The 57,671-nt window shown below is 71.7% G+C and carries 47 protein-coding genes and 1 pseudogene (1 of these 48 running past the window's edge); 23 read left to right on the top strand and 25 right to left on the bottom strand.

Features of this window, described 5'->3' with window-relative positions; translation table 11 throughout:
• From atpD to ACWDAK_RS10980, 4 genes are all read left to right on the top strand, one after another.
• Positions 1-749: the 3' portion of a F0F1 ATP synthase subunit beta gene (atpD, locus tag ACWDAK_RS10995; protein ID WP_344639465.1), read on the top strand. The gene continues 706 nt to the left of window position 1, outside the view; only the last 749 of its 1,455 coding nucleotides appear in the window; its start codon lies off the left edge, out of view; the stop codon is at positions 747-749.
• A gap of 203 nt (positions 750-952) precedes the next feature.
• Positions 953-1,333: a F0F1 ATP synthase subunit epsilon gene (locus ACWDAK_RS10990; RefSeq protein ID WP_344639466.1), complete on the top strand. Its 381-nt coding sequence runs from the start codon at positions 953-955 to the stop codon at positions 1,331-1,333.
• Between the two features lie 130 nt (positions 1,334-1,463).
• Positions 1,464-1,970 carry a DUF2550 domain-containing protein gene (locus ACWDAK_RS10985; protein WP_344639467.1) on the top strand — a complete coding sequence of 169 codons (507 nt, stop codon included), beginning with the start codon at positions 1,464-1,466 and terminating at the stop codon, positions 1,968-1,970.
• Positions 1,971-2,223: 253 nt separating this feature from the next.
• Positions 2,224-2,796, top strand: coding sequence for a cob(I)yrinic acid a,c-diamide adenosyltransferase (locus ACWDAK_RS10980; protein ID WP_344639468.1), 573 nt, complete (start codon positions 2,224-2,226; stop codon positions 2,794-2,796).
• On the opposite strand, the gene ACWDAK_RS10975 is transcribed toward ACWDAK_RS10980, so the two are convergent.
• A complete protein-coding gene (locus ACWDAK_RS10975; RefSeq protein WP_344639469.1) occupies positions 2,793-3,323 on the bottom strand; it encodes a hypothetical protein in 531 nt (176 codons plus the stop codon). The genes ACWDAK_RS10980 and ACWDAK_RS10975 overlap by 4 nt on opposite strands.
• Before the next feature lie 133 nt (positions 3,324-3,456).
• Between ACWDAK_RS10975 and ACWDAK_RS10970 the strand changes: the two genes are divergently transcribed.
• The gene (locus tag ACWDAK_RS10970; RefSeq protein WP_344639470.1) at positions 3,457-4,656 is read left to right on the top strand and encodes a sensor histidine kinase; all 1,200 of its coding nucleotides are present in this window, start codon (positions 3,457-3,459) and stop codon (positions 4,654-4,656) included.
• Positions 4,653-5,306 carry a response regulator transcription factor gene (locus ACWDAK_RS10965; RefSeq protein ID WP_344639471.1) on the top strand — a complete coding sequence of 218 codons (654 nt, stop codon included), beginning with the start codon at positions 4,653-4,655 and terminating at the stop codon, positions 5,304-5,306. The genes ACWDAK_RS10970 and ACWDAK_RS10965 overlap by 4 nt, the downstream gene beginning before the upstream one ends.
• A gap of 25 nt (positions 5,307-5,331) precedes the next feature.
• On the opposite strand, the gene ACWDAK_RS10960 is transcribed toward ACWDAK_RS10965, so the two are convergent.
• Entirely contained in the window at positions 5,332-5,637 is a 306-nt protein-coding gene (locus ACWDAK_RS10960; protein ID WP_344639472.1) for a hypothetical protein, read from the bottom strand.
• A 231-nt stretch (positions 5,638-5,868) separates the two neighbouring features.
• On the opposite strand from ACWDAK_RS10960, the gene ACWDAK_RS10955 reads away from it, so the two are divergent.
• The 3 genes from ACWDAK_RS10955 to ACWDAK_RS10945 all read left to right on the top strand — a co-directional run bounded on the left by ACWDAK_RS10955 (position 5,869) and on the right by ACWDAK_RS10945 (position 9,873).
• Positions 5,869-6,735, top strand: a complete 867-nt coding sequence (locus ACWDAK_RS10955; RefSeq protein ID WP_344639473.1) for a 3-hydroxyacyl-CoA dehydrogenase family protein — start codon at positions 5,869-5,871, stop codon at positions 6,733-6,735.
• A 320-nt stretch (positions 6,736-7,055) separates the two neighbouring features.
• Positions 7,056-7,427 (top strand): STAS domain-containing protein, encoded by a 372-nt coding sequence (locus ACWDAK_RS10950; RefSeq protein WP_344639474.1) that lies wholly within the window; start codon positions 7,056-7,058, stop codon positions 7,425-7,427.
• Between the two features lie 145 nt (positions 7,428-7,572).
• Positions 7,573-9,873 (top strand): ATP-binding protein, encoded by a 2,301-nt coding sequence (locus ACWDAK_RS10945; protein WP_427393792.1) that lies wholly within the window; start codon positions 7,573-7,575, stop codon positions 9,871-9,873.
• A 195-nt stretch (positions 9,874-10,068) separates the two neighbouring features.
• Here the strand turns inward: ACWDAK_RS10945 and nucS are convergent, their stop codons facing one another.
• Positions 10,069-10,728 carry an endonuclease NucS gene (gene nucS, locus ACWDAK_RS10940; RefSeq protein WP_344639476.1) on the bottom strand — a complete coding sequence of 220 codons (660 nt, stop codon included), beginning with the start codon at positions 10,726-10,728 and terminating at the stop codon, positions 10,069-10,071.
• Between the two features lie 588 nt (positions 10,729-11,316).
• Here nucS and ACWDAK_RS10935 point away from each other — a divergent pair.
• Positions 11,317-11,709, top strand: a complete 393-nt coding sequence (locus ACWDAK_RS10935) for an SCO5389 family protein (RefSeq protein ID WP_344639477.1) — start codon at positions 11,317-11,319, stop codon at positions 11,707-11,709.
• A 139-nt stretch (positions 11,710-11,848) separates the two neighbouring features.
• On the opposite strand, the gene ACWDAK_RS10930 is transcribed toward ACWDAK_RS10935, so the two are convergent.
• Entirely contained in the window at positions 11,849-13,009 is a 1,161-nt protein-coding gene (locus ACWDAK_RS10930) for an LLM class flavin-dependent oxidoreductase (protein ID WP_427393806.1), read from the bottom strand.
• 373 nt (positions 13,010-13,382) lie between these two features.
• Here ACWDAK_RS10930 and ACWDAK_RS10925 point away from each other — a divergent pair, with 373 nt between their 5' ends.
• Positions 13,383-13,715 carry an ATP/GTP-binding protein gene (locus ACWDAK_RS10925; protein ID WP_425557802.1) on the top strand — a complete coding sequence of 111 codons (333 nt, stop codon included), beginning with the start codon at positions 13,383-13,385 and terminating at the stop codon, positions 13,713-13,715.
• Between the two features lie 250 nt (positions 13,716-13,965).
• Entirely contained in the window at positions 13,966-14,760 is a 795-nt protein-coding gene (locus tag ACWDAK_RS10920; RefSeq protein ID WP_344639478.1) for an alpha/beta fold hydrolase, read from the top strand.
• A gap of 165 nt (positions 14,761-14,925) precedes the next feature.
• On the opposite strand, the gene ACWDAK_RS10915 is transcribed toward ACWDAK_RS10920, so the two are convergent.
• From ACWDAK_RS10915 to mce, 3 genes are all read right to left on the bottom strand, one after another.
• Positions 14,926-15,855, bottom strand: coding sequence for a coiled-coil domain-containing protein (locus tag ACWDAK_RS10915; RefSeq protein WP_344639479.1), 930 nt, complete (start codon positions 15,853-15,855; stop codon positions 14,926-14,928).
• Between the two features lie 107 nt (positions 15,856-15,962).
• Positions 15,963-20,627, bottom strand: coding sequence for a hypothetical protein (locus ACWDAK_RS10910; protein ID WP_427393791.1), 4,665 nt, complete (start codon positions 20,625-20,627; stop codon positions 15,963-15,965).
• Positions 20,628-21,022: 395 nt separating this feature from the next.
• Positions 21,023-21,466 carry a methylmalonyl-CoA epimerase gene (mce, locus tag ACWDAK_RS10905; protein WP_427393790.1) on the bottom strand — a complete coding sequence of 148 codons (444 nt, stop codon included), beginning with the start codon at positions 21,464-21,466 and terminating at the stop codon, positions 21,023-21,025.
• A gap of 347 nt (positions 21,467-21,813) precedes the next feature.
• Here mce and ACWDAK_RS10900 point away from each other — a divergent pair, with 347 nt between their 5' ends.
• Both ACWDAK_RS10900 and meaB read left to right on the top strand, forming a co-directional pair.
• A complete protein-coding gene (locus tag ACWDAK_RS10900) occupies positions 21,814-23,016 on the top strand; it encodes an acetyl-CoA C-acetyltransferase (protein ID WP_344639482.1) in 1,203 nt (400 codons plus the stop codon).
• 131 nt (positions 23,017-23,147) lie between these two features.
• Positions 23,148-24,104 carry a methylmalonyl Co-A mutase-associated GTPase MeaB gene (gene meaB, locus ACWDAK_RS10895; protein ID WP_344639483.1) on the top strand — a complete coding sequence of 319 codons (957 nt, stop codon included), beginning with the start codon at positions 23,148-23,150 and terminating at the stop codon, positions 24,102-24,104.
• Between the two features lie 207 nt (positions 24,105-24,311).
• Here meaB and ACWDAK_RS10890 read toward each other — a convergent pair whose 3' ends face one another.
• The 5 genes from ACWDAK_RS10890 to ACWDAK_RS10870 form a co-directional block, all read right to left on the bottom strand.
• On the bottom strand, positions 24,312-24,830 hold the full coding sequence (locus tag ACWDAK_RS10890; protein WP_425557803.1) for a MarR family winged helix-turn-helix transcriptional regulator: 519 nt from the start codon (positions 24,828-24,830) through the stop codon (positions 24,312-24,314).
• Positions 24,831-24,896: 66 nt separating this feature from the next.
• Entirely contained in the window at positions 24,897-25,724 is an 828-nt protein-coding gene (locus ACWDAK_RS10885; protein ID WP_427393805.1) for an AIM24 family protein, read from the bottom strand.
• 125 nt (positions 25,725-25,849) lie between these two features.
• Positions 25,850-26,500: an AIM24 family protein gene (locus tag ACWDAK_RS10880; protein ID WP_344639484.1), complete on the bottom strand. Its 651-nt coding sequence runs from the start codon at positions 26,498-26,500 to the stop codon at positions 25,850-25,852.
• Positions 26,500-27,138 (bottom strand): AIM24 family protein, encoded by a 639-nt coding sequence (locus ACWDAK_RS10875; protein ID WP_344639485.1) that lies wholly within the window; start codon positions 27,136-27,138, stop codon positions 26,500-26,502. The genes ACWDAK_RS10880 and ACWDAK_RS10875 overlap by 1 nt, the downstream gene beginning before the upstream one ends.
• A gap of 82 nt (positions 27,139-27,220) precedes the next feature.
• The gene (locus tag ACWDAK_RS10870; RefSeq protein WP_344639486.1) at positions 27,221-27,997 is read right to left on the bottom strand and encodes a DUF2127 domain-containing protein; all 777 of its coding nucleotides are present in this window, start codon (positions 27,995-27,997) and stop codon (positions 27,221-27,223) included.
• Positions 27,998-28,257: 260 nt separating this feature from the next.
• Between ACWDAK_RS10870 and ACWDAK_RS10865 the strand changes: the two genes are divergently transcribed.
• Positions 28,258-28,572, top strand: a complete 315-nt coding sequence (locus ACWDAK_RS10865; protein WP_344639487.1) for a DUF3817 domain-containing protein — start codon at positions 28,258-28,260, stop codon at positions 28,570-28,572.
• 80 nt (positions 28,573-28,652) lie between these two features.
• On the opposite strand, the gene ACWDAK_RS10860 is transcribed toward ACWDAK_RS10865, so the two are convergent.
• The gene (locus tag ACWDAK_RS10860; RefSeq protein WP_344639488.1) at positions 28,653-30,293 is read right to left on the bottom strand and encodes a M4 family metallopeptidase; all 1,641 of its coding nucleotides are present in this window, start codon (positions 30,291-30,293) and stop codon (positions 28,653-28,655) included.
• A 561-nt stretch (positions 30,294-30,854) separates the two neighbouring features.
• On the bottom strand, positions 30,855-32,510 hold the full coding sequence (locus ACWDAK_RS10855; RefSeq protein ID WP_427393789.1) for a M4 family metallopeptidase: 1,656 nt from the start codon (positions 32,508-32,510) through the stop codon (positions 30,855-30,857).
• 560 nt (positions 32,511-33,070) lie between these two features.
• On the opposite strand from ACWDAK_RS10855, the gene ACWDAK_RS10850 reads away from it, so the two are divergent.
• From ACWDAK_RS10850 to ACWDAK_RS10840, 3 genes are all read left to right on the top strand, one after another.
• Entirely contained in the window at positions 33,071-33,586 is a 516-nt protein-coding gene (locus ACWDAK_RS10850; RefSeq protein WP_344639490.1) for a MarR family winged helix-turn-helix transcriptional regulator, read from the top strand.
• 44 nt (positions 33,587-33,630) lie between these two features.
• Positions 33,631-33,963 (top strand): DUF3817 domain-containing protein, encoded by a 333-nt coding sequence (locus ACWDAK_RS10845; RefSeq protein WP_344639491.1) that lies wholly within the window; start codon positions 33,631-33,633, stop codon positions 33,961-33,963.
• Positions 33,964-34,190: 227 nt separating this feature from the next.
• Positions 34,191-35,876: an acyl-CoA mutase large subunit family protein gene (locus tag ACWDAK_RS10840; protein WP_344639492.1), complete on the top strand. Its 1,686-nt coding sequence runs from the start codon at positions 34,191-34,193 to the stop codon at positions 35,874-35,876.
• A 61-nt stretch (positions 35,877-35,937) separates the two neighbouring features.
• Here ACWDAK_RS10840 and ACWDAK_RS10835 read toward each other — a convergent pair whose 3' ends face one another.
• Together ACWDAK_RS10835 and ACWDAK_RS10830 are read right to left on the bottom strand one after the other, a co-directional pair.
• Positions 35,938-37,263 carry a sensor histidine kinase gene (locus ACWDAK_RS10835; RefSeq protein WP_427393804.1) on the bottom strand — a complete coding sequence of 442 codons (1,326 nt, stop codon included), beginning with the start codon at positions 37,261-37,263 and terminating at the stop codon, positions 35,938-35,940.
• A gap of 65 nt (positions 37,264-37,328) precedes the next feature.
• Entirely contained in the window at positions 37,329-38,033 is a 705-nt protein-coding gene (locus ACWDAK_RS10830; RefSeq protein ID WP_427393788.1) for a response regulator transcription factor, read from the bottom strand.
• A 305-nt stretch (positions 38,034-38,338) separates the two neighbouring features.
• On the opposite strand from ACWDAK_RS10830, the gene ACWDAK_RS10825 reads away from it, so the two are divergent.
• Positions 38,339-39,595, top strand: a complete 1,257-nt coding sequence (locus ACWDAK_RS10825) for a serine hydrolase domain-containing protein (protein WP_427393787.1) — start codon at positions 38,339-38,341, stop codon at positions 39,593-39,595.
• A 200-nt stretch (positions 39,596-39,795) separates the two neighbouring features.
• Here ACWDAK_RS10825 and ACWDAK_RS10820 read toward each other — a convergent pair whose 3' ends face one another.
• Positions 39,796-40,464: a TetR/AcrR family transcriptional regulator gene (locus ACWDAK_RS10820; RefSeq protein WP_427393786.1), complete on the bottom strand. Its 669-nt coding sequence runs from the start codon at positions 40,462-40,464 to the stop codon at positions 39,796-39,798.
• A 389-nt stretch (positions 40,465-40,853) separates the two neighbouring features.
• On the opposite strand from ACWDAK_RS10820, the gene trxA reads away from it, so the two are divergent.
• The 4 genes from trxA (at position 40,854) to ACWDAK_RS10800 (ending at position 45,151) form a co-directional block, all read left to right on the top strand.
• The gene (gene trxA / locus ACWDAK_RS10815; RefSeq protein WP_427393785.1) at positions 40,854-41,846 is read left to right on the top strand and encodes a thioredoxin; all 993 of its coding nucleotides are present in this window, start codon (positions 40,854-40,856) and stop codon (positions 41,844-41,846) included.
• A 672-nt stretch (positions 41,847-42,518) separates the two neighbouring features.
• Positions 42,519-43,175, top strand: a complete 657-nt coding sequence (locus ACWDAK_RS10810) for a DUF6230 family protein (protein WP_344639497.1) — start codon at positions 42,519-42,521, stop codon at positions 43,173-43,175.
• Positions 43,176-43,301: 126 nt separating this feature from the next.
• Positions 43,302-43,871 carry a DUF6114 domain-containing protein gene (locus ACWDAK_RS10805; protein WP_427393784.1) on the top strand — a complete coding sequence of 190 codons (570 nt, stop codon included), beginning with the start codon at positions 43,302-43,304 and terminating at the stop codon, positions 43,869-43,871.
• Positions 43,868-45,151, top strand: a complete 1,284-nt coding sequence (locus tag ACWDAK_RS10800; RefSeq protein WP_427393783.1) for a hypothetical protein — start codon at positions 43,868-43,870, stop codon at positions 45,149-45,151. The genes ACWDAK_RS10805 and ACWDAK_RS10800 overlap by 4 nt, the downstream gene beginning before the upstream one ends.
• Positions 45,152-45,228: 77 nt before the next feature.
• Here ACWDAK_RS10800 and pyk read toward each other — a convergent pair whose 3' ends face one another.
• From pyk to ACWDAK_RS10760, 8 genes and pseudogenes are all read right to left on the bottom strand, one after another.
• Positions 45,229-46,659 (bottom strand): pyruvate kinase, encoded by a 1,431-nt coding sequence (pyk, locus tag ACWDAK_RS10795; protein WP_427393782.1) that lies wholly within the window; start codon positions 46,657-46,659, stop codon positions 45,229-45,231.
• A 102-nt stretch (positions 46,660-46,761) separates the two neighbouring features.
• Positions 46,762-47,970, bottom strand: coding sequence for an acetate/propionate family kinase (locus tag ACWDAK_RS10790; protein WP_427393781.1), 1,209 nt, complete (start codon positions 47,968-47,970; stop codon positions 46,762-46,764).
• Positions 47,967-50,102, bottom strand: coding sequence for a phosphate acetyltransferase (pta, locus tag ACWDAK_RS10785; protein ID WP_427393780.1), 2,136 nt, complete (start codon positions 50,100-50,102; stop codon positions 47,967-47,969). The genes ACWDAK_RS10790 and pta overlap by 4 nt, the downstream gene beginning before the upstream one ends.
• 196 nt (positions 50,103-50,298) lie before the next feature.
• On the bottom strand, positions 50,299-51,213 hold the full coding sequence (locus ACWDAK_RS10780) for an undecaprenyl-diphosphate phosphatase (RefSeq protein ID WP_344639503.1): 915 nt from the start codon (positions 51,211-51,213) through the stop codon (positions 50,299-50,301).
• 153 nt (positions 51,214-51,366) lie between these two features.
• Positions 51,367-53,784, bottom strand: coding sequence for a 1,4-alpha-glucan branching protein GlgB (gene glgB / locus ACWDAK_RS10775; RefSeq protein ID WP_427393779.1), 2,418 nt, complete (start codon positions 53,782-53,784; stop codon positions 51,367-51,369).
• A 70-nt stretch (positions 53,785-53,854) separates the two neighbouring features.
• Entirely contained in the window at positions 53,855-55,345 is a 1,491-nt protein-coding gene (locus tag ACWDAK_RS10770) for a maltokinase N-terminal cap-like domain-containing protein (protein ID WP_427393778.1), read from the bottom strand.
• 268 nt (positions 55,346-55,613) lie between these two features.
• The gene (gene treS, locus ACWDAK_RS10765; RefSeq protein ID WP_344639506.1) at positions 55,614-57,317 is read right to left on the bottom strand and encodes a maltose alpha-D-glucosyltransferase; all 1,704 of its coding nucleotides are present in this window, start codon (positions 57,315-57,317) and stop codon (positions 55,614-55,616) included.
• Positions 57,314-57,671 (bottom strand): annotated as a pseudogene (locus tag ACWDAK_RS10760) (alpha-1,4-glucan--maltose-1-phosphate maltosyltransferase); the annotation flags it as partial. The gene treS and the pseudogene ACWDAK_RS10760, both read right to left, overlap by 4 nt.

The following is a 57,671-nucleotide window of genomic DNA, read 5'->3' as shown; positions in this document are numbered from 1 at the left end:
CCCGTCTGCGCGTGGCGCTGTCCGCGCTGACCATGGCGGAGTACTTCCGCGATGTGCAGAAGCAGGACGTGCTGCTCTTCATCGACAACATCTTCCGGTTCACCCAGGCCGGTTCCGAGGTGTCGACCCTGCTCGGCCGTATGCCCTCCGCGGTGGGTTACCAGCCGAACCTGGCCGACGAGATGGGCCTCCTGCAGGAGCGCATCACCTCGACCCGCGGTCACTCGATCACCTCGATGCAGGCGATCTACGTCCCCGCGGACGACCTGACCGACCCGGCCCCGGCCACCACCTTCGCCCACCTGGACGCGACCACCGTTCTGTCGCGCCCGATCTCGGAGAAGGGCATCTACCCGGCCGTCGACCCGCTGGACTCGACGTCCCGCATCCTGGACCCGCGGTACATCGCGCAGAACCACTACGACACGGCCGTCCGCGTCAAGGGGATCCTGCAGAAGTACAAGGACCTCCAGGACATCATCGCGATCCTCGGTATCGACGAGCTGTCCGAGGAAGACAAGATCACGGTGCAGCGTGCCCGCCGCATCGAGCGCTTCCTCTCGCAGAACACCTACGTGGCGAAGCAGTTCACCGGTGTCGAGGGTTCGACCGTCCCGCTGTCGGAGACCATCGAGGCCTTCAACGCGATCGCGGACGGCAAGTACGACTCCGTTCCGGAGCAGGCCTTCTTCATGTGCGGTGGCATCGAGGACCTCGAGCGCAACGCTGCCGAGCTGGCGAAGAAGTAATCGCCCGGCCGGATGATGGCTGAGTGACCGTGAGGGGTGGTCCCCGTCTCCTGGGGGCCACCCCTCACGGCGCAAGCGGCTGTGATCCCGGTCATCTCCGTGTCCTTGGTTTCATCCCGGGGGCGCGGGCCCGTTATTCTTACCGAAACTGCCGAGTAATCGGGGCCTGCTCCGACTTCTCGGCGAGAGCCTAGGAGCCCACGTTGGCTGAGCTGCACGTCGAGCTGGTCGCAGCCGACCGCAAGGTGTGGTCCGGTGCGGCCACCATCGTTGTCGCCCGTACGGCCTCCGGTGACACCGGCATCATGCCGGGACACACCCCGGTGCTGAGCGTGCTGGAGACCGGCCCGGTCACCATCCGCACCACCGATGGCGGCACCGTCATCGCCGCGGTGCACGGCGGTTTCATCTCGTTCGCCAACAACAAGCTGTCGCTGCTCGCGGAGATCGCCGAGCTGGCGGACGAGATCGACGTCGCCCGTGCCGAGCGGGCGCTCGAGCAGGCGAAGCTCGAGCTGGACGAGCACGCCGAGCGCCGCGCCGAGGTCCGCCTCTTCGCGGCTCGCGGCCTGAAGGCCGCCTGAGCGTAGTTTGACCGACGGTCCCGGGGACGCGAGAGCGTGACCCCGGGACTGTCGTATCAGTTGGTAGGTCAGTGCGGTCGCTTGATACGACCGATACGGGGAACGCAGGTCAGCGAGGAGGTCGGTGAGCATGGTCCTCGCCCTTGTGGTGTGTGCGGCGGTCGTGGGCCTTGGGATCCTGGGGCTGGTGGCCTTCGCGGTGCGCCGCCGCGTGATCCAGCGCGTGGGCGGGACGTTCGACTGCAGCTACCGCCTCAAAATGCCGGCAGACGCCTCCACGCAGCCAGACCTCGACGAGACCGGCAAGCCCATCCCAGCCTCCACCCCGAAGTCCGGGGCAGACGGCAAGGGGTGGGTTTTTGGTATCGGGCGGTACAGCGGCGACTGCATCGAGTGGTTCCGGGTCTTCTCCTACGCGCCCCGTCCGCGCAAGATCCTCCCCCGTACCGAGATCGAGGTGCTCGGCCGCCGCTACCCCGAGGGCCAGGAGGAACTCGCCCTGCTCTCCGGCTCGGTGGTGCTCCGCTGCCTCCACAGCGGCGCCCCCCTCGAACTCGCCATGAGCGAGGACGCCCTCACCGGCTTCCTCGCCTGGCTGGAAGCCGCCCCGCCCGGGCAGAGGGTCAACGTCGCGTAGCGGCGGACCCTCGGGTCGGGGGCACCACCCGCCCGGAGGGTGGGGGCGGGTCAACGTCGCGTAGCGGCGGACCCTCGGGTCGGGGGCGGGTCAACGTCGCGTGACTTTTGATCGCCAGCTCGGGCGGTTCGTCCGGGTTTCGATGACTGCTGTGGCCCTGGAGCCGTGGTCCTGCCCGAGGGGTCGGCCAAGGATTCTGTGATCGGTACCGCAATCACGGGTGGGCCGTGCGAGGCGTGACTAGGCTGCGGACATGGTCAATCTCACGCGTATCTACACCCGTACCGGCGACGACGGGACCACCGCGCTCGGGGACATGAGCCGCACCACCAAGACGGACCCGCGGCTGATCGCGTACGCCGACGCGAACGAGGCCAATGCGGCGCTCGGTGTCGCCATCGCGGCCGGCGCGCTGCCCGAGGACGTGGTCGCCGTGCTGACCCGGGTGCAGAACGACCTCTTCGACGTGGGGGCGGACCTCGCCACGCCGGTCATCGAGAACCCCAAGTACCCGCCGCTGCGCGTGCAGCAGAGCTACATCGACCGGCTGGAGGCCGACTGCGACCACTATCTGGAGCAGTTGGAGAAGCTGCGCAGCTTCATCCTGCCCGGGGGGACACCGGGTGCGGCCTACCTGCACCTGGCGTGCACGGTGGTCCGGCGGGCCGAGCGGGCTACCTGGGCGGCGATCGAGGTGCACGGTGAGTCGGTGAACCCGCTCACGGCGAAGTACCTGAACCGGCTGTCGGACCTGCTGTTCATCCTGGCGCGGGCGGCGAACAAGGAGCGCGGGGACGTGCTGTGGGTGCCGGGGGAGAACCGCTAGCGGGGGCGCTTGGGGAAGACCGTGTAGCTGGCGGCGATGACCAGGTTGATGCCGGTGACCCATGCCATGGTGCGGTACCACCGGGTGAGGGCGGCGGTCCTGGCGGCATCGCCGACCAGGGCGGTCATCCCGGCGATCAGGGCGACCGTGACGACGGCGGAGAGCAGGGTGCGGGCGAAGATCCTCCACTCGTGGACGGCGCGGGCGCTTCCGTACCGCGGCGGTTTCGCCGGGGGCGGACCGCCCGCGAAGCGGTGGGCGAAGTGGCCGTCCGCCCGGGTCACCAGGTAGTGCCCGTAGCCGACGGAGAAGCCTACGTACGACGCGGCCAGGCCGTGCGTCCAGTCGGCCACCGTGCCGTGCCGCAGGTCCTGCACGGTGGCGGCGAGCAGCAGCAGGTCGATCAGCGGCAGGGCCACCAGCAGGGCCGCGCTCACCCGCCGCCACCTGAGCAGGTAGCGTGCGGCCAGCGCGGCCGCGAGGACCATCCAGAAACCGATCTCGCCGGCGACGATCAGGGAAACCATGCCCTCGATCGTCCGGGAACGGGCGGTGGGCGCGCATCGTCGCGCCTGCCGATCCGCGGCTGCATCCTTCGATGTACGTCCTCTCCGCCGTCCGGCCCTCGGCGGGTGCGGCGGCGGATGGTGTGATGGTGGGGTGCGAAAGATCACGCTGGAGCCGCGTCAGGAGGACTCGCTCATCGCCGCCGCCGGGCTGCTGGCCGGCGTGGTGCTGACGGCGTTCGACGCGTACGACCACACCGGCGTCCCGCCCGGGGTGAACCTGGTGCCGCTGGCGGCGATGTCCGGTCTCGAACTGCTGCGGCGCACCCGCCCGTGGTGGACGGTGGGCCTCGGCGCACTGCTCTTCACCGCGAACGTCCTCGCCGGGTCGAACATGGCCACGGTGGTCATGTACACCGATCTGCTCTACGCGGCCACGCTCTACGGCAGCCGCCGGATGGCCACCGTGCTGCACCTGAGCGGTGCCGGGGTGACGGTGGTGCTGTCCAGCCTGGTGCTCTGGTACGGCTCGGTGGGGCAGGCGCTGCTGGTGGCGGGATTCGCCGGGCTGGTCTTCATCGCCCCGGTGTGGACCGCCGACATCCTGCGCGAGCACCGGGACCGCGCCGACACCGAGCGCCTGCGGGCCGAACAGACCGCGCTGCTCGCCGAGTTGGACCGGCGCGAGGCGGTCGTCGCGGAACGCTCGCGGATGGCACGCGAGTTGCACGACGTGGTGGCCAACCACCTGTCCGCGATCGCGATCCACGCCACCGGCGCCCAGTCGTTGGCGCGTCGCCAGCAGCGTCCGTCGGACGACCCGTTGCTCGCGGCGATGGCGGTGATCCGGGAGAACAGTGTCCAGGGCCTGGCCGAGATGCGCCGGATGATCGGCCTGCTCCGGGAGGAGGACCAGGGCTCGTACGAGGCGCCCAGGCTGGATGCGCTGGACTCCCTGCTGACGCACGCGCGGGCGACGGGCGGGGACGGCGGGCTGGTCTTCGAACTGAGCGAGGACGGCGAGCGCGGCGAACTGCCCGCCCCCGTCGAGCTGGCGGCCTACCGGATCGTCCAGGAGTCGCTCACCAACGCGCTCAAGCACGCCGCCCCCGGCACCGTCCGGCTCAGCGTGGCCTACCGGCCCGAGCAGCTGGAGATCGTCGCCGACAGCCCGTATCGGGACGGCGGGCGGCCCGCCGCGCCGGGGGCCAAGGCCGGCCTGGTCGGGATGGGCGAACGCGCCGGGCTGCTCGGCGGCAGTCTGGAGGCCGGACCGGTGAGCGGTCCCGACGGCGGGCGATGGCAGGTGCGGGCGGTACTGCCCAGGGAACCCAAGGGTGAGGAGGGGTCGTGACGATCCGGGTGCTGGTGGCCGAGGACCAGGCTGCGGTGCGGGCCGCGCTGGTGATGATCCTGCGGGCCGACCCCGGCCTCGAGGTGGTCGGCGAGGCCCGTGACGGCGAGCAGGCGGTCCGGCTGGCGCTGGAACTGCGGCCGGACGTGGTGCTGATGGACGTGCAGATGCCCAGGCTGGACGGGGTCTCGGCGACCCGGCAGGTGGTCGCGGCCGGCGCGGCGCAGGTGTTGGTGCTCACCACCTTCGACCTGGACGAGTACGTCTACGGTGCGCTGCGGGCGGGCGCCGCCGGGTTCCTGCTCAAGGACCTGGAGGCGGACACCCTGGTCGAGGGCATCCGTACGGTCGCGCGGGGGGACGGCATGCTCGCACCCTCCGTCACCCGCCGCCTGATCGGTACCTTCGCCCGCCCCGACCGACCCGATCAGCCCCGGGCGAAGGCCGCCGTCGAGGGGCTGACGCCGCGCGAGCGCGAGGTGCTGTGCTGTCTCGGTGCCGGGCTCTCCAACGGTGAGATCGCCGTGCGGTTGGCGATGGCGGAGGCGACCACCAAGACCCATGTCAGCCGGATCCTGGCCAAGCTGGAACTGCGCAGCCGGGTCCAGGCGGCCATCCTGGCCCAGGACTTGGGGCTCGTCATGGAGTAGCCGAGCGGCGACGGGATCCGCCGGTCTAGTCGAGGTGGAGCGCCTTGCGGGCGGCGGGGACGTCGGCGGGCCAGACCATCAGGCGCAGCCCTTCGCTGGTGCGCGCCAGGGTGTACCTGATCCCGGCGGACCTTAGCAGCGCGGCCAGTTGACGGGCCTCGGCCTGGTCGCCCGGGGAGGCCACGGGTACCAGCAGGCCGTACTCCTCGGGCTTGCCGCTGCGCGGCGGGCGGGCCACCAGGGACTTGCCCGAGCCGTAGGTCCAGCGCAGCAGCAGGACCAGAACACCGAGCACCGCGAAGGAGATCAGCATCAACGTCAGGGTGCGCACGGTTCAACCTCCCAGCGGTCGGGCGCAGATCACACCGCACAAGTTCACCACGGAGCGTCCCGGGGCATTAGAGTCCGGCGCGTGAGTGAGTGAAGCGGGCGGCACCATCGAGGGACGCGCGTTTCGCGAAGAGACTGCCGAGCGATGCTGGGCAGCACATGAGCGGTGCGGCCCGCGGGGAGGCGACCCCTGCCCTGAGCCGCCATCAGACCGGCACTCGGGAGACAGCCAATGAGCAACGCATCCACCCAGCAGATCGCCGTGATCGGCGCCGGACTGATGGGCGCAGGCATCGCCCAGGTCTCGGCGCAGGCCGGTCACCCGGTGGTGCTGCGGGATGTGACGGACGCCGCGCTGCAGCGTGGTCTGGACGGCATCCGCGCCTCGTACGACAAGTTCGTCGCCAAGGGCCGGATGACGGCCGAGGAGGCGGAGGCGGCGCTCGGCCGGATCACCACCACCACCGACCTGGGTGCGGTCACCGAGGCCGACATCGTGATCGAGGCGGTGTTCGAGCAGCTGGAGGTCAAGGAGGGCGTCTTCCGCGAGCTCGACAAGCTGGCCAAGGACGGCGCGGTGCTGGCCTCCAACACCTCGGCCATCCCGATCACCCGGATCGCCGCCGCGACCTCGCGTCCGGAGAGCGTGGTCGGCGTGCACTTCTTCTCGCCGGTGCCGCTGATGAAGCTGGTCGAGCTGGTTCGCGGCTACAAGACCAGCGACCAGACGCTGGCCACCGCCCGCGCCTACGCCGAGGGCGTCGGCAAGGAGGTCGTGGTGGTCAACCGCGACGTGGCCGGCTTCGTCACCACCCGCCTGATCACCGCCCTGGTCGTCGAGGCCGCCAAGCTGTACGAGTCGGGCGTGGCGACCGCCGAGGACATCGACACCGCCTGCCGCCTCGGCTTCGGTCACCCGATGGGCCCGCTGCAGACGGCCGACCTGACCGGTGTCGACATCCTGCTGCACGCCGCGCAGAACATCTACGCCGAGACCAAGGACGAGAAGTTCGCCGCTCCCGAGGTGATGGCCCGCATGGTGACCGCCGGGGATCTCGGCCGGAAGAGTGGCCGCGGTTTCTACGGGTACGAGAAGTAGGACGGGAAGCAAGCGGGAAACAGGCCGGAGAACAGGCTGATCGGCCGTCCTGCGGCAGGGGCACTGGGTGAGTTTGCTCACGCCTCTGCCGCAGACGGGTGATTTGGGCGGTAATCGAGCGTGGGCGTGGGGTCCGACTGCGTATATTCCCTCGGACGAGTGAAGTTGCTTCAGATCTGACAGTGACCAGCAACCTGCACAGCGGCTTCACCGTCAGATGAGGGGGAGTGCAGGCGTGGCCCCCGGAGCACGGCGCGACCGAGGCGTCGGTCCGGGACGGAGCCCCGGCAGCCCTCACCGGCAGAGCGGAGGATGAGAGCGTGCGCATCACCGGCGACCACGGCGGTCTGGCCATTGAGGGCCGCCTCGACGTCCGCAGCGCCGCCGATGCCCGGGTCCGGCTGCACCAGGCGGTGGACGGCGGACAGGGCGACCTGGTGCTCGACCTGTCCGGCCTGGAGTCCTGGGACGCCACCGGTCTGGGCGTGATCATGGGCACGCACCGGCGGGCCGGGCGGCTGGGGCGCAGGCTGGTCCTGCGGGCCGTACCGGCGCAGCTGCAGCGGCTGCTGGTGGCCACCCGCCTGCACCGCATCCTGGCCGTCGAGGGCACCGTCGCCGACGCGTACGGAACCAGCCTCCCCGCGCTCGGCGTCACCCAGCCGAACCCGCTGGTCGCGCCCTACCTCTGAGGGCGTTTCGCGGACGGTGCCGGGCCAGGCGGTGCCAACCTTCCTGGGCGCGCCCAGGAAGGCTCGCCCTGGGCTGCGATCGGGCGGACGAGTGTGGAAAAGTCTGCTCAGGAGTTGACGGCAGAGCAGGGGCGGAGCGGAACACGTGGTACAGCCATCCGGAGACCTCCGGCAGGACGGACTGCGGCCCAGGACCGGTGAGGTGGTCTCCGGCAGTCTGCTGCTGACCATCGGCGGGCCGGACGGCTCGGAGGCCCGGCCGTGCCCGGAGGACTGGCGTCCCTCCCCGCGCCGCCGGGGTGGCGCGGGGGCACCGGCCGGCGCGCAGAGGTTCGGCCGCGCTTCGGCCGAGGCGCCGCTGCTGGACCGGGAGACCGAGGTCGCGGAGCTGCTGCGGCTGCTCTCCGAGGGACGGTCGGTGCGCCTGGTCGGCCAGCCGGGTTCCGGCCGGAGCGCCCTGCTGGCGGCCGTCGGCGACGCGGCCGCCGACATCGCGCCGGACGGTGTGGTCCGGCTGAGCGGCTACCGCAGGACGGCTCAGGACCTGCTCCAGGACCTCTTCGCCGCCACCCACCACAACCCCGGCTACCGACCGGACCGCCACCAGCTGCCCGCGCTGCTGGCACCGGTCGGCGCGATCGTCGTGATCGACGACGTGGAGCCGTCCGGCGAGGAGCTGGAGGAGCTGCTCGCCACCGCGCCCGACTGCGCCTTCCTGATCACCGTCGCCCCGGACAGCCCGCCACCGGTGCCCGGTTCCCGGCTGGAGGACCGCCCGGTGGCCGGGCTCTCGCGGCCCGCCTGCCTGGGGCTGGTGGCCCGGCTCGCGGGGCGGCCGCTGGAGGAGCACGAGCGGTCCTGGGTGGTCGACCTCTGGTTCGAGTCGGAGGGCCTGCCGCTGCGCTTCGTCCAGGCGGCCGCGCTGCTGCGCCGGCGCGACGCGGAGGTCGACGGGCTGGTCGCGGCCCGGCAGGAGCGGCACAGCGTCTTCGGGCTGGTGAACGAGCTACCCGAACCGGAGGACCCGGCCGAACTGGAGAGCGAGCTGCGCCGTACCGTCCGGCTGCCCTCGGTCGCGGAGAGCGCCTCGCCCGCGGTACGGCTGGCGGAGGGGCTGAGCGAGTCCGCGCAGGCGGTGCTGCGGCTGGCGGTGGCGTTCGGCGGCGAGCTGCCGACGGCGCCGCACCTGCCCGCGCTGATCGACGAGGACCTGGGCGAGAGCGTCCTGCGGGAGCTGGCCGACTGCGGTCTCTCGGTCCCGATCGGCGGGCACCACCGGCTCTCCTCCGGCGTACTCGACCTGCTGGCGCCGCACTGGGCGCCCGGGACGGTCGCGCACGGTGCGGCCCGGCACTTCTCCTGGTGGGTCGGGCACGGCTCGGTGGACCTCGGACAGATCGCCGCCGAGGCCGAGGTGGTGATCGGCGCACTGCTCGCCGACCGGGCCGCGGGCCGGTGGCAGGAGGTGCTGCAGCTCGCCAGGGCGGCGGCCCCGGCCCTCGCCCTGGCGCTGCGCTGGGGAGCGTGGGAGCGGGTCCTGGAGCTCGGTCTGGAGGCCGCGCAGTCGCTCGGCTCGACCGTGGACCAGGCCCACTTCCGCCAGGAGCTGGGTGTGCTGGCGTTCTGCGAGGGGGCGCCGGAGCGGGCGCGGGCCGAGCTGGAGACGGCCGTGACGCTGCGGGCGGCCTCCGGCGAGGCGCGCGGGAGCGCGGCGGCCCGGCGGATGCTCGACCTGATGCGGGCGCAGACCGTACAGCTGCCGGTGGTCGAGAGCGCGCCCGAGGCCGATGGCCGGCGCCCCGGGATCCGGGTGATCGCGGTCCCGCGGCGGTTCCGGAACGCCCGGGTGCCCGAGCGCACCCGGCGGGCCGTCCTGGCCGTCGGTACGGCGGTGCTGGCGCTCTCCGTCCTCGGTACGGCGGTCGGGCTCAGCCTGGCCGGCTCCCACTCGGACCGGACCAGGACGGTGCAGCCGGGCGGCTCGCTGGAGGAGACCCCGCTCACCGACAACCTGCCCACGGCCGGGAGCACCACGGCCGGTCCCCACCCGTCGGCTCCGGCCGGAGGCCGGGCCCCGGCGGGCGGTACGGCGGTTCCCGGGCCGGGTGGGACCGGGGCGGCCGGGACGAAGGGCGGCGCTACGGGCCACGGCGGCAGCCACCGGCCCACGGGCGGGGACGGGCCAGGCACGTCGGCCACGGACCCGTCCTCGGGGGAGACCTGGGGACCCTCGCCCACCCACCGGCCGGGCGGCGGTGGCACGCCGTCGCCGACCGGCGGCCCGTCGACGGGCCCCTCGCCGGACCACTCGCCGGACCCGGGGCCGTCCAAGAGCACGTCCGCGCCGCCGACGACTGATCCCTCTCCCACGAAGTCGCAGACCGATCCGCCGAGTTCGGCTCCGTCGACGCCGAAGACCAGCGGCTCGGCCTCCGGGACCCCCTGAGCCAACCGCACCCGGGGCGGCGCGTGATGGGCCCGCCCCGGGTGCAGGGCCTTTTGGACACCTCCAGGGGCCGGGCGGGCCCGGGCTCACCGGGCGCGCGCCCTGCCCTGCTCTCCTCGGCGCCGCCTCGGAGGGCGCGGGCCGAGAGCGACCGGCGACAGGGCGCGCGACGCCGCTCCCTGTCGCCGGCCGGTCTCAGAAGAGCTTGAGCTTGTCGTCGTCGATGCCGCGCAGCTCGTCGTAGTCCAGGACGACGCAGCCGATGCCGCGGTCGGTGGCCAGGACGCGGGCCTGGGGCTTGATCTCCTGGGCGGCGAAGATCCCCTTCACCGGGGCGAGCAGCGGGTCGCGGTTGAGCAGCTCCAGGTAGCGGGTCAGCTGCTCGACACCGTCGATCTCTCCGCGCCGCTTGATCTCGATGGCGACCGTGGTGCCGTCGGCGTCGCGGCAGAGGATGTCGACCGGGCCGATGGCGGTCGGGTACTCGCGGCGGATCAGCGACCAGCCGGCGCCGAGCACCTCCATCCGGTCGGCCAACAGCTCCTGGAGGTGGGCCTCGACGCCGTCCTTGACCAGACCGGGGTCGACCCCGAGCTCGTGCGAGGAGTCGTGCAGCACCTCCTCCAGGCTGATGATCAGCTTCTCGCCGGCCTTGTTGGTGACCGTCCAGGTACCGTCGGCCTCCTTGAGGCTGCAGGGCGGCGACATCCAGTTGAGCGGCTTGTAGGCGCGGTCGTCGGCGTGGACGCTGACGCTGCCGTCGGCCTTGACCAGGATCAGCCGGGTGGCGGACGGGAGATGGGCGGAGAGCCGACCGGCATAGTCGACTGAGCAACGGGCAATTACGAGACGCACGGTCCACCACGCTAGCCCACCGGGGCCAGTTGAAGCGATTCCGCGACGGCAGGGTGAAGAAACCCCGGACACGGCGAACCATGGAGTCCGGCACCCGCGCGCCGGCGCACACCGCACACGCCCTCCGCTGCCAGGGGCCACTCGACGGGGACGGAGACGTGAGATGAACGGTCCGACGGAATCCGGCCAATCTGGTCTTCCGGGCGGTTAATCCGGTGCAATGCGCCGGATTCGCCAGCCGCGCTGACAATCGCCTGTCACTCTGTGGTGAGCGGTCGTCGCTCGACCCGGTGGCCGCCGGACCGTCCGCCGTCCCGGGGGCCGTCCGGCCCGTCGGGGCGCGGCGCACACCGTCGCGGGCCCGGCCGTGTGCCGGTTCGCACGTCACTCAAGCGTCACCCCAGCGTCAAAGCCCCAAGCGTCACAGCAGCGTTCATGCGTAAGCCCGTCCGAGGACCGGGCAGGGCACAAGGCACCGTGCGCGATCCTGCGCCATCGGGCATCAGCCGAGCACGGCACGGCACCATCCGCACCAACCGCACGACCACCGCGGCGGCCGCGTCGCGGTGGACCGCGAGAGGAGAACCCATGTCGCTCGACGTCTCACCGGCCCTGCTGGAGAAGGCCGAGAGAGGAGAGGTCGACGAGCGGGAGTTCGTGGACTGCGTCCGCGTCTCCCTGCCGTACGCCTGGGAGCTGATCAGCTCCCTGGTCGCCCAGGTCCAGGTCGACGGCACCGACTTCGCCGACAACCAGGTACCGCCGCCCAGCGAGCGGGAGCGGGGCCAGCTGCTGCGGGCGATGGCCAGTGACGCGATCCGGGGCTCGCTGGAGCGCCACTTCGGTGTCCGGCTGGCGTTCCAGAACTGCCACCGGGTCGCGGTCTTCACCTCGTCCGAGGCGAACGAGGAGCGCCACCGGCGCTTCACCTCGATCCGGGCCCAGCTGCTCAACCAGTCGCCGGAGCTGCGGGACTGCTGAACGGAGCCTCCGGGGGCGCGGGGAGCCGTACGGCAGACCCCGTGCGCAGGTGCGGGGCCGACCGCGCGGCTGCCGCGCCCCCGGTGCTGCAGTGCCGGGCAACCCGGCTCTCCCGCAAGGGAGCTGCCGGGTGCCGGGCTCAACTCAGCTGCGGCAGTACCTCGGCGCCGAGGCGGGCGATGTTGTTCAGGGTCGCCGCACGGTCGCCCGAGCCCTCGGCGAGCAGGGCGAAGCGCCGGATACCGGTGCGTTCGGCAGTGGCCAGCAGCCGGTCCGCGCAGTGCCCGGGCGTGCCCACCGCGTGCAGGTCGCAGAGGAGTTCGGTGTACGCGTGCGGATCGCGCATCCGCCGTTCGCGGCCGTCCACCGTGCGGTGCGCGCCGAGCCCGTACTCGAACCAGCCGGGCATCGACCTCAGCAGGCCGTCGCGGGCGGTCGCGATGCGGTCCTCGATCTGCACCACGCCGACCGCGACATGCTCCCGCTCGACCCGGGCCAGCTGCTCCTCGCCGCGGCCGCAGGCCCGCCAGGCGGTCCGGTAGGCGGCCAGCATCTGCTGCTTGTCCTCGTCGCCGGAGTGCATGCCGAGCAGAATCGGCAGGCCCCGTTCGGCGGCCGTCCGCACGCCGGTGGGGGAGGTGCAGGCGGCGATCACCGGTGGGCCGCCCTGCGGCTGGTCACCGGGCTGGGAGCCGCCGGTCATGCCGTCCCGGCGCTGGCGGGGGAAGCGCAGCAGCGTGCCCGTCCCCGGGTCCACGCCGAGCCAGTCGGCGAGGTCGGGCACCCGGGCGGCCGTGCCCGGTGCGGGCTCGGCGGCCCTGGGCACCACGGCCACCTCGGGGAAGCGGAACTGCGGTCCGTCCGCGCCCACCCGGGCGCCGCGCAGCCAGCGCAGCAACAGGTCGAGCCGCTCGGGGAAGCCCTCCTCGTAGGCGGCCAGCCCGGTGCCGAAGACGTCCAGGTCGATCCAGGGGCCGCCGCGGCCGACCCCAAGGGTGAACCGGCCGTCCGAGACCAGGTGCAGCAGTGCGGCCCGCTCGCCCAGTGCCACCGGGTGCGTGGTGGAGAGCACGCTGACCGCCGTCCCGACGCCGATCCGGCGGGTACGGCCGAGCAGCATCGCCGCGAGCGTCGCCGCGTCGGGGCAGACGCCGTACGGCACGAAGTGGTGCTCCGCCAGCCAGACGCTGTCCAGGCCCGCGCGTTCGGCGGCGACCGCGCTGTGCACGGTGCGTTCCAGCGCCTCGGCGTGGCTCTGTCCGGGGAACTGGGCCGAGAGCTGGAAGGTGCCGACCCGGATCGCGTCGACGGCCGCCGGGTGCCCGTCGGAGGGCTCGGGGAGCGGACTGCGGGACGAGCCGGCCGCCGGGTGGGGGTCAGCCGGCGGGTGCGTGCCGGGGAGCGGGCTGGTCATGGTCATCGGGTGCCTCCTCGGGGGCCGCAGGGTGTGCGAGCCCCGCGTTGTCCCCCTGTGAGTAACCGATGTCATGTGCCAATGGCACGCCGGTCTCCGAATTTCGCCAGGGAACGGGTGGATCTCGAGGGAAACGCCGAAGTGCCCGTCCCCGCCGTGATAGTGGCGTAACCGACGGTATTCGGAGGCTGCGGCCGCGCCGTACCCTGGAAGACCGCAGAAAGCCCCGAAGACCCCGCGCCGCCGAGAGGTAGTTGACGTGTCGCCTCGCCGTAACCGGATCCCCAGCAGCCGGAGCAGGAGTGCCGCCGAGGAACTGCCGCCGTCCGCGCCGCTCGGGGGTTCGCTGCGGCGGACGGAGACCTTCCAGGGTGAGGAGTGGGTGGTGCAGGTGGTCGCCGGGACGGCGGGGCGGTACTACCGCTGCCCGGGGTGCGACCAGGAGATCCCGCCGGGCGTCGGCCATGTCGTCGCCTGGCCGGGCCACGGTGCCGGGGTGGACGACCGGAGGCACTGGCACCGGGCCTGCTGGAACGCCCGTGAACGGCGGACCGCCAACCTCCAGCGGGGGCGGGGGGCTCCGCGGTACTGAGGCGGTGCGGCCCCGAAGGCTTCAGTGTGTCGCGGCTCTTGGACGGGCCACCCGGCGCCACGGTCCGGTCCTGCGGCATCGCGGCGACCTCGGCCGCGAACAGGTGGAGCACCGGGTTCCTTTCGCGGTCACCCCGGGCTTCACCCGCAGCGGCCCGGCCGCGAGGCCGAGGGGCCCCTCGGCACCAGGGGAGGAAGTCACAAGGGTGCGTTGGTCGCGGCTACTCGGCGCGCCGCTCTACGGTGGCGGTATGACGTTCCCCAGCACACCGGCGTTCCGCGAGAACGGCACCGGCACCCCGCTCGTCCTGCTGCACGCCTTCCCGCTCTCGGCCCGGATGTGGGAGGCCCAACTGGAACTGCTCCCCGGCCCGAGCGGGGACCGGGCCAGGGTGCTGACGATGGACCAGCGGGGCTTCGGCGGGGCGGAGTTGGGCGATCAGGAGCCGTCGATCGACCTGATCGCCGACGACGTCGCCCGGCTGCTGGACGCCGTGGGGACCGACCGGGCTGTGATCGGGGGCCTGTCCATGGGCGGGTACGTGGCGATGGCCTTCGCCCGCCGCCACGGCGACCGCCTGTCCGGGCTGCTGCTCGCCGACACCAAGGCCACCGTCGACACCGAGCAGGCCCGGGCCAACCGGGAGCGGATCGCGCAGGCCGTACTGGCCCGCGACAGCGTGCGGCTGCTCGCCGAGGAGAAGATCGAGGAGGGGCTGCTCGGGCCCGGAGCCGATCCCGAACTGGTCGCCCGGGTAAGGCAGATGGTCGCCGAGTCGGCGCCGCGGGCGGTGGCCTGGGCGCAGCGCGCGATGGCCGCGAGGGAGGACTCGCTCGACATCCTCGCCTCGGTCACCGTTCCGGCGGCCGTCATCGTCGGCGAGTTCGACGCCCTCGCGCCGCTGTCCGAGGCGCGGCTGATGGCCGACACGCTCCCGGACGCCCAGCTCACGGTCATCCCGAGCGTCGGGCACCTCAGCTCGCTGGAGGCGCCGGAGACCTTCAACGCGGCGGTACGGGGGCTGCTCCGGCGCGTGGGCCACTGACGTCCGCCGGGCGTCCGGGAGCCGTGGCAGTGGCCCCTGGGGGTGCTGTGCGGCGCCCGGCGCGGAGCCGGATCCTCCGGCCGGGGGCTCCTTCGGTTGGAGGGCCCGGCCACCACGGCGAAGCGGCCCCGGCCGGATCGGCGGGGCCGCTTGCGGGACCTGAGGTCAGCGGGACTGCTGGGCCGGGACGCCGAGGGTGTCGTCACCCGGGACGCCGGCGGCCGCGACGGCGGCACCGGTGAGGGTGGCGAGCATCTCGCGGACATTGGTGAGCTGGGCGTTGATGGAGTCACGGCGGTTGGTCAGGGCCGCCAGCTCGCGCTCGGATTCGCTGCGGATCCGGTCGGCCTTGGCATTGGCGTCGGCCACGATGTCCTCGGACTGGCGCTGCGCCGTCTCGACGGTCTGGCGGGCCCTGCGCTCGGCGTCGGTACGGAGCTTCTCGGCCTCCAGGCGGAGCTGCTCGGCCCGGTGCTCGATCTCGGCGAGTCGCTTCTCGGCCTTGGCCTGCCGGGCGGCGAGGTCGCGCTCGGACTGCTCACGCCGCTTGGCCAGGTTGGTCTCGAACTCCAGCGCGGCCTGGGCGGCCTTGGTGCGGGTCTCCTCGAAGAGGGCGTCCGCCTCCTCGCGCTTGTTCTGGGCGTCCTTGTTGGCCTCGGCGCGCAGCTGGGCGGCGTCGCCCTTGGCCTTGTCGACGATCCGCATGCCCTCGTCCTCGGCCTTGGCCCTGCGGTCCTTCGCGTAGTTCTCCGCCTCGGTGCGGACCTGCTGGGCGGCGGCCTCGGCCAGCTCACGGTGCTGCTCGGCGGCGCGGTGCGCCTCCTCGCGCAGGTCCTTGGCCTCCTCCTCGGCGAGCCGGAGGATCTTCTCCACCCGGGCGCCGAGACCGGCGTACGAGGGCTCGGCCTCCGCCACCGCGGCCTGGGCGGTCTGGGTCTCCAGGTGCAGTTCCTCGATCCGCTTCTCGAGGGCGCTGATCCGGGCCAATGCACTGTCACGGTCGGCCACCAGCTTGGTGATCCGCTCGTCGACCTGGGCACGCTCGTACCCACGACGCACCAGGTCGAAGCCGTGAGGGGAGTGACTGTCGCTCATGGGACTTAGGACTTCCTGTCGTCGGACCGCTGAGGTGTTCCGGGGAATCCTGACACGTTACCGGAGTGTCATCCGCGGAATGCCGAACCTTCGCGGACAATGTCCGCTCAATCGGGTGGTGCGCTTCCGGAGCGATTGCCACCCGATCGGGGAGCACCCACTCCTGCCCTCGTCTTCGAGCCGCCCTCGCGGCCGGAGGACCCGGACTTCTTGCTGTTCGATCCCCCGTTGGCCTTCTCCTGCGGCGCAGGTGTCGGTGCCTCAAACGCCTCCAGGGCCGACAGCACGTCCTGCACCCTGGAGATCTCGGTGTTGATGTCCTTGCGGCGGCGGACCAGTTCCTCCAACTCCCGCCGGCCCTGGTCGGTCACGCGCGTGGCCTCGGCCTTGGCCTCGGCGAGCAGCCGCTCGGCCTCCTCCTTGGCCAGCCGCAGCTGCTCGTCGGCGCTCTCGTCGGCACGGCGCAGCCGCTTCTCGGCCTCGTCGGCCGCCGCCTCGATCTGCTCCTCCGCCTCGTCCTGGGCGGCCTTGAGCCTGGTCTCCGCCTCGGTGCGCAGCTCCTCGGCCTTGGCGGTGGAGTCGGCGAGCTTCTGCTCCGCCTCCTTGAGCAGGCCCTCCGCCTTGCGTACGGCGGAGATCCGGACCTTGCTGGCCTCCGCGGACGCCTCCGAGGTGAGCTCGGTCGCGCGCTCCTGGGCCGCCGTGACCAGCGCGGTCGCACGCTCCTCGGCCTCGGCCACGGTGGCGACGGCCTGCTCCTCGGCCTCGGTCAGCTGCTCCTGGGCCGCCGTCACCAGCGCGTCGACCCGCTCGCCGGCCGACTTCATGGCCTGCGCGTTCTCCTTGCGGGCCCGCTCGTGCAGCGCCTCGATCTCGGCGTCGGTGCGCTCGCGCAGCTCCTCCGCACGCTCGCGGATCGCGGTGGAGTCCCGGCGGGCCTCGGACAGCAGCGCGTCGGCGTCCGAGCGCGCCCGCTCCACCTCGGCCTGCCCGGCCGCCTCACCGGCCGCGACCAGCCGGTCGGCCTCCTTGCGGGCGGCGGCGACCATCGCGTCCGCCTGCTCCTCGGCGGCGGCGGTGGTGGCCAGGGCGGTCGTCTGGGCGTCCTCGGCCAGCGCCTCGGCGTCCGCGAAGGCCTTCTCCAGCACCGACGTGGCCTTCTCGCGGGTCGTCCTGTCGTAGGACTCGGCGGCCTCGCGGGTCTCCGCGTCGTAGGCGTCCGCCCGGCCCCGGGTCGCCGCCTCGTACTCCTCGGCGAGGGTGCGGGTGGCGAGTGCGTACTCCTCGGCCTCGGTACGCAGCGCGGCGGTGAACTCCTCGGCCTCCGCCAGGGTGGCCGCCGCCTGCTCCTCGGCCTCGGCGACGGTCTGCCGGGCCTGGGCCTCGGCCTCCGCCCGGTGCTGCTCGGCCCAGTCGTGGGCGCTCTGCCGCTCGGCCTCCGCCTCGGCGCGCAGCTGCTCCTCATAGGCATGCGCCTCGGCCCGCTGCTGCGAGATCTCGGCGGCCGCGACCTCGCGGAGGTCGGCCAGCTCGGCGGCGGTCCGCGCACGCAGTTCGGCGGTCTCGGCGTCGGTCTGCTCGCGCAGTTCGGTGGTGTCGTGCTCCGCGGCGGCACGCTGCTCGGCGGTCTCGCGGTCGGCGGTGGCACGCAGTTCACGGTCGTAGGCCTCGGCCTGCTCGCGCTGCTCGGCGGTCTCGCGGTCGGCGGTGGCACGCAGTTCGCGGTCGTAGGCCTCGGCCTGCTCGCGCTGCTCGGCGGTCTCGCGGTCGGCGGTGGCGCGCAGTTCTGCGATCTGCTGGGCGGCGGCCTCGTGCAGTCCGGCGACGGACCGGCGGACCTCGGATGCCTCGTCCTCGGCCGCGCCGACCAGTTCGGCGGCCCGGCGCTCGGCGGCGGTGATCGCCTGCTCGGCCTCGGCGGCGGCCTTGGCGGCCGTCTCCTCGGCCTCGGTGGCGGCCAGTTCGCGCAGTTCGGCGGTCTCGCGGTCGGCGGTGGCACGCAGTTCGCGGTCGTAGGCCTCGGCCTGCTCGCGCTGCTCGGAGGTCTCCCGCTCCGCGGTGGCGCGCAGTTCGGCGAGCTCGGCCTCGGCCTGCTCGCGCAGTTCCCCCGCCTCGCGGCGGAGTTCGGCGGCGTGCTGCCGGGCACCGGCCAGTTCCTCGGCGCCCTCGGCGCGCAGCGCCTCGGCAGCGGTCTCGGCCTCCGTGCGGATGGTCCGGGCGGCGGTCTCGGCCTCGGCCAGCCGCTCGCCGGCCTCGGTACGGGCGGCGGCCAACGCCTGCTCGGCCTCCGTGCGCAGTTCGGCGGCGGCCTGCTCGGCGGTCTCCCGTGCACTGCGGGCGGCGGCGAGCTGTTCGGCGGTCTCCTCGCGCTCGCGCTCCAGCCCGTCGGCGGCCTCCTCGTAGGCCCGGCGGCTCTCCTCGCGCAGGGTGTTCGCGGCGGTCTCGGCCTCGCCGCGTTCCCGCTTGGCCCACTCCTCGGCCGTGGTGCGGTGTGCCTGCGCCCACCCCTCGGCGGCGGTGCGGTGGGCCTGGACCCAGTTCTCGGCCTCGGAGCGCTGAGCCTGCGCCCAGTCCTCGGCCTCCGCGCGCATCGCCTCGGCGGCGTGCGCGGCCTCGGCCCGGACGGCCTTGGCGGCACGGGCGCTGTCGGCGCGCAGTTCGGCGGCGGCCCGCTCGGTCTCGACCCGTACCGTCTCGGCGTGGTGCGCGGCGTCGGTGCGCAGCGCCTCGGCGGCGGCGACGGCCTCGGTCCGGAGCTTCTCGGCCGCGCTGGTGGCCTCGGCGCGGACCCGCTGGTCGTACTCGGCGGCCTCGCGGCGCAGTTCCGCGGTCTCCCGCTCGGCGGCGGCGCGGTTCTCGGCGGCAGCGGCCTTCGCGGCGGCGACGGCCTCCTGGTGGTGCTGTTCGGCGGCGGCGGCCAGCTTGGCGGCCTCGGTACGGGCCCGGGCGAGGGTCTGCTCGGCGCGGCCCTGCATCTCGACGGCCTGGGCCTTGGCCTGCTCGCGGATCTTCTCGACCTCGCCGGCGGCTCCGCCGCGCAGCTCGTCGGCGTCGGCCTTGGCCTTGGTGAGGAGCTCCTCGGCCTGCCTGGCGGACTCCTCGATCTGCACCACCGCCTGGCGGCGGGCGTCATTGCGGACCCGCTCGGCCTCGGCGGCGGCCTGGGCGCGCAACTCCTCGGCCCCGGCCCGCAGGCGGGCGGCCTCGTCGTGCATCCGCTCCATCTCGCGGCGGATTCCGGCGGCGTCGTCCAGGGCGGCGTTCTGGGCCTGCTCGACGGCGGCCTTGGCCTGCTCGCGGAGCAGCTCGACCTCGGCGGCGGCCTCGGTCCGGATCCGCTCGGCCTCGGCGGCGGCCTTCTCGACCGTGGTACTGGCGTCCGAGGAGGCGCCGGAGAGCATCTCCTCGGCCTGCTTGGCGGCCCTGGCCAGCTGGGTGGTGGCGTCCTTGGCGGCCTCGGCGCGGCCCTGCTCCACGGCCTCGGCCCGCAGCGCCTCGGCGGCGGTCTCGGCCTGGGCCCGCAGGTCGGCGAGCTCGCGTTCGGTCTCGGCGCGCAGTTCGGCGATGGCGGCCTCGGCCTCGGCCCGCAGCTGGGTCGCGACGGACTCGGCGGCGCCGCGCAGGCGCTCGCTCTCCTCGGCGGCGGCGGCCTTGGCGGCCTCGGCCTGGGCGGTGGCGTTGGCGGCCTCGGCCTTGATCAGCTCGGCCTCGCGGGTGGCGGCGGCCACCATGCGGGAGATCTCGGCCTTGGCGGTCTGGGCGCGCTGCTCGCTGGCGGCCTCGCCGTCGGCCACCTTCTGCTCGACGGCGGCGGCCGCCTCCGCCTGCAGCCGGCTGGCGGCGGCCTCGGCCTGGGCGTGCAGCTCGACGGCCTCCTTGCGGGCCCGCTCGGCCTCGGCCAGCGCCTCGGCGCGCAGCCGCTCTATCTCCGCCTGGGCCTGGGTGAGGGCGGCCTCGGCCCGCTCCTGGTCGGCGGTGGCGCGCCGCTTGAGCTCGTCGATCTCGGCGCGGGCGGTGGCCAGCTGCTTCTCAGCCTGGCTGGCGGCGCTGTCGCGCAGCTCCTCGGCCTGGGCGCTGGCCTGCTGGGCCTGCTCGGAGGCGGCGCGCAGCAGGCGCTCGGCGTCGCTCTGGGCGCGCAGCAGTGCGGCCTCGGCGGCGGCCTTGGCCTCGCCCCGGGCGGCGTCGACGTCGGCGGCGGTCCGGGCGCGGGCCTGGTCGGCGAGGGCGGTGGCCTCGGCGCGGGCGGCGGCGATCAGCCGGTCGGCCTCGCCGCGGGCCTCCTGGAGCAGGCGCTTGGCCTCCTGCTCGGTGCCGGCCCGGGTCTGCTCGGCCCAGTTGACGTTCTCGCTGACGTGCCGTTCGGCGCTGCGGCGGAGCTCCGCGAGCTCCTCGTCGAGCTGGCGGCGGCGGGCCGCGAGCTCGGCTTCGAGCCGGGCGGTGCGCTCGGCGGCCTCGGCCATCAGGCGCTGGGTGGCCGCCTGCGACTCGCGCAGCTGGCGCTCCGCGTCCGCGCGCAGCGCTTGTGCCTGCATCTCCGCGTTCTGCAGGATCTGCTCGGCCTGTCCCGAGACGGCGTCGAAGGCGCGCGGCTGGGCGAGCTGCCGCCGGCACTCGTGCAGCTTGGCCCGGAGCACCTCCACCTGGTAGGCGAGATCCTCGGCATGCTGGATGGACTTGTCCCGCTCCTTGCGAGTCCGCTCCATCTCGGCCTCGAACTGGGAGAGGTGATCGTCACCCTCGTAGCGGTCGTTGCCCCGCACTCCGCGGTCCATCCGTCCCCTGGTCGCGTCCTCGACCCGGCCGGCCCCGGCCCCTCTGTTGTCGGGGCCGGACCAACTGGTCCTTGCAGCCGCGGCGGGTGCCGCGGTCGGAGTCTCTCGGCAGGTGGGTACGCGGATCTCCGCGCTCCGCCGTCCGGGTGGACTCCTGAGCGAACTCTTGCCTAGTGGAGAATGGTGACAGATCCGGACTGCGACTGTTCAGCCCGTGCCCGCGTAGTGGACTCCCCGACAACAGGACCAGCCGTCAGCTGCTCGGCTTCTCCCGCCTTTGGCCGTGCTCTGCGGACCGGTCCTCCCCGGAGCCTCAGTGCACCTGGGCATTGTAGTGTGCGCGGCTCCGGGGGGAACGGGTGCATGGGTCCTTTCCGAGGTTACTGACGAGTCGTTCAGTGTTCGGTGTGCTCCGAGGGCTGTGCGGAGGTGACCAGCTCGGTCAGGACGCCGTGGCAGTCCTTGGGGTGCAGGAAGGTGATCCGGGAGTCCATCGAGCCCCGGCGCGGCTCCTGGTACAGCACCCGGACGCCCTTCTCCCTGATCGCGGCCGCGTCGCCGTCCACGTCGGCGGTGCCGAAGGCGATGTGGTGCACGCCCTCGCCGTTCTTGGCAAGCCACTTGGCGACCGTGGAGTCCTCCCGGGTGGGCTCCAGCAGCTGGAGGTAGGAGGCGCCGCCGTCGTCCGTCTCGTTGATCTTGAGCATGGCCTCGCGCACCCCCTGCTCCTCGTTGACCTCGCTGTGGAACACCTCGAAGCCGTAGGTGTTGCGGTAGAACTCGACGGTCTTGTCCAGGTCGAAGCAGGCGATGCCGATGTGGTCGATACGGGTCAGCACGGCGGGTCCTCCAGGGCGGTCGCGGTCAGGTGGGCACCAGTGCAGCGCATCGGGGTTCGGCGGCGCCAGAGCCGCCCGTGCGAGTCTGCTCACACTGTGTTGCGCTGCGGGGCCCACCGCGCCGCGCCCGAGGTCGCACCGAGTCACGCGCCGGGCGCGCACCGGAAAAACTTCACCCCGGCGCGTGCTGACACGGTGTTGACTGGGTAGTGCCAGTGCTGCTGATCACACCTTCGCTGCGGTGACGCACGGGTTACGGGTCAGTACATTGAGCGGCATCCCCACACGCCCCCAGCCTCCGGCCGGGGGGATCCCACCTGGCCTTGACGCGCGAAGGGGCTCGTCTCATGACTACTTCAGTGATCGTCGCCGGTGCTCGGACCCCGATGGGCCGCCTGCTCGGCTCGCTCAAGGGCTTCTCCGGAGCGGACCTCGGCGGCTTCGCCATCAAGGCGGCCGTGGAGCGGGCGGGCATCGCCGCCGAGCAGGTGCAGTACGTCATCATGGGCCAGGTGCTGCAGGCCGGGGCGGGCCAGATCCCGGCCCGGCAGGCGGCGGTCAAGGCCGGTATCCCGATGAACGTGCCGGCCTTGACGATCAACAAGGTCTGCCTCTCCGGCCTGGACGCCATCGCGCTGGCCGACCAGCTGATCCGCGCCGGCGAGTTCGACATCGTGGTGGCCGGCGGACAGGAGTCGATGACCAACGCCCCGCACCTGCTGCCGAAGTCCCGCGAGGGCTACAAGTACGGCTCGATCGAGATGCTCGACGCGATGGCCTACGACGGCCTCACCGACGCGTACGAGAACATCCCGATGGGCGAGTCGACCGAGAAGCACAACACCCGGCTGGGGATCGGCCGCGAGGTCCAGGACCGGATCGCCGCGCTCTCCCACCAGCGGGCCGCCGCCGCCCAGAAGAACGGAGTCTTCGAGGCCGAGATCGTCCCGGTCGAGATCCCGCAGCGCAAGGGTGAGCCGGTCCTCTTCAGCCAGGACGAGGGCATCCGCGCCGACACCACCGTGGAGAGCCTGGCCAAGCTGCGCCCGGCGTTCCCGGGTGGTGCCCCCGACGGGGCCGGCACCATCACCGCCGGCACCTCCTCGCAGATCTCCGACGGTGCCGCCGCGGTGGTCGTGATGAGCAAGGCCAAGGCCGAGGAGCTCGGCCTGACCTGGCTGGCCGAGATCGGTGCGCACGGCAACGTGGCCGGCCCGGACAACTCGCTGCAGTCGCAGCCGTCCAACGCCATCGAGCACGCGGTGGCCAAGGAGGGCATCACGGTCGAGGACCTCGACCTGATCGAGATCAACGAGGCGTTCGCGGCCGTCGCCCACCAGTCGATGAAGGACCTCGGCGTCACCGAGGAGAAGGTCAACGTCAACGGCGGTGCGATCGCGCTGGGCCACCCGATCGGGATGTCCGGTGCCCGGATCGTGCTGCACCTGGCGCTCGAGCTGCAGCGCCGCGGTGGCGGCGTGGGCGCGGCGGCGCTCTGCGGCGGCGGCGGGCAGGGCGACGCCCTGATCGTCCGGGTCCCGCAGGCCTGACCGGACGGCACAACGTCTGACACGGCGTCGGGGCTGTCGGCCGCCACCAGCGGCCGGCGGCCCCTCCCGTCTGCGGTCCGCCCGCCGGGGCGGAGCCGCGGCCGGGCTCTTGAGCGAGGAGCGGACTGAACATGGTCGATGTGCCGACGTTGGTCGAGCAGGCGCGGCAGGGCCGGCCGCGCGCCGTCGCCCGGCTGATCACGCTGGTGGAGAACGCTGCTCCCCAGCTGCGCGAGGCGATGGCCGCGCTTGCCCCGTACACCGGGCGGGCGTACACGGTCGGGCTGACCGGCTCGCCCGGGGTGGGCAAGTCCACCTCCACCTCCGCGCTGGTCACCGCCTACCGGCGGCTCGGCAAGCGGGTCGGGGTGCTCGCCGTCGACCCCTCCTCGCCGTTCTCCGGCGGGGCGCTGCTCGGCGACCGGGTACGGATGCAGGAGCACGCCACCGACCCCGAGGTGTTCATCCGCTCGATGGCCACCAGGGGCCACCTCGGCGGGCTCTCCTGGGCCGCGCCGCAGGCCCTGCGGGTGCTGGACGGCGCCGGGTGCGAGGTCATCCTGGTGGAGACCGTCGGCGTCGGGCAGTCCGAGGTGGAGATCGCCGCGCAGGCGGACACCTCGGTGGTACTGCTGGCCCCCGGCATGGGCGACGGGATCCAGGCCGCCAAGGCCGGGATCCTGGAGATCGGCGACGTCTTCGTGGTCAACAAGGCCGACCGGGACGGTGCGGACGCCACCGCGCGCGAGCTCAACCACATGCTCGGCCTCGGCGAGGCACGCGAGCCCGGTGACTGGCGGCCGCCGATCGTCAAGACCGTCGCGGCGCGCGGCGAGGGCATGGACGAGGTCGTCGAGGCACTGGAGAAGCATCGGGCCTGGCTGGCCGAGACCGGCGAGCTCGCCGTCCGGCGGCGCCGCCGGGCTGCGGACGAGATCGAGGCCATCGCGCTCGCCGCCCTCCGGTCCCGGATCGGCGATCTGCACGGCGACCGGCACCTGGGGGCGCTCGCGGAACGCGTCGCCGCGGGCGAGCTCGATCCGTACGGCGCGGCGGACCAGCTCGTCGCGGACCTGACGGGGGCGTAGGGCCGGCGGGGCGAGCCTCCTGGGGAGGAACCCCGCCCAGGGCCTTCAGCGGTGTGAATCCTCACCGAGAGGTGTGAACCCTTTCGGCTTTCCCGAGGAGGAGTTCACCGCGCCCCCGGAGCGTGCCCGAGTGCGTCGGGGCGGGTTGGCGCCGGTCCGGAGCGCTGACGGGACGGCGCGGGCCCGCCCCGCGAGCGGGCGCCGGGCTCAGGCGCGGCCGCGGAGGTTGCGCAGGTGCTCGGCGACGGGGGCGAGGGCGGCGTACATCGCGTCGATCTGCTCGGGGGTGAGCCGGTCGATGAAGTGGCGGCGCACGCTGCGCACGTGGTCGGGGGCGACCTTCTGCATGGTCTCCCAGCCCAGTTCGGTCAGGTGGGCGTAGAGGCCACGGCGGTCGCCGGGGCACTCCTGGCGGAGGACCAGGCCGGCGTTCTCCATCCGGGTGATCTGGTGCGAGAGCCGGCTCTTGGACTGGAGGGTGGCGGTGGCCAGGTCGGTCATCCGCATCCGGCGGTCGGGGGACTCGGACAGGGCGACCAGGATCTCGTAGTCGTTGCCGGCCAGGTTGTGCGGCTGGAGCTCACGGCCCAGTTGGTAGTCCAGCAGTTTGGCCACCTCGAGATGGGCACGCCAGAACTGCTGCTCCTTGGCCGTGAGCCAGGGAGTCTCCTCCTCCTGGCGGGGGTGGGAGGAGGAGGCCTCGGTGTCGGTGCTGTGCATGTCCATGGGAGAAGCATAGCCGAGGTTGTTAAATGTTGTACAAACTTATAAGTGGTCCAAGTCGGACTGTGGTCACAGCCCGAAGCGCCGCCCCAGCTCACCGAGGTTGCCCAGGCCGGGGAGGCCCGGCAACTGCTGCCCGCCGTGCCCCGGCTGCTGCGGCACTCCGCCCCCGGGCACCCCGGGCTCGCTCTCCACGACGCCCACCGAGCGCTCCGCCATCAGCTTCTCGCTGGACTGCACCAGCACCTGGCCGGCCCCGATGAACTCGAACTGGTGCTCCTCGCCGGAGGCCCCGCCGAGCCCGGTCAGGTGCCGGATCCCGCCGATCACGCCGTGCAGGTAGCTGTGGTCGTAGTGGTGGCAGGGGGCCGGGCAGTCCGCCCAGCCGACCAGCGCCTGCGGGTCGACCCGGATCGGCGGCTCCACGAAGTGCACCGGGCCGTTGGAGGCGGCGACGAACTTTCCGGTGCCGATCAGGGTGAGGAACCCCGGGATGATCGACTGCTTGAGGGCCAGCGAGGGCTCGAAGGCCAGCAGGTTGCCCGAACGGACCGTCAGGTTGCCGTTCTCCAGGTCGTAGGAGTTCAGGTCGAACGCCCGGTCCGCGAGCAGCAGCTTCCCCCGTCCCTCGGCCACCACCCAGTCCGAGGCGTGCAGCGGGGAGTTGAAGTTCCGCTCCAGTACCTGGTCGAGCACGCCCCGGCCGATGCCGGAGAAGCGGACGTCGCCGTAGTAGGCGATCATCTTGCCCTTCTGCAGGTAGTACGGGCCGTTGAGGTCCACCGAGAAGGCGTACGGGTTGACGTTGTCGTTGACCGGAAGGGTGTGCGGGTCGTACACCACCGGGCCACCGCCCTGCTGCTGCGGCGGCTGCGCCGGGGGTGCCGCGGGCGGCATCGGCGGCATCCGCATCCCGGGCTGGGTCGGCTGGTAGGACTGCTCGTACTGCTGCTGGGAGTAGGGCTGCCCGGGCTGCTGGGGGTACGGCTGCCCGTACGGCGGCTGCTGCGGAGGGTAGGACATCAGAGCTTCTCCTCGCTCGCCTGCACGAACACCACGCCCTGGCCGGACAGTTCCAGCTGGAACGCCTCGCCGGAGCCCCGTCCGATCATCTCGCGCCAACCCAGCGCGGTGGACAGTTTGTTGCGTACGTCGCCGCGGTGCGCCACGTACGCCTGCGGGTCCACGTGCACCGGCTGGCCCTGGACGATGGGCAGTTCGATCACTCCGCCGTGGGCCAGTACCGCGACCGAGCCGTGGCCGGTCAGCTGGGTGGTGAACAGGCCCTGGCCGGTGACCTGGCCGCGGACGATGCCCATCACGCCGCCCTGGGAGCCCATGAACATGGTGGACTGCTGGAGCGAACCCTCGAAGGCGAGCAGCCGGTCGGCCTCCACGCAGAGGGTGTCGCCGGCCAGCTCGATCACGTGGACGTGGTGGCCGCCGTGGCCGAACAGCACGCTGCCCCGGCCCTCGACGGTCATCAGCGGGGTGTCCTCGTTCGCCACCCGGCGGCCGATCATCGACATCACCCCGCCCTGGCCGCCCATCAGGTTGGGCCTGAAGGTGACCTCGCCGGTGTACGCGACCATCGCGCCGCGCTGGCTGAACAGCTGCCGTCCGGGGACCACCTGGGCCTCGACCAGCTTGCTGTTGATCTTCGTGAAGGGCATCAGACGTCGCCTCCGAAGGTGGTCTTCTCGGACGGCTGGACGTAGACCAGGCCCTCGCCGGTGAACTCGACCTGCATCGCCTCGCCGCCGCCCTCGCCGATCAGCGTGGTCCAGCCGGCGCCCGACTTCAGATGCCGGCTGAGGGTGCCGGTGTGAGCGACGTACGCGCCCGGGTCCACCCGCAGCGGGGTGCCCTTGGTGACCCGCAGGATGATCGCCGGGCCGTTGGAGGTGAGCGCTGCCCAGCCGTTGCCCTCGACCTTGGTGGTGAACAGGCCGTTGCCCGAGGCCATCCCGTTGAGTCCGGTGAAGCTGGTGCCGGTGTGCAGGCCGGCCTCGGTGCAGAGCAGGTTGTCCGCCTCGACGTACAGCGCCTCGCCGTTCAGCCGGACCAGGTTGATCTCGGTCGCCTTGTCGGCGAAGTAGCAGGTGCCCTGCCCCTTCACCTCCATGACCGCCATCTGCTCGCCGGTCAGGCGGCGGGCGACCATGCCGCGCAGGCCGTCGCCGCCGCCGGTGAGCTTCTTGAAGGACATCTGGCCGGTGTACGCGACCATCGAACCGTTGCGGGCCTTGACCGCGTCGCCCGCCATGTCGACGGCGAGCACCTTGGAGCCCTGGAGACGAAACTGTGCCACCGGCCGAATGTAGCTGGCGCGGTGGCACAGTGACAGCAAGCAGCGCCCGACTGGTACGAGGCTGCGACAGAGCGGGTGCGGATCAGACCGCCGCGCGGACGGTCCCGGCCGCCTGCTCGACCTCCATCAGTGAGGCGGAGTGCCGCTCGGCCTCGAAGGCCACCACACCGCCGCGCAGGCCGAACAGCCGCTTGGAGAGCAGGATCCACACCACCGCGGCGGTGTTCAGCAGCAGCGTGCAGATCTTGAACACGGTGACGTGGTGCGACAGCTCGTACCCCTCCAGCGGGAGGAACGCGGCGGTGGCGACCACGGTCAGGTACTCGGCCCAGCGGCGGGCCAGCCAGAGCCCGAACGCCTCGACGATCTCGATCAGCGCGTACGCCACCAGCGCGCCCGCCACGCCCAGCAGGGTGCTGCGCTTGTAGTCGAAGGTCTTGCGGATGGTCTCCACGATGGGAGAGTTCTCCAGGTCCCAGTGGAAGTGGTCGGTGACCGGCTTGAAGACGCTCAGGTTCTGGTTGAAGAGGTCCTTGACCGCGTCCTGGCTGTTGGAGAACTTCCACACCGCCCAGGCGACCAGGATGATCAGCACACCGCGCAGCAGCCGCTCGATCGCCAGGAAGCGCAGGATGAAGATGTCGCGCAGGGCCTTGCCGCGGGGCACCAGCGGGGCGTTCTCGGCCGGGCCCGAGCCGTGCGGTGCCCCCAGGGCGAAGTCACCGCAGCGCAGGCAGCGCCAGGCGTCGCCGAGCGCGGTCTGCGCGTGCAGCCGCGACCGCAGCTCGGGCTCGCTGGGCGCGTAGGTGGTGTGGCCGCGCCGGGAGCAGGTCCGGCGGTTCCAGTCGATGGTGAACAACGGTGATTTCCCCCGCGGTCTTCGCCGACCTGACCGTCAGGTCGTGCGGCAGCAATATAGGACCTCCGGACGACTCCGGGCTTCGCGCGGTCCGACCGGGGCCGGCGGTCCGGCGGTCGTGCGCGCAGAGCTCCGCGCCCCCGCGGAGCAGCCCACGCCCCCGGAGCTCGCGCCGGTGTCGGGTCGGTGATAATGGGCTGGCGGCTTGTGCGTCCGTTCACAAACCTGCCCGCCGACCCCCGACCCACGAGGTATCCACCGTGAAGAGCAGCGCCGTCCACCGCCTGCGCCTTGTCTCCGGCCCCGAGGGCCTCTCCTTCCTGCTGCTGCTGGTCTGCTCGGTGCTGAAGCGGACCACCAGCTTCAACGCCGTGCCGGTGATGGGCATGGTCCACGGCGTGCTCTTCATCCTGTACGTGGTCTTCCTGGCGCTCGCCGCGCAGCAGCAGCGCTGGCCGGCCAAGCGCAGTGCGCTGCTGTTCGTGCTGTCGGTGCTGCCGACCGGCGGCTTCTTCGCCGAGCGGATGCTGGCCAAGGAGGAGCGCGGCGAGAGCGCCGTGCCCGCCACCGCCTGATCCCGGGATCGCGCCGCAGCCGGGCCCCTCGCTCTCCCGACGGAGCGAGGGGCCCGGCTGCTGTCGCCGGTCGTGGAGCGTCAGTTGACGTTCACGGCGGACCAGGCCGCGGCGACCTGCTTGTACTCGGTGGAGGTGGCGCCGTACAGGTCGGCGGCGGCCTTCAGGGTGCCGGTGCGGGCCGCCTTGTAGTCGGTGGTGGAGGTGAAGTAGGTGGTCAGCGCGCGGTACCAGACCTTGAGGGCCTTGTCGCGGCCGATGCCGGCCACGGACTGGCCGCCCACGGTCGGCGAGTCGTAGCTGTAGCCGTTGATGGTCTTCTGCCCGCTGCCCTCGGACAGCAGGTAGAAGAAGTGGTTGGCGACGCCGGACGAGTAGTGCACGTCCAGGTTGCCGAGCGAGGAGGACCAGGAGTCGGGTGAGGTGCCGTCCTTGGAGGGCTTGTCCATGTAGCGCAGCGGCTTGCCGTCGCCGTTGATGTCGATCAGCTCGCCGAGCCAGTAGTTCGGCTTGTTGGCGGGCAGGTTGGCGTACCACTCGACGCCGGTGCCGAAGATGTCCGAGGTGGCCTCGTTCAGACCGCCGGACTCACCGAAGTAGTCCAGGTTCGCGGTGGCCGCGGTGACGCCGTGGCTCATCTCGTGGCCGGCCACGTCGAGTTCGGTCAGCGGGTGGGTGTTGCTGACACCGTCGCCGTAGGTCATGCAGAAGCAGCTGTCGTCCCAGAAGGCGTTGACGTAGTTCTTGCCGTAGTGGACCCGGCTGTAGGCGCCGACGCCGTCGTTGCGGATGCCGTTGCGGCCGAAGGTGGCCTTGTAGAAGTCCCAGGTGACGGCGGCGCCGTACTGGGCGTCCACGGCGGCGGACTGGGCGTTGGAGGCCAGGCCGTTGCCCCAGGTGTTGGTCGAGTTGGTGTAGAGGGTGCCGTTGCCCGAGGTGCGGCCGCTCAGGTTGGTGGTGTACTGGTTGCCGCGGGTGGCGTCCTTCAACTGGTACTTGCCACTGGTGGAGTTGGTGGTCAGCGGCACGGTGCCGACGAAGACGCCCTTGCCGCTGCCGGTGGCGTTGGCGGTCTGGATCTCCTCGTGGGTGGAGAGCACCTCGCCGGTGGCGGCGTCGGTGACCAGGCGCTGGCGGCTCGGGGTGCCGTCGGCGCGCATGCCCTCGACGGTGGTCTGGTAGGCCAGGCGAGGGGTGCCGGTGGAGGCCCAGACGACCAGCCTGGCCGGGCTGGTCCGGTCGACCGAGGTGAGTGCGGCGTCGTCGGAGTCCCTGGCGCCGATGGCGGCCTTGACCGTGCCGGCCGCCTTGGTGGCGGCCTGGTCGGCGGAGAGCTTCGGGGTCAGGCTGGCGAGGGCCAGCTTGCTCTCCACCGCGCGGTCCACCGACTTGACGGCGCCCTTGGCGTCCTGGTGCACGATCAGGTCGCCGCCGAGCACCGGCAGTCCGCCGAAGGTCCGCTCGTAGCGCAGGTGCCTGGTCCCGTCGGCGTCCACCACGACGTCCTTGGCCACCAGCTTCTCCTGGCTGCCCAGGCCCAGGGCCTTGGCTGCGGTGGTGGCCTGGGAGTCGGCGAGGGTGATCAGCTCGGCCTGCTGCCGGCCGGCGAGCGTCCCGGCGGCCGGAGAGCTGGCCTGCGCCGTCCCGACGCCGACCTGTACCACCCCGGCGATGATCGCCGAGGCGGAGAGAACGGCTCCGACTGTCAGCTTTCGCTTCACGTACGGTTCCTTCCGGTTCAACCGCGTCTGCGCGGTCGCGCCGCGTTCCGGGGCACCGGGGTAGTGCCTGCTGGGGCGGAATGGGCGCTGACGTGCTGCTCCGTGCGGTCAGACGGCATCGGCCGGAGAGGTGGGGCGGCCGGCGCCAGTACGGGGCTGGCCAGAAGCATGACAATCGAACTGATGAAATGACAGGTCTCGGGCAATGATTGGCAAACTTCCGCCAACTCCCGTCCATACATCTGTGGTGAGAATGTGTCAGGCAGATGTCCTCGGGCGGACGGCCCGGGCGGCCGGCGGATGGGTTCCGGCCCGAACCGAGTCCGGACGGTGGCTGGATTCAGCCAAGATCCGTTCGTGGGGTGCGCATTGCCGCAACATTGTGAAAGTTTGATGTCCCGGTGGGCGCGGTCAGGCGGATGGCGGGACTCCGCCATCGGACCCTCTTGTCCGGCCCGTTCCACCCCTGCTAGCCGCCCCAGGACGCATCGCAGCCGGGCCCCGTCGGACGGGGACCCGGCTGCGGTGAACAGGCTGCGGTGAACGGGCCGAGCGGAGGCCTTACTTGACGTTCACGGCCTCCCAGCAGGCCGCGACCCGCTTGTACGCCAGGGAGCCGGTGCCGCCGTACAGGTCGGCCGCCGCCTTCAGGGTCGCGGCGCGCGCGCCCTGGTAGTCGGTGGTCGAGGTCATGTAGACGGTCAGCGCGCGGTACCAGACCTGGAGGGCCCTGGCCCGGCCGATGCCGGCCACCGGCTTGCCGTCGAAGGTCGGCGAGTTGTACGTGTAGCCGTTGATGGTCTTCTGCCCGCTGCCCTCGGACAGCAGGTAGAAGAAGTGGTTGGCGACGCCGGACGAGTAGTGCACGTCCAGGTTGCCGAGCGAGGAGGACCAGAAGTCGGGCGAGGTGCCGTCCTTGGAGGGCTGGTCCATGTAGCGCAGCGGCTTGCCGTTGCCGAAGTAGTCGATGGCCTCGCCGATCAGGTAGTTCGGCTTGTTGGCGGGCAGGTTGGCGCTCCACTCGACGCCGGTGCCCATGATGTCCGAGGTGGCCTCGTTCAGACCGCCGGACTCACCGAAGTAGTTGAGCTTGGCGGTGGCCGCGGTGACGCCGTGGCTCATCTCGTGGCCGGCCACGTCGATCGAGGTCAGCGGGTGGGTGTTGCCCTGGCCGTCGCCGTAGGTCATGCAGAAGCAGCTGTCGTCCCAGAACGCGTTCATGTAGTTCTGGCCGAAGTGGACGCGGCTGTAGGCGCCGACGCCGTCGTTGCGGATGCCGTTGCGGCCGAAGGCCTTCTTGTAGAAGTCCCAGGTGGCCGCCGCGCCGAACTGGGCGTCCACGGCGGCGGACTGGGTGTTGGAGACGTTCCCGGTGCCCCAGCGGTTGTCGGTGTCTATGTACAGCGTGCCCTTGCCGGAGGTGCCGCCCTTCAGCGTGGTGGTGTACTGGTTGCCGCGGGTCGGGTCCTTCAGCTGGAACCAGGTCCGGTACGGCGTGGTGGTCAGCCGCACCGCGCCGTCGTGGACGCCCCGGCCGATGCCGGCCGCACCGGCGGTCTGGATCTCCTCGTGGGAGGAGAGCACCTCGCCGCTGGCGGCGTCGGTGACCAGCCGCTGACGGCTCGGGGTGCCGTCGGCGCGCATGCCCTCGACCACCGTCTCGTACGCCAGGCGCGGGGTGCCCGAGGCGGCCCAGACGACCAGCTTGGCCTGGCCGGTGCTGCCGACCTCCTTGAGCGCGGGCTCGTCGGCGTCCTTGGCGATGCCCATGGTCGACTTCACCGCGCCGGCGGCCTTGGCCGCGGCCTTGTCGGCGGAGAGCTGCGGGGTCAGGCTCGGCAGGGCGAGCTTGCCGTCGAGCGCGCGGTCCACGGACTTGACGGCGCCCTTGGCGTCCTGGTGCACGATCACGTCGCCGCCGAGCACCGGCAGGCCGCTGAAGGTGCGCTCGTAGCGCAGGTGGCGGGCGCCGTCCGGATCCACCACGGCGTCCTTGGCCACCAGCTTCTCCTGGCCGCCCAGGCCCAGGGCCTTGGTGGCGGCCGGGATCTGCGAGTCGGCGAGGGCGATCATGTCGGCCTCGGCGGGCTGCGGAGCGGCCGCGGCCACCTCGCCGTCGGCGGTGAAGGACAGCGCCTGCGCCGTCCCGGAGCTGACCTGGATCGCGGCGGCGAGGACCACCGAGGCGGAGAGAACAGCGCTGAGCTTGCGCTTCAAGTGGGATTCCTTCCATGTCAACCGCGTGCCCGCGGTCGTGCCGCGTTCCGGGGCACCAGGAATTGGCGCCGACCAGGGCGGAACAGGGCGGATGGCATGACCGAACATGCTGATGGAGTGACAAATATTTAGCAGCAGTTGGCAGAAAGGTGCCATGCGGTTATCGTCCCCAGGGGACTGATAGAGCATCAGAATGCTGGATAAATCGGGCAAATCACCGGTCTGGTATGGCGCCTTTTGAACAAACCGAGACCTTGCGGCCGGTGAATTCGGACAGTCGGAAACACCCGCAAAGGAAAGCCGGGACTTTATGTCCTGATTTGCGGCGATGATGGCCAGCCATCCCGCCCCGGGCCGAAGGGCCCGCCGCCCGCGGCGAAGCCGCTGGTGTGCGGCGTGAAAGGGTGGGGCGACGAGCGACCGAGGCGCGAGGGAGTGCCGGAGGGGCGAACGTCGGCACCGGGTGCGAGGGTCCGGAGGCGAGTGGGCGGGCAATGGAGCGGCGTCCAGCATCCTGGACAGCCGGCACCCGCCATCAGGCGCGCCGGTACGGTGGGGAGGTGGCCAAGCCCCTAGCTCTCGACTTCGACCCGATCGCCCGCGCCGACGAACTCTGGACCCGGCGCTGGGGGAGCGTCCCCGCGATGGCGGCGATCACCTCGGTGATGCGCGCGCACCAGATCCTGCTCTCCCGGGTGGACGCGGTGGTCAGACCGTTCGGGCTGACCTTCGCCCGGTACGAGGCACTGGTGCTGCTCACCTTCAGCCGGAAGGGCGAGCTCTCCCTCTCCAAGATCGGCGAGCGGCTGATGGTCCACCCGACCAGCGTCACCAACACCATCGTCCGACTGGAGGGTGCCGGCCTGGTCTCCCGCCGCCCCAACCCGTTGGACGGCCGGGGCGTGCTCGCCGCCATCACCGAGCGCGGCCGGGCGGTGGTCGAGGAGGCCACCCGGGCGCTGATGGCGATGGACTTCGGCCTGGAGGGCTACGACGAGAAGCAGTGCGAGCAGGTGTTCGAGCTGCTCCGGCCGCTGCGGGTGGCGGCGGGCGACTTCACCCCGCCCGCCGAGTAGGGGTGCCGCAAATGCACCCTAAGCGGGCGGTTACCCTCGATGGCATGAAGCAGAGTGTGCTGACCCGCTACCGGACGATGGCCTACGTCACGGGTGTCCTCCTGATCCTGCTGACCCTGGGTGTGATCGCCAAGTACGCGCTCGGCATCTCGGGTGCGGCCGGCTTCACCACCGCCGTCGGTATCGCGCACGGCTGGCTCTACGTGGTCTACCTGGTGCTCGCCTTCGACCTGGGCACCAAGGCGAAGTGGCCGATCGGCAGGCTGGCCTGGGTGCTGCTGGCCGGCACGATCCCGACCGCGGTCTTCTTCGTCGAGCGCAGGGTCTCCCGCGAGGTGGCGCCGCTGGTCGCCGCCCCGGAGCCGGCGAGCGCCTGACCCCGCCGCCCGAAGGGCGCCCTCTCCCGTGTCGGAGAGGGCGCCCTTTCGCATGCTCCGACGCCGCATGCTCCGACGCGGCGTACCCCGATGCCGTGTGCCCCGAGGTCCCGGTCGGTGGGCGGCCATCGACAGATACTAGGACGTCCGAGTAAATTGGTAGGACGTCCTAGTAGCTGTGCCGTCCCCAAGCGGTGGCGGCCGTACGGAGTGGGAGTTCGGAGTCGATGGACGCCGACGAGATCGAGGCCGGCCGCCGGCGCTGGCAGCAGCGGTACGACAAGGCGCGCAAGCGCGACGCGGACTTCACCACCCTGAGCGGCGACGAGGTCGAGCCGGTCTACGGCCCGCCCGCCGCTCAGCCCTACGAGGGCTTCGAGCGGATCGGCTGGCCCGGGGAGTACCCCTTCACCCGCGGCCTGCACCCCACCGGGTACCGGGGGCGGACCTGGACGATAAGGCAGTTCGCCGGCTTCGGTAACGCCCAGCAGACCAACGAGCGCTACCGGATGATCCTGGAGGCCGGCGGCGGTGGCCTCTCGGTCGCCTTCGACATGCCGACCCTGATGGGGTACGACTCCGACGACGCCAAGTCGCTCGGCGAGGTCGGCCACTGCGGTGTCGCCATCGACTCCGCCGCCGACATGGACGTGCTGTTCAACGGCATCCCGCTCGGCGAGGTCACCACCTCGATGACGATCAGCGGCCCGGCCGTCCCGATCTTCTGCATGTACCTGGTCGCCGCCGAGCGCCAGGGCGTCGACCAGGGAGTGCTCAACGGCACCCTGCAGACCGACATCTTCAAGGAGTACATCGCGCAGAAGGAGTGGCTCTTCGCCCCCGAGCCGCACCTGCGCCTGATCGGCGACCTGATGGAGTACTGCGCCGCCAACATCCCGGCGTACAAGCCGCTCTCGGTCTCCGGCTACCACATCCGCGAGGCCGGGGCGACCGCCGCCCAGGAGCTCGCGTACACGCTGGCCGACGGTTTCGCCTACGTCGAGCTCGGGCTGTCGCGCGGTCTGGACGTGGACGTCTTCGCGCCCGGGCTGTCCTTCTTCTTCGACGCCCACCTGGACTTCTTCGAGGAGATCGCCAAGTTCCGCGCCGCCCGCCGGATCTGGGCCCGCTGGATGCGCGACCGCTTCGGCGCCAAGACCGACAAGGCCCAGTGGCTGCGCTTCCACACCCAGACCGCCGGCGTCTCGCTCACCGCCCAGCAGCCGTACAACAACGTGGTGCGCACCGCCGTCGAGGCGCTCTCTGCGGTGCTCGGCGGTACCAACTCGCTGCACACCAACGCGCTGGACGAGACCCTGGCGCTGCCCTCGGAGCAGGCGGCGGAGATCGCGCTGCGCACCCAGCAGGTGCTGATGGAGGAGACCGGGGTCGCCAACGTGGCTGACCCGCTGGGTGGTTCCTGGTACGTCGAGGCGCTCACCGACCGGATCGAGGCCCAGGCCGAGGCGATCTTCCAGCGCATCCTGGACAAGGCGGTGGCCGACCACCCGATCGGCCCGATGACCTCCGGCATCCTGCGCGGCATCGAGGAGGGCTGGTTCACCGGCGAGATCGCCGAGGCCGCCTTCCAGTACCAGCAGGCCCTGGAGAAGGGCGAGAAGCGCGTGGTCGGCGTCAACTGCCACCCGCGCAGCGTCACTCCGGAGCTGGAGATCCTCCGGGTCAGCCACGAGGTCGAGCGCGAGCAGGTGCGGGTGCTCGGGGCGCGCAAGACCGCCCGCGACGAGGCCGCAGTCCGGGCCGGGCTCGACGCCATGCTGGCCGCTGCCCGCTCGGGGGAGAACATGATTCCGCCGATGCTCACCGCGATCCGCGCGGAGGCCACCCTCGGGGAGATCTGCAACACCCTCCGCACCGAGTGGGGCATCTACCGGGAGGCTGCCGCCTTCTAGCCGCCGGGCAGCTCACGATGGGCACCCGGGCAAGCCCCCAGGGGGGTTTGCCCGGGTGCACTCAGAAGGTGAGGCGGAAGAGTGCGCCGCCGCCCGGCGCGGCCTCGGCGGTGAGCTCGGCACTGTGGGCGCGGGCGATCTGGCGGGCCATGGCGAGGCCCAGGCCGGAGCCCGGGAGGGCGCGGGCGGCGGAGGCCCGGTAGAACCGGTCGAAGACGTACGGGAGGTCCTCCGGCGCGATTCCGGGGCCGTGGTCGCGGACCGTCAGCCGTTCCTCGGTGAGCGTCACCTCCACCGGTCCGCCCGGCGGGCTGAACTTGGCGGCGTTGTCCAGCAGATTGCCCACCAGCCGGACCAGCCGCGCGGGCACCGCGGGCAGTGTCGGACCGCCCTGCGCCGCGTACTCGAAGACGACCGCGGGCCAGTGGTCCCGGGCGGTCTCCACGCAGTGCGCCACCAGCGGTTCGAGCCGGACCAGTTCGACCAGCGCCTGCGGCTCCTCGTCCCTGGCGAGTTCGATCAGGTCGTTGACCAGCCCGGTCACCTCGCGCAGCTGCCGCTGCAGCCCGGCCGTCGCGCGCTCCCGCTGCCCGGGCGTCAACCGCTCGGCCTTGGCCAGCAGCTCGGCGTTGGTGCGCAGCGCGGTGAGCGGGGTGCGCAGCTCGTGCGAGGCGTCCGCGACCAGCCGCCGCTGGGCGGCCACCGACTGCTCCAGCTCGCCCAGCATCGCGTTGAACGCCCCGGCCAGCCGGGTCACCTCGTCCGCGCCGGCCGGAGCCCCCGGCGGCAGGTCGATCCGTACGGCCGCGTCCCGGGTGGCCGCGATCCGCTCGGCGGTGGCGGTCAGCCGGGCGAGCGGCGCCAGACCGGTACGGGCGACCGTGTGGCCCAGCACCCCGGCGAGCAGCACGCCCGCACCGGCGACCGCGGCCATCAGCTCCCCGGCCTGCCGCACGCCCTGCTGGACGGCGTCGGAGCGCAGCGCCACCTGCACCGCCTTGCCGGTGCCCGAGCCGAACGGGGTGCTGAGCATGCGCGCCGGGTGCCCGCTCACCGTGACGGTGCTGAAGTAGCCGCCGCGCTGCCCGGCCGCGACCGCCCGGGTGGCGGGGGTGACCGGGAGCAGGTAGGGCGGGGCGGGGTCCTTGGCCGGGTCGGCCGGCACGATCTGGGTGCAGGCGGGCGCGGCCAGGTAGCCGCACTCGGCGTAGAGCACCTGCGGGCCCTGTCCCCGGTTCTGCTGCTGGACCAGGGTGGCGTGCTGGGTCAGCTGGAGGTCGAGCTGGTGCACCAACTCGTAGCGCATGACGGTGAATCCGGCCACGCCCACGCCGAGGGCGACCAGCGCGACCGCGGCCGAGGCGGCCAGCGCCAGCCGGGTGCGCAGCGGTCTGCGGCGGCGCCAGCGGGCGTGCCGGGAGCGCTCGTCGCCGGGCGCGGCGGTCCGGTCGCTCACGGGGCGTCCAGCCGGTAGCCGACGCCGTGCACGGTGTGCACCAGCCGGGGCTCACCGGCCGCCTCCAGCTTGCGGCGCAGGTAACCGATGTACACCGCGAGGGAGTTGGAATCGGGACCGAAGTCCGAGCCCCAGACCCGCTCCATGATCAGCTCACGCGGCAGCACCTGCCCCGGGTTCTGCAGCAGCACTTCGAGGAGGGCGAACTCGGTCCGGGAGAACTCCAGCGCCCGGCCCGCCCGGCTGCCGGTGCGGCTGACCGGATCGACCGTCAGATCGCCCAGCACGTAGCCGTGGTCGGGCACGGCTGGTGCGGCCCGGCGCAGCAGGGCACGCAGCCGGGCGGTCAGTTCGTCCAGCGCGAAGGGCTTCACCAGGTAGTCGTCGGCGCCCGCGTCCAGACCGTCCACCCGGTCGCTGACCGAGTCCCGGGCGGTGAGCACCAGGATCGGGGTGCGGTCGCCGAGCGCCCGCAGCCGGCGGCAGACCGCCAGGCCGTCCAGCACCGGCATCATCAGGTCCAGCACCAGCGCGTCCGGCTGCCAGGCGGCCACCTCGCTCAGCGCGGCCAGGCCGTCGTCCGCGCCGCGGACCGTGTATCCGGCGACCGCGAGGCCGTCCTCGACGGCGGCCCGCACCTCGGGGTCGTCGTCCACCACCAGGATCCGGGGCGTCCTGTTGCTCTCGGGCACGCTGCTCATGGGAACAAGCTTCTCAAACGCGGCTATTAGAACTCTCTTAGACCGGGTCGCGACCGTCGAGGCCATGCGGGCAACACACCTGTCGGTGGTCATCGGCGCGGGCGGCACCGGAGGTCGCAGCCACCCCGGCGCAGCGCCTCCTTCGCCCCCGACCGTTACGCGCTCTGGCCCCGGTCGGTTGTCGGGGGCCGCTCAGGGGTCACTCAGGGACGTTCCCTGATGATCGGTCATGCCAGGGCCGGACAGACTCGTGGTCGGGCCGGTCGATCGCCGGTCCGACCACGACCACCTCGGAGAGCTTTACCGTGAACTCCTCTGTCCGCCGCACCCGTTGGTCCACCGTGGCTGCCTCCGGCGCTCTGCTGGTCGCCCTTGCCGCGGGTATGGCCGCTCCTGCCTCCGCTGCCACCCCGGCCCCGGCGCCGGCCGCCGCCGCTGCCGCCGCCGCGCCGCTGCCGGGGCTCGACCCGGCCGAGCTCAAGGCGGCGATCGGCGGCCTGCCGAACGCGGACGTCACCGGTGCGCTGGTCCGGATCACCGGTAGCGCGGGCCACTGGTCGGGTACCTCGGGCGTGGGCGACCTGGAGACCGGTCAGGGCGTCCCGCAGAACGCGCACATCCGGATCGGCAGCATCTCCAAGGTCTTCACCGCCACGATCGTGCTCCAGCTCGCCGCCGAGCACCGGATCGACCTGGACAAGCCCGTCCAGCAGTACCTGCCGGGCGTCCTGCCCGCCGACATCCCACCGGTCAAGGTCGGCCAGCTGCTCGACCACACCAGCGGTCTGCCGCGCGGCGTCGCCACCCCGGACTTCGGCGACGGCAGCGCCGAGTGGTTCGCCGCCAACCGCCTCAAGAGCTTCACCCCGCAGCAGACGATCGATCTGATGGCCGGTCAGCCGATGGAGTTCGCGCCGGGCACCGCGCAGCAGTACAACGGGATGAACTACTACGTCGCCGGCATGCTGGTCGAGAAGATCACCGGGCACACCTTCGCCCATGAGGTGCAGTCCAGGATCACCCGTCCGCTCGGCCTGCACGACACCTACGTCCCGAACGCCGACGACCCGCGCCTGCCCGGCCCGCACTCCCACGGCTACCTGACCGTCAAGTCCGCGGACGGGACCACCCACCCCGTCGACGTCTCCGAGCAGAGCCCCTGGCCCTGGGCCGAGGGCGGCATGATCTCCACCCCCGCCGACCTCGACCGGTTCATCACCGAGCTCTTCCGCGGCCGCTTCCTCCCGCCCGCCCAGCAGGCCAAGCTCTTCACCGTCCCCGACGTCCCCAGCCACCACAGCAGCCAGTGCCGCACCGAGGCCGACGCCGGCCGGGCCTGCATGAGCATGGGCCTGATGCGGGTCAAGGCCTCCAACGGCGTCGTGGTCTGGGGCAAGACCGGCTCCCGCCCCGGCTACACCAGCGGCGTGTTCGCCACCCGCGACCTCGCCCGCAAGATCGTCTACTCCGTCAACCCCACCAACCTCAACGGCACCGAGGCTCCCTTCACCCTGAAGATCGCCGCGGCCTCCTTCGGCACCTTGGTCCCGGCGAAGAACTGACCCTCCGAAAGGGCTGGTTGACGATTCGCCCGCCTGAAGACCCGGCCGGCTGAAGAGTCGGCCACCTGAAGACCTGGCCGTCCACCGCGGGCCGGGCTCCGGAAGAACCCCCGGAGCCCGGCCCGCACGGTTGCCGGGGTCCGGCCGGCCCGCGTACGAGCCCGCGGGTGTCCGTCGCCCCGGCCGTCGCCGGGGTGTGTTCAGCCCGCTTCCTGCGGATGTCCCAGCGGGCTGAGCAACAGGGTGGTGAAGCGGTGGATCCAGGCGGGGGTGATGGGGCGGCCGCTCACCAGCAGGCGGTGTTCGACGGTGCCCGCGATGGTGTCGAAGATGATGTCGATCTCCTCGGCGGCGGTGACCTCGTCGAGGTCGGGGCCGAGTTCGCCACGGGACTGGGCCTGGGCGCGGCCCTGCTGGACCAGGTACTTCTGCGGCTCGACGATGCGTTCGCGGATCCGGCGGCGCAGCTGGGGGTCGCGGGATCCCTCGGCGAACAGGGCGAGCAGCGCGGCCTGGGTCTCCGGGCGGGCCAGCAGGGTGGCGAACTGGGCGACCACGGCCTCGATGTCGGCACGCAGGCTGCCGAGGTCGACCATCTCCAGTTCGTCGAAGAGACTGGCGACCGCGTCGACCACCAGTTCGTTCTTGGACGGCCAGCGCCGGTAGAGGGTGGTCTTGGCGACGCCGGCCCGGGTGGCGACATCACCCATGGTCAGTCCGCCCCAGCCGAGTTCGGCGAGGGCCTCCCTGGTGGCATCGAGGATCGCCAGGTCGGCGGCTGCGCTGCGGGGGCGTCCCTTGCCTCGTGGGGGCGTGGCCGGGGGTACGGCCTGGTCCGGGGCAACGGGCTGCTGGGTGGTGGGGGCCACCGAGCCTCCTTGCTAGGGCCGGTCGATGCGCGTCCTTGCGATCTACCGGTGAGTAACGTGGGTGGGTCCGGTAACCGTAGCGATTTGTCCACCCCCTGGCAGCGGCGCGTGCGGGAAAGTGGGACAGCTCACGTCCCGAGTTCCCGAGGGGGTCTTGCGGCACCGGGTCGGGATGCAGATACGCTACGACTCGTAGCGAAAGAGCGGCAACCACGCGCCATGACCCAGGGATCGGGCGGGCGCGCGGCGCGGGTGGGGATCCGCGCCGGCTCTTCGGCACGGCTGCGGTACGGGAGGGGGGAACTCCCGAGGGGTGGGAAGCCGGTCCGGTGCGACCTTCTTCCGCCGGTTGGTGCACGTCACTCGCGCGGACGGGGGAGGATGGATCCATGCAGCCACGGAATTCGCGTCTCAACAGCTCCGCCCTGCGTGGTGCGGTCGACCTCGCCGCAGTGAAGGCGGCCGGTGAGGCCGCGCAGAAGGCCGAGCAGGCCAGGGCGGAGCGGGCCCGCCAGAACGCCGCCGCCGAGGCGGCCGGGATCGCCCCGCAGGGTGCGGCGTACCAGCTCGTCATCGATGTCACCGAGGAGACCTTCGAGACCGAGGTCGTGCAGCGCTCGACCGAGGTGCCGGTGGTCATCGACTTCTGGGCCGAGTGGTGCGGCCCGTGCAAGCAGCTCAGCCCGATCCTGGAGCGCCTCGCCGAGGAGTACGCCGGCCGGATCGTGCTCGCCAAGATCGATGTGGACGCCAACCAGCTGATCGCCCAGCAGTTCGGCATCCAGGGCATCCCGGCCGTGATGGCCGTGGTCGCCGGCCAGCTCGTCCCGCTCTTCCAGGGCGCCGAGAACGAGGCCAACGTCCGCAAGGTCCTGGACCAGCTGATCGCCGTCGCCGAGCAGCGCTTCGGCATCGTCGGCACCGCCGCCGCCCCCGACGAGGAGGCCCCCGCGGCTCCCCACCGGCCGGAGGACCCGGCGCTGGCCGCCGCACACGACGCGCTCGACCGCGGTGACCTGGGCGGCGCCGTCCAGGCCTACCAGAACGTGCTGGTCGACCAGCCCGGCAACATCGAGGCCAAGCTGGGCCTGGCCCAGGCGCAGCTGCTGCAGCGGGTCGAGTCGCTGGACCCGCAGCAGGTCCGCGCGGCGGCCGCCGCCGATCCGAAGGACGTCGCCGCCCAGCTGGACGCTGCCGACCTGGACCTGGTCGGCGGGCACGTCGAGGACGCCTTCGGCCGCCTGGTCGACACCGTCGGCAGGACCTTCGGCGAGGACCGGGACACCGCCCGGCTGCGACTGCTGGAGCTGTTCGAGGTGATCGGCACGGACGACCCGCGGGTGACGAAGGCGCGCAGTGCGCTCGCCCGGGTACTGTTCTGACGCTCGGTCAGGCAGTCGCCCGCGGCGGTCCGGTGGCACGGCGGGTGACCTGCGGTGCCGCCGGAGATTTGGCGACAAGCAGGCAGAAGCTGTGAGCTTTATCAAATCTTGACAATGTCCTACGGCGGTCACCACAGGTGACCGCCGTAGGTGTTTCGTCCGTGTTTCCAGCGAATTTCACTGACGTACACATGCTCGATTGTCACTCTGCGTGACATTTTTCTCGATCTCATGATCGACGTCGAGCGCTGTTGGATTACCCGTCAGTAATGAACCCCTTGTGCTTCGCCCTGGTTTCAAGCACGATCAGCCACGCCCGGTCCCCTGCAAGGGGATCCCCATCGGGCAGCCGAAGGCCCGGTCCGGAGGCTTGAGGACAGGGGGGTGTCCGCGGATCCCACACGCGGTTCCTGTCCTTCTCGCGGTCGCGCATCCCCGCGCGGTCGCTGGTTGTCGCTCGGGGGTGATCGCCGGTGTCGTCGGTCGTACCTGCTGTCGCGAAGACAGCCGGTGCCTGGAACGGGTGTGCCGTGAATGCGGCCGGACCCGGGTCCGCCGATGCCCACGGCCTTCTCCGCTACCGAGGACGTAGCTCTCTCCCATCCCAGGCCCAGGCCGGTGCGCCAAGTGCCGGACGCGGTCGGAGATGTACGTCCTAGAAGGAGGACACGCATGTCCCAGACTTACGGCAAGACCCGCTGGAAGCGCTTCGCGCTGGTGATGGTGCCGAGCATCGCGGCCACCGCGGCGATCGGTGTCGGCCTGGCGAACAACGCGCTCGCGGCGTCGTTCAGCGTCTCCGGCCAGCAGTTCAAGGTCACCGCGGGCGACCTGGACGGCAAGAACTTCGCCCAGTACGGCAGCGTCGACTTCCAGGACAACAGCAACCACAAGGGCGCGCACCCGGTTGCTGTCTCGGCCTTCGATTCGGCCACCATCCACCACCTGTGCCAGTCCGTGAAGACCGACCTCCCGTTCGGCCTGGGTACCTGGGTCCTCAGGCTCCAGGCGGGCGACGGGCAGACGCCGGTCGAGGCCACGAACCTGATGATCGGCCTCGACTCCCTGAACGCGGACGCCACGTTCGACAACGGCTCCCCCGACACGGACCACGTCACGCCCGGTATCAACATCGGTCAGGACGCCTCGACCCTGCCGGGTAACGCCAAGGGTCAGGCAGGAGCCTTCGGCCAGGCGGCTCCGCACGCCCATCTGACCAACGTGCAGCAGACCGCCTGGTCCACGTCGGCCGGCACTTTCAAGCTCGCCGGTCTGCAGCTCCACGTCCACCAGCTTGACGGCAGCCAAAACGGCAGCGAGTGCTTCTAGGCCGCTGAGGAGGCCGACGGCGTGAGCCGCCGGCCTCCCGTGCTCCGCGACCGGGAGAGCCAGGCGGGCTGCTCCCGGCTGTATCACTAGTTCGTCCCCTCGTACCCATCATCGAGGAGCTGCACCATGTCCAGCGCAACTGCCAACGAGTGGTCCGCCGAAGCGGGCACCTTCAGCCGGGTGCGGCTGAGGTTTCGCACCTGGCGGCGCACCCGCCCGTTCTGGGCTGGCCTGCTGGCCGTGTTCGCCAGCTTCCCGATCCTCTACTTCCCTTACGCGCAGCTTCACTTGGGTCAGTTGACGATGTCGATGTCGACGACCGGTGGTGCCGGGTCGCTGCTCATCGGCGGGTTGCTGATCACGCTGGGCCTGACCGCGTGGTTCCAGCCGATGGTGCGGATCTTCTGCGGTGTGGCCGTCACGATCCTGTCCCTGGTCTCCGTGCCGGTTTCCAATCTGGGCGGCTTCGGCATGGGCCTGATCCTCGGACTGATCGCCGGCGGCCTGCTCTGCTCCTGGGCGCCGCTGAAGGAGCAGCCCGTTCCGGCGGGTGAGCCGATCGCGAACGCGGACGGCGCCACCGCGGAGTACGCTGCCGAGCCCGGTCCGGTGGCCGTCTCCGCACCGGCTGCGCCGCCGGTCGAGGCCGATCCGGTGGTGTCCGTCGAGAAGGCCGACCCCGAGGAGCAGCAGTGACCGCGGGGGAGCAGAGGCCCCTTGTCCGGGTGGTGGGCCCCCGGCATGCCGCACCTCGGGCCGGTCTGCGCGGCCATCTGTACGGCAAGGCGCTGGCCATCGCGGCGGTGCCGACCGCCCTGTTGATGGGCACGGTTCCGACCATCGCGATGGCCGACGTTCAGAAGGACAAGGCCTGTGCCACGGCTCCCGATACGGTGATCGACGAGACGCCGGTGCCGAAGAGCGAGATCACCCCGATCCCGGATCCCACGTCGACGTCCACGAAGGCAGCGACGCCGAGCGAACAACCCAACGCGCCCACCCGGCAGCCGACTTCGGCGGCCACGCCGACCACGACGCCGACGGCGACGCCCACGCCGACCGCGAGCATCGCCACCACGCACCCCAGACCCCAGCAGGCGGTGACTGCCAACTCTCCCGCTCCCAAGGCCGATTCGGTCCGCCCGGCCGGGATCCTGGACCCCATCCTCGACCCGATCCTGCACCTGGGCGGCCATCGGAGCCCGACTCCGACCCCCACCCCGTCGCCGAGGTCCACGCCGACCCCGACCGGCTCGGCTGCGCCCGCCCCGACCGTCACCGAGCCCCCCGCGCCCCGGGTTCCCGAGGCTCAGCCCCGGTCCGAGTCCCCGGCTGCCTCACAGACGCCCGCACAGGTCCCGAGCGGAAGCCCGTCGTCCGGCAGTCCCGAGCCCACCGCGACCCCCTCGCAGTCCACCTCGCCCAGCAAGAACCCCAACTGCCAGGTGGACAGCCGGGGCCTGGCCGCCGCCGCGGCGGAACCGGGCCACGTCGTCCCGGAGCAGAACTGGACGCTGCACTCGTCCACCCTCGGTCTGTACGGGTCCAAGTTCTACGGCGTGGTGGACGTCCACACCGCGACCGGTACCAAGCGGGTGCTGAAGTTCAAGGTGGACCGGGTCGACATCGGCGATCTCGACATGTCGACACTGGAGGGCAACGGGATGACCTTCCACGTCAAGGGAGCCCCGGGCTCCACGTCCACCATGCGCGGCGATGAAGTGACCATGTACGTGGAGCGGCTCTCCGGTCACCTCAGCAAGATTCTCGGACTGCCCATCCCGATCGATCTGGGTGAGATCACGCTGACTCCGGACACCTTGCCGCAGTGGCTGTACGACCTGATCGGCAGCATCCCGATCCCGCTCGACCTGGAGCTGAAGAACGTCACCGCCGTCCAGGCCGGCCAGTTCGGCGGTGCACTGCACATCCCGGGCATGCGGATGTACAACGACAACCTGCCCTACGGCCAGTAGCACGCCGGAAACGTCCGTGGGGCGCCCCGTCGGAGACCGGAGGGGCGCCCCACGGGCGTTACAGGGCTACCGGGCCATTACTGCCCGGAGCGCGCACCCAGGTGGTGCACCTGGACCATGTTGGTGTTGCCGGGGATGCCGGGCGGCGAGCCGGCGGTGACGATGACCGTGTCGCCCTCCTTGAGCAGCTGCTTGCTCAGCAGCTCCTGGTCGACCTGGACCACCATCTCGTCGGTGGTGGCGACCTGCTCGGTCACGTGCGCCTCGACGCCCCAGCTCAGCGAGAGCTGGTTGCGGGTGGCGGCGTCCGGGGTGAAGGCGATCACCGGGATCGGCGAACGGTAGCGGGAGAGCCGACGGGCGGTGTCACCGGACTTGGTGAAGGCGACCAGCGACTTGGCGTGCAGGAAGTCGCCCAGCTCGCACGCGGCGCGGGCGATCGAACCGCCCTGGGTGCGCGGCTTGCGGCCCGGGTTCAGCGGCTGGAGGCCCTGCTCCAGCAGCTCCTGCTCGGCCTGCTCGGCGATCCGGCTCATGGTCTTGACCGTCTCGACCGGGTACTTGCCGACGCTGGACTCGGCGGAGAGCATGACCGCGTCCGTGCCGTCCAGGATGGCGTTGGCGACGTCCGAGACCTCGGCGCGGGTCGGCCGGGAGGCGTGGATCATCGACTCCATCATCTGGGTGGCGACGATGACCGGCTTGGCGTTCCGGCGGCAGAGCGTGATCAGCTTCTTCTGTACCAGCGGGACCTTCTCCAGCGGGTACTCGACGGCGAGGTCGCCACGGGCCACCATGACCGCGTCGAAGGCGAGGACGATCTCCTCCATGGCCTCGACGGCCTGCGGCTTCTCGATCTTGGCGATGACCGGGACGCGGATGCCGACCTCGTCCATCACCTTGTGGACGTCCTCGATGTCCGCGGCGTTGCGGACGAAGGACAGCGCGACCATGTCGACGCCCAGGCGGAGCGCGAAGCGCAGGTCGTCCTTGTCCTTCTCGGACAGGGCCGGCACGTTCACGGCCGCGCCGGGGAGGTTGATCCCCTTGTTGTTCGAGAGCACGCCGCCCTCGACCACCACGGTCTTCACCCGCGGGCCGTCGACGCTGACGACCTCCAGGGCGATGACGCCGTCGTTGATCAGGATGGGGTCGCCGGGCTTCACATCGCCCGGGAGGCCCTTGTAGGTGGTGCCGCAGATGTGCTGGTCGCCCGGCACGTCCTCGGTGGTGATGGTGAACTCGTCGCCGTTGTCGACGGTGACCGGGCCGTTGGCGAAGGTCGCAAGTCGGATCTTCGGGCCCTGGAGGTCGGCCAGCACACCGATGGTGCGGCCGGTGTCCTCGGACACCTGGCGGACCTTGCGGTACCGCTCCTCGTGCTCGGCGTGCGAGCCGTGGCTCATGTTGAGTCGGGCGACGTTCATGCCCGCTTCGACGATGGCCTTCAGCTGTTCGTAGGAGTCCGTCGCCGGACCCAGGGTGCAGACAATTTTCGCTCGGCGCATATCGGTCAGTCTATCCGTTCGTGTTATAGGCGCATTTAGTGCGATTGCTGAGGTATCGCCAACGAACCATCTCGACGGGCGGGACGCCGGGCTGATACGCGCTCAGCTCGCAGCGCCCACCAGGGCGAAGGTCTGCTGTGCGATCTCCAGCTCCTCGTCCGTCGGCACCACGGCGACGGTGACCCGGGAGCATTCCGGGGAGATCACCCGGGCCTCGCCGGAGCGGACCGCGTTCAGCTCGGCGTCCACCGCGATGCCCAGTTCCTCCAGGCCCGCCATGGCCGCGGCCCGCACCGGCGCCGCGTTCTCGCCGACACCCGCGGTGAAGGCGATCGCGTCCACCCGGCCGAGTACCGCGTAGTAACCGCCGATGTACTTGCGCAGCCGGTGTATGTACGTGTCGAAGGCGAGCCCGGCGTCCGCGTCGCCGTCCTCGGCCCGGCGCATGATCTCGCGCATGTCGTTGTCCCCGCACAGGCCGAGCAGGCCGCTGCGGCGGTTCAGCAGGTCATCGATCTCGTCGATGCTCAGCCCGCCGACCCGGTGCAGGTGGAAGACCACGCCCGGGTCCACATCACCGGAACGGGTGCCCATGACCAGGCCCTCCAGCGGGGTCAGCCCCATCGAGGTGTCCACGCAGACACCGCCGGCGACGGCCGAGGCCGAGCCGCCGTTGCCCAGGTGCAGCACGATCACGTTGACCTCGGCCGGGTCCTTGCCGAGCAGTGCGGCGGTGGCCCGGGAGACGTACTGGTGCGAGGTGCCGTGGAAGCCGTAGCGGCGGACCTGGTGTTCGTCGGCCACCGCCTTGTCGATCGCGTACCTGGCCGCGTACTCGGGCATGTTCGCGTGGAAGGCGGTGTCGAAGACCGCCACCTGCGGCAGGTCGGGGCGCAGCTCGCGGGCCACCTCGATGCCGGTGATGTTGGCCGGGTTGTGCAGCGGGGCGAGCGGGATCAGCCGGCGGATCTCGGTGAGCACCTCGTCGGTGATCAGCGTCGGGGCGGTGAACCGCTTGCCGCCGTGCACCACCCGGTGGCCGATCGCGGCCAGCTCCGGCGAGTCCAGGCCGATCCCGTCGGCGGTCAGCTCCTCGGCGACCGCCTTGAGCGCGGCACCGTGGTCCGGGTAGACCTGCTCGGCCTCCCGCTTCACCCCGCCGCGCGGGGTGTGCACCAGCCGCCCGCCGGCCTCGCCGATCCGCTCCACCAGGCCCGAGGCCAGCCGGGAGCCGTCGAGCATGTCGATCAGCTGGTACTTGACCGACGAGGAGCCGGCGTTGAGGACGAGGACGCGGGTGCCGTTGCTCACTGGATCGTTCCTTCGGCGGCAGTGGGCGACTGGGACTGGATGGCCGTGATCGCGACCGTGTTGACGATGTCCTGGACCAGGGCGCCGCGGGAGAGGTCGTTGACCGGCTTGCGCAGGCCCTGGAGCACCGGGCCGACCGCCACGGCGCCGGCCGAGCGCTGCACGGCCTTGTAGGTGTTGTTGCCGGTGTTGAGGTCCGGGAAGATCAGCACGGTCGCCCGGCCGGCCACCGCGGAGCCCGGCAGCTTGGTGGCCGCGACGCGGGCGTCCACCGCGGCGTCGTACTGGATCGGGCCCTCGACCAGGATGTCCGGGCGCAGCTCGCGGACCAGCTCGGTGGCCCTGCGGACCTTGTCCACGTCCGCGCCGGAGCCCGAGGTGCCGGTCGAGTACGAGAGCATCGCGACCCTCGGCTCGACCCCGAACTGGGCGGCGGTCTCGGCGGACTGGACGGCGATGTCGGCCAGCTGCTGGGCGTCCGGGTCCGGGTTCACCGCGCAGTCGCCGTAGACCAGCACCTTGTCGGCCAGGCACATGAAGAAGACCGAGGAGACGATCGAGGCGCCCGGCGAGGTCTTGATCACCTCGAAGGCGGGGCGGATGGTCGCGGCGGTGGAGTGCACCGCGCCGGAGACCATGCCGTCGGCGATGCCCTCCTGCACCATCAGGGTGCCGAAGTAGGAGACGTCCGTGACCACGTCCAGGGCCAGCTCGACCGTCATGCCCTTGTGTGCGCGCAGCTCGGCGTACAGCTCGGCGAACCGCTGGCGCAGCGGGCTGCTCGCCGGGTCGACGATCCGCACCTGGGCGCGGTCGGCGCCGTCGTCCTGCGGGAGGTCGATGCCCAGGCTCGCGGCTCTGCGGCGGATCGCCTCCGGCTCGCCGAGCAGGGTGAGGTCGCAGATGTTGCGGCGCAGCAGGATCTCGGCGGCCCGCAGCACCCGCTCCTCGGTGCCCTCGGGCAGCACCACGTGCCGGCGGTCGCCACGGGCGCGCTCCAGCAACTCGTGCTCGAACATCATCGGGGTGACCCGCTCGGACCGGCTCAGCTCGATCCGCTTGGTCAACTCTGCGGTGTCCACGTGGAGTTCGAACAGGCCGAGGGCGATATCGGCCTTCCGCGGGCTGGCCGGGCCGAGTCGGCCCTCAAGGTGGGTCAGCGTGGCGGCGGTGGGCCAGCTGCCCTCGGGGACCACCGCGACCGGGGTGCCGGGGGCGAGCCGGGCGGCCAGCGCCATCACGTTGGGGCCCGGGTGCTGGCCGAGGGTGAGCAGCACGCCCGCGATCGGCGGGGCGCCGGCGGCGTGCGCGGCCAGCGAGCCCACCACCAGGTCGGCGCGGTCCCCGGGGGTGACCACCAGGGCGCCCTCGGTCAGCGCGTCCAGGAAGGTCGGCAGCATCGCGCCGCCGAAGACGAAGGAGCGCACGTCCCGGGTGAGGCCGGCCGCGTCGCCGAGCAGCACCTCGGCGTCGGTCGCCTCCACCAGCTGCGCCACGGTCGGCGCGGCCAGCGCCGGCTCCTCGGGGATCACGTAGGAGGGGATCGGGAGCTTCTCCGAGAGCGCCCGCTGGACCTGCTGCTTGATGCCGGGCGCGACCCGGTTGGCGATCATCGCCAGGGTCGAGCAGCCCAGGTCCAGGTAGGCCCGGTGGGCGCCCAGGACCTCGGCGATCACGGCCTGCGGGTCCTCGTCGTGGCCGCCGACCACCGGGAGCACCCAGGCGCCGAACTCGTTCGCCAGCCGGGCGTTGAAGGCCAGCTCGTCCGGGATGTTGGTACCGGCGAAGTCCGTGCCGAGCACCAGCACCGCCTGGCACTTGCGCTCCACCGCGCGGAACCGGTCCACCAGGGCGGACACCAGCTCCTCCTGGCCCTGCGCGGCCTGCAGCGCGGCGGCCTCCTCGTAGGTCAGCCCGTACAGCTCGGCGGGCGACAGATCCAGGCGGTACCGGTCGCGGAGCAGTTCGACCACGTGGTCGGTGCCGTTCTCGCCGGGGGCCGCGGCGTGCACCAGCGGTCGGAAGACGCCGACCCGGTCCACCTGGCGGGTGAGCAGTTCCATGACCCCGAGTTCCACGGCCTGCCGGCCGTCCCCCCGGTCGATCCCGGTCACGTACACGCTGCGCGCCACGTGGCAATCTCCGTTTCGTCGGCATGGTCAGCAGGAAGAAGACATATCGACCATACCTTCGAGCCCGGCGTGCCCGCCGGGGTCTGCTCCAACCTCCGAACGCAAGGGACCAAAGTCCCGATCCCGGATCACGGTCGGGCGGGGTCGGGGGCGGACACCGCGTCCCGGGGGCGCCCGGCCGGAGGTTGAGCCGGGCCTAGAAGTTCAGCCAGACAAGGCAACCGAGCCCGGCGAGGGTGCAGTAGAGCGCGAACGGCGTCATGCTGCGGCTCTCGAAGTACTTGGTGAGGAAGCGGACCGAGACGTACCCGGCGGCGAAGGCGGCCACGCTGCCGGCCAGCAGCGGACCGCGCACGGCGGAGTTCTCCGGCTTGAGCAGCTCCGGCAGCTTGAGCGCGGACGCGGCCAGGATGACCGGAGTGGCGAGCAGGAAGGAGAAGCGGGCGGCGTCCTCGTGGCCCAGGCCGCGCAGCACGCCGGCGCTCATGGTGACGCCGGAGCGGCTGATTCCGGGGAGGAGGGCGAGGATCTGCGCGGCCCCGATCCAGGCGCCCTGGCGGTAGTTCAGCCGGGCGAGCCGGCGGTCGGACTCCAGCTCGGGATCGCTGTCCGGGGCGTGGCCGGCGGACTGCCCGGCCCGGCGGCGGCCGGTGCCGCCGCGCTTGAGCCGCTCGGCGCCGAGCAGTACCAGGCCGTTCAGTGCGAGGAAGATCGCCGCCGGCGTGGGCTTGCCGAGGGCGTCGCGCAGCAGGTGGTCCAACGCGAGCCCGGCGATGCCGACCGGGATGGTGGAGATCACCAGCAGCCAGGCCAGCTTCTGGTCCGGAGAGGCGACCTCGCGGTTGCGGATCGAGCTGAACAGGCCCTTGATGATCCTGATCCAGTCCCGCCGGAAGAACACCACCAGGGCCAGCGCGGTGGCCAGGTGCAGGCCGACCAGCACCGAGAGGTACGGCGAGCCGTCCGCGGTGACGTCCAGGTCGGTCTTGGTCTGCCCGCCGATCAGCGCGGGTATCAGGATGCTGTGGCCCAGGCTGGACACCGGGAAGAGCTCGGTGACGCCCTGCAGCAGGCCCACACCGACGGATTCCAGGTAGGTCAGGGACGACATCACACACTCTCGGCTCTGAGATACGGCTCTCGATGGGCGCGACCACGCACCTCGACGGGTGTTCAGGGGTCGGCTCCCGCGAACGTACTACAGCGCCGTAGACACCTGGACGTCGTTCCCTGACTGTTTACCGACTGCTCATCGCGGGGCCAATCAGACGGGCCGCAGCCAGACCGTGGCCAGCGGCGGCACGATCAGCTCGGCGCTGCGGGGCTGCCCGTTCCACGGGGTGGTCTCGGCCTTGATGGGCTGGGAGTTGGCGATGCCGCTGCCGCCGTAGACCTCGGCGTCGGTGTTGAGCACCTCCTGCCAGAGCTGGTCGGGGCCCGGCAGCGAGGGCAGGCCGACCCGGTGGCCGTGCCGGACGACGGGGGAGAAGTTGCTGATCGCGACCAGCGGAGAGCCGTCGGCTGCGTAGCGCACGAAGGCGAACAGGTTGTCGTCGGCCGCGCCGCCGTCCAGCCAGCGGAAGCCGCCGGGGGTGGTGTCCTGCTCCCAGAGGGCGGGGGTGTCGCGGTAGACCCGGTTGAGCTCGCGCACCAGCCGCTGGACGCCCAGGTGACCCCCGGCGGCCGGCCACTGCTCGTCCAGCACCCACCACTGCGGTCCGCTCTCGTGGTGCCACTCCGCGCCCTGGGCGAACTCCTGTCCCATGAAAAGGAGTTGCTTGCCGGGGTGGGACCACATGAAGCCGAGGTAGGCGCGGTGGTTGGCGCGCTGCTGCCACCAGTCGCCGGGCATCTTGGCGACCAGGGCCTGCTTCCCGTGCACCACCTCGTCGTGCGAGATCGGCAGGATGTAGTTCTCCGAGTACGCGTACACCATCGAGAAGGTCATCTCGTTGTGGTGGTACTTGCGGTGCACCGGGTCCTTGGACATGTAGACCAGCGAGTCGTGCATCCAGCCCATGTTCCACTTCAGCCCGAAGCCCAGGCCCCCGCTGTGGGTGGGCCGGGTGACGCCGTCCCAGGCGGTGGACTCCTCGGCGATGGTGATCACGCCTGGGCAGCGGCGGTAGACGGTCGCGTTCATCTCCTGGAGGAAGGAGGCGGCGTCCAGGTTCTCCCGCCCGCCGTACTGGTTGGGGTTCCAGTCGCCGCCCTCGCGGGAGTAGTCGAGGTAGAGCATCGAGGCGACCGCGTCCACCCGCAGGCCGTCGATGTGGAACTCCTCGCACCAGTACACGGCGTTGGCGACCAGGAAGTTGCGCACCTCGGTGCGGCCGTAGTCGAACTCCAGGGTGCCCCAGTCGGGGTGCTCGGCGCGCAGCGGGTCGGCGGGTTCGTACAGCGGCTCGCCGTCGAAGCGGGCGAGCGCGAAGTCGTCCTTGGGGAAGTGCGCGGGCACCCAGTCGACGATCACACCGATGCCGTGCCGGTGCAGGGTGTCGATCAGGTACCTGAAGTCGTCCGGGCTGCCGAGCCGGGCGGTGGGGGCGTAGAAGCCGGAGACCTGGTAGCCCCAGGAACCGCCGAAGGGGTGCTCCATCACCGGCATGAACTCCACGTGGGTGAAGCCCAGGTCCTCGAGGTAGCCGGGGAGCTCGGCGGCGATCTCGCGGTAGCCGGTGAGGTCGGGGCGCCAGGAGGGCAGGTGCAGCTCGTACACCGACATGGGCGCGCGGTGGTGTACGGAGTGCGCCCGGCGCGCCATCCACTCGGCGTCCTGCCACTCGTGCCGGGAGACGGTCACCACCGAGGCGGTGTCCGGCGGGCACTGGGCGGCCCGGGCCAGCGGGTCGGCCTTCTTAAGCACCCAGCCCTGCCGGGTGTGGATCTCGTACTTGTACCTGGCGCCCTCGCCCAGGTCCGGGACGAACAGTTCCCAGACGCCGGAGGAACCCAGCGAGCGCATCGGGTGCCCGGTGCCGTCCCAGTGGTTGAAGTCGCCGATCAGCCGGACCCCGACGGCGTTCGGTGCCCACACCGCGAAGGCGGTGCCGCGGACGCCGTCCACCTCCCGGACGTGCGAGCCGAGCGCCCGCCAGAGCTGCTCGTGCCGGCCCTCGGAGATCAGGTGCAGATCGAGCTCGCCGAGGGTGGGCCCGGTCCGGTAGCCGTCGTGCTGCGGCAGCGGCCCGCCGCCGGGGTAACTGACCTGCAGCCGGTACGGCGGGATGACGCGGCCCGGCAGCAGACCGGTGAACAGGCCGCCCTGCAGGTGGGTCAGCTCGGCCGGGCCGTGCTCGGTCTCCACCACCACCCGTTCGGCGAACGGGCGCAGCACCCGGATCGCGATCCCCTCGGCGGTGACGTGCGCGCCGAGCAGCGAGTGCGGGTCGTGGTGCTCGCCGCGCAGCAGCCGCTCGATCTCGGCCGGTGGCAGCGGCGCCTCCGGGAGGCGCAGCGCCGCCGGTGCCGCTTCGGGGCGCTCGGCCTGCTCGGGCCGCTCCGGGACGGTGGGGGCCGGAGCGGGCGACGGTGCCCGGTCCGGTGCCGTAGGCCGTGCCGTCGGCGCCGGGGCGGCGGCCTTGGACTGAGCACTGTCGCCGGACCTTCCGGTCCGCCCTGGCAGGAAGGTGGCGGGCACCGCGGGCTTGGAGCGGTCGGGCTTCGGGCCGAGCGGGGTCACGGCGGAGTCCTCCTGGGCATCGGATGTCGGGGGACCGGGCGGGCCGACCCCCGTGGTGTAGTGGGGGTGGTCAGACGGTCAGGGCCAGGCGGTTGATGGCGGCCAGCGGGATGGGCAGCCAGCTGGGCCGGTGCCGCGCCTCGTAGACCACCTCGTAGACCGCCTTGTCGATCTCCAGCGCGCGCATCAGCTCCGGCGAGGCGGACGGGTCGCTCCCGCCGCCCGCGGTGTAGCCCGCGCAGTACGCCGTCCGGTTGCGGCCCGCCCAGGCCGCCGCCAGGTGGGCGAGTTCGGGATCGGGTGGCGCACCGGCCAGCAGATGGGCGGCGGCGTAGTCGAAGGAGCGGAGCATCGCGGCGACGTCCCGCAGCGCGGGCTGCGGCAGCCGCCGCTCGGCGAGCGGCTTGGCGGGCTCGCCCTCGAAGTCCAGCAGGACCCAGCCGTGCGGGGTGCGCATGGCCTGGCCGAGGTGGAGGTCGCCGTGGATGCGCTGCACCGGCAGCCCGTCCAGGTGGTCGGCGGTCAGCTGACGGAAGGCGGTGCGCAGCGCGGCCCGGTAGCGCAGCAGGCCGGGGACGGCGGCCACGGCGCTGTCCAGCCGATCGGCCATCGCTCCGGCCATCAGGCTGATCTGGGCGCGGTCGAGCCGGGCCACCGGCATGGACCTGGCCAGCACCCGGTGCACCTCGGCGGTGGCCCGGCCGAGTCGGTGCGCCTCGATCGCGAAGTTGCCCGGGGACGGGTCGCCCTTGAGCCTGGCGACCTGGTCCAGGGCGAGCTCCCAGCCGTCCTCGGCGTCCGGGAGGTAGCGCTGGAGCAGGCCGAGGGTGGCCGGTTCCGATCGCTCCAGCCGGCACTCGAACCAGGCGGCGACCCGGGGGATCCGGGTGGAGCCGGCCCGGGAGAGGGCGAGCGAGAGCTCCAGGTCCGGGTTGGTACCGGGGCTGATCCGGCGGAAGAGCTTGAGGATGAAGGCGGTGCCGTAGATCACCGAGGTGTTGGACTGCTCGGCGGTGGAGGCCCGTCCCGGCAGGTTGCCCGGCAGTCCGGGGCCCGGGGTGCGGCGGAAGGAGAGCGAGCCGAACCGGTCACCGGTGGCCATGTGTTCGAGCAGACGGCCGGTCAGCTCGGGGTCGTGCACCGCGTCGTAGACCAGCGCGCCGTCGTGCTGGCCGCCGCTGAGCCGTCCCAGCACCGCGGAGGGGGCGATCGAGTTCGGCGGCTGCGAGCGGATGCCCAGCAGCAGCTGGTAGATGTCGCCGTACGCGGCGGAGCCGTCGCCGGCGTGCTCGACCCTGAGTAGTAGGTGCAGCAGGGTCGGGTCGCCGACTTGGAGCGGCGTGCCCACCACCGGGGTGAGGCCGGTGATGGCGCGCCCCTTGCCCGCGTACCACCGCTGGCCGGGCAGCCAGGCGGCGATCAGCGGCAGCGCGGCCTGGACCAGTTCGCTGACCCCGGGGCTGGTCCTCCGCACCCCGGTGCTGCGCGTCCCGACGGGCCCGGTGGCCGGCTGTGCGGGATCGCTTTGCACATGGGCTTGAGAACGGGAGGTTTCGGACATGACTCCCTTTCCCCGGAAGCGGGCCGACTGCCCGACGGGTCTGGCCGGGTCCGTCAGTCTTCCGGATTTCGGCGGCGCGGCGGCGACGGCACGCGAGGTGGGCTCGGGTGTCACGCCATAGTGTGGGTGGCCGTTGGGCTGTTAGCCGTACGCGGTGGTGCAGAGAGAACCCGGGGGCGCGGGTGGTGGTTCGCGCGCCCCCGGGGGGTGGAACCTGATGGATCGTTACTTCGCGGCCGTCTCCCGGCGGCCGCCGCTCCCGCCGGCCTTACCTGGCACGGGGGTTGCGCAGTTGGAACCAGTAGAAGCCGTGTCCCGCCAGGGTGAGCAGGTAGGGCCATTCGCCGATGGACGGGAAGCGCACGCCCCCGATCAGCTCGACCGGGTACCGCCCCCCGTAACGCCGCAGGTCCAGTTCGGTCGGCTGCGCGAACCGCGAGAAGTTGTTCACGCACATGACCAGGTCGCCCTCGTGCTCGCGCACGAAGGCCAGCACCGCGGGATTGCTGGAGGGCAGCTCGGTGTAGCTGCCGAGGCCGAACGCGGGGTTGAGCTTGCGGATCTCGATCATGCGACGCGTCCAGTGCAGCAGGGAGGACGAACTGCTCTGCTGCGCCTCGACGTTGGTCACCTGGTAGCCGTACACCGGATCCATGATGGGCGGCAGACTGAGCCTGCCCGGGTCGGCGGAGGAGAAACCCGCGTTGCGGTCGGGCGTCCACTGCATGGGGGTGCGGACGCCGTCCCGGTCGCCCAGCCAGATGTTGTCGCCCATCCCGATCTCGTCGCCGTAGTAGAGCACCGGCGAGCCCGGCAGTGACAGCAGCAGGGCGGTGAAGAGTTCGATCTGGTTGCGGTCGTTCTCCAGCAAGGGGGCGAGCCGGCGGCGGATGCCCACGTTGGCCCGCATCCGCGGGTCCTTGGCGTACTCCGCGTACATGTAGTCGCGCTCCTCGTCGGTGACCATCTCCAGGGTCAACTCGTCGTGGTTGCGCAGGAAGATCCCCCACTGGCAGCCGGAGGGGATGGTCGGCGTCTTGGCGAGGATCTCGGAGACCGGGTAGCGCGACTCCCGGCGCACGGCCATGAAGATCCGCGGCATCACCGGGAAGTGGAACGCCATGTGGCACTCGTCGCCGCCGGAGCCGAAGTCGCCGAAGTAGTCGACCACGTCCTCGGGCCACTGGTTGGCCTCGGCCAGCAGCACGGTGTCCGGGTAGTCGGCGTCGATCTCCTTGCGGACCCGCTTCAGGAAGTCGTGGGTCTCCGGCAGGTTCTCGCAGTTGGTGCCCTCGCGCGCGAACAGGTACGGCACCGCGTCGAGCCGGAAGCCGTCGATGCCGAGGTCCAGCCAGAACCGCAGGGCCGCGATCACCTCCTCCTGCACCCGCGGGTTGTCGTAGTTGAGGTCGGGCTGGTGCGAGAAGAACCGGTGCCAGAAGTACTGCTTGCGGACCGGGTCGTAGGTCCAGTTGCTGGTCTCGGTGTCGACGAAGATGATCCGGGCGTCGGGGTACTGCTTGTCGTCGTCAGCCCAGACGTAGAAGTCACCGTACGGTCCGTCAGGATCGTTGCGGGAGGCCTGGAACCACGGGTGCTGGTCGCTGGTGTGGTTCATCACGAAGTCGATGATCACGCGCATGCCGCGCTTGTGGGCGGCGTCGACGAACTCCACGAAGTCGGCCAGGTCGCCGAACTCCGGCAGCACCGACTTGTAGTCGGCCACGTCGTAGCCGCCGTCGCGCAGCGGGGAGGCGAAGAAGGGTGGCAGCCAGAGGCAGTCCACGCCGAGCCACTGGAGGTAGTCCAGCTTGGAGGTGAGCCCCTTGAGGTCGCCGATCCCGTCGCCGTTGCTGTCCTGGAAGGAGCGGACCAGGACCTCGTAGAAGACCGCGCGTTTGAACCACTCGGGGTCCAGGTTCCTGGGGGAGGTTTCGGCGAAGGTGTCGGCGACGGGCTCGTTGACTGTCACTGAGGGTTCCTCCGAACCGTGAGGATGTGGGCCGGGCCCGTGGCGGGGTCGAGTCGGACGTAGTTGTGCCTGGCCCAGGTGTAGGCGGCGCCGGTGAGTTCGTCGTGCACGCTCAAGCTGTGGTCGCTGTCGAGGGTCACGGTCGCTTCCTGGGCGTGGTGGGGGTCGAGGTTGACCACGGTGATGACGTGGTCGGTCAGGCCGTCCGGGGTGGTGGCCTTCTTCGAGTAGGCGAGGATGCGGTCGTTGTCGGTCCCGTGGAAGGTGATGTTCCGTAGTTGCTGGAGGGCGGGGTGGCGGCGGCGGAGCCGGTTGAGGGTGGTGATCAGGGGGGTGAGGGTGTCGGGGCCGCTC

Source organism: Kitasatospora sp. NPDC001175, assembly GCF_053598215.1.
Note: the sequence above shows the minus strand (reverse complement) of the source record. Positions and strands in the feature narration are given on the sequence as shown.

Excerpts from the sequence above, each read along its gene's own strand:
- ACWDAK_RS10880 (WP_344639484.1), bottom strand. The coding sequence starts at position 26,500 with ATGCCCTTCACGAAGATCAACAGCAAGCTGGTCGAGGCCCAGGTGGTC.
- ACWDAK_RS10840 (WP_344639492.1), top strand. The coding sequence starts at position 34,191 with ATGGACGCCGACGAGATCGAGGCCGGCCGCCGGCGCTGGCAGCAGCGG.
- ACWDAK_RS10770 (WP_427393778.1), bottom strand. The coding sequence starts at position 55,345 with ATGTCCGAAACCTCCCGTTCTCAAGCCCATGTGCAAAGCGATCCCGCA.
- ACWDAK_RS10975 (WP_344639469.1), bottom strand. The coding sequence starts at position 3,323 with ATGGTTTCCCTGATCGTCGCCGGCGAGATCGGTTTCTGGATGGTCCTC.
- ACWDAK_RS10910 (WP_427393791.1), bottom strand. The coding sequence starts at position 20,627 with ATGGACCGCGGAGTGCGGGGCAACGACCGCTACGAGGGTGACGATCAC.
- ACWDAK_RS10900 (WP_344639482.1), top strand. The coding sequence starts at position 21,814 with ATGACTACTTCAGTGATCGTCGCCGGTGCTCGGACCCCGATGGGCCGC.
- ACWDAK_RS10845 (WP_344639491.1), top strand. The coding sequence starts at position 33,631 with ATGAAGCAGAGTGTGCTGACCCGCTACCGGACGATGGCCTACGTCACG.
- ACWDAK_RS10810 (WP_344639497.1), top strand. The coding sequence starts at position 42,519 with ATGTCCCAGACTTACGGCAAGACCCGCTGGAAGCGCTTCGCGCTGGTG.
- ACWDAK_RS10780 (WP_344639503.1), bottom strand. The coding sequence starts at position 51,213 with ATGTCGTCCCTGACCTACCTGGAATCCGTCGGTGTGGGCCTGCTGCAG.
- ACWDAK_RS10955 (WP_344639473.1), top strand. The coding sequence starts at position 5,869 with ATGAGCAACGCATCCACCCAGCAGATCGCCGTGATCGGCGCCGGACTG.
- pyk (WP_427393782.1), bottom strand. The coding sequence starts at position 46,659 with ATGCGCCGAGCGAAAATTGTCTGCACCCTGGGTCCGGCGACGGACTCC.
- trxA (WP_427393785.1), top strand. The coding sequence starts at position 40,854 with ATGCAGCCACGGAATTCGCGTCTCAACAGCTCCGCCCTGCGTGGTGCG.
- ACWDAK_RS10935 (WP_344639477.1), top strand. The coding sequence starts at position 11,317 with ATGTCGCTCGACGTCTCACCGGCCCTGCTGGAGAAGGCCGAGAGAGGA.
- ACWDAK_RS10885 (WP_427393805.1), bottom strand. The coding sequence starts at position 25,724 with ATGCCGCCCGCGGCACCCCCGGCGCAGCCGCCGCAGCAGCAGGGCGGT.
- ACWDAK_RS10890 (WP_425557803.1), bottom strand. The coding sequence starts at position 24,830 with ATGGACATGCACAGCACCGACACCGAGGCCTCCTCCTCCCACCCCCGC.
- meaB (WP_344639483.1), top strand. The coding sequence starts at position 23,148 with ATGGTCGATGTGCCGACGTTGGTCGAGCAGGCGCGGCAGGGCCGGCCG.
- ACWDAK_RS10980 (WP_344639468.1), top strand. The coding sequence starts at position 2,224 with ATGGTCAATCTCACGCGTATCTACACCCGTACCGGCGACGACGGGACC.
- ACWDAK_RS10830 (WP_427393788.1), bottom strand. The coding sequence starts at position 38,033 with ATGAGCAGCGTGCCCGAGAGCAACAGGACGCCCCGGATCCTGGTGGTG.
- ACWDAK_RS10920 (WP_344639478.1), top strand. The coding sequence starts at position 13,966 with ATGACGTTCCCCAGCACACCGGCGTTCCGCGAGAACGGCACCGGCACC.
- ACWDAK_RS10805 (WP_427393784.1), top strand. The coding sequence starts at position 43,302 with ATGTCCAGCGCAACTGCCAACGAGTGGTCCGCCGAAGCGGGCACCTTC.
- ACWDAK_RS10985 (WP_344639467.1), top strand. The coding sequence starts at position 1,464 with ATGGTCCTCGCCCTTGTGGTGTGTGCGGCGGTCGTGGGCCTTGGGATC.
- ACWDAK_RS10915 (WP_344639479.1), bottom strand. The coding sequence starts at position 15,855 with ATGAGCGACAGTCACTCCCCTCACGGCTTCGACCTGGTGCGTCGTGGG.